Origin of the sequence: Klebsiella grimontii, assembly GCF_042137965.1 — a bacterium.
GTDB classification, from domain to species: Bacteria; Pseudomonadota; Gammaproteobacteria; order Enterobacterales; family Enterobacteriaceae; genus Klebsiella; species Klebsiella grimontii.
Window position 1 is genome coordinate 3528813 of sequence record NZ_CP169721.1, and the last position, 55824, is coordinate 3584636.

The window sequence follows — 55824 nt, forward strand, 5'->3', positions numbered from 1 at the left end:
CAGCTGTGAGGTGATGGAAACGCGCGCCGATAAGGCGCGCATTTTTAACATCCAGCGCTACTCTTTGAATGACGGTCAGGGGATCCGCACCGTCGTGTTTTTTAAAGGCTGCCCGCACACCTGCCCGTGGTGCGCCAATCCGGAATCGATCTCGCCGAAAATTCAGACCGTACGCCGTGAGAGCAAGTGCCTGCGCTGTTCCCGCTGCCAGCAGGACGTGGTCGAGTGCCCCTCCGGCGCGTGGGAGCAGATTGGCCGCGACGTCACCCTGGATAATCTGCTTAAAGAGGTGCTGAAGGATGAGGTCTTCTTCCGCGCCTCCGGCGGCGGCGTCACCCTGTCGGGCGGCGAGGTGCTGATGCAGGCCGAGTTTGCCGCGCGTTTTCTGCGCCGCCTGCGCGAATGGGGAGTGAGAACGGCGATTGAAACGGCGGGCGATAGCGCCTTCAGCCGTTTTTTTCCGCTGGCGCAGGCGTGCGACGAAGTGCTGTTCGTTCTGAAAATCATGGATGAAGCGCTGGCCCGCGAGCAGCTGCGGATGAATATGCCGCGGGTGCTGGATAACTTCGCCCGTCTGGTGGACGCGCATATTCACGTGATCCCCCGGGTGCCGCTGATTCCGGGGTTCACGCTTAACGAAGAGAATTTCCGCCAGATTCTGGCGTTTTTGGCCCCCTTTAAGCTGCCCGAAATTCATCTTCTGCCGTTCCATCAGTACGGCGAACCCAAATATCACTTACTGGGAAAAACATGGTCGATGTCGATGATTAAAGCGCCCGCGGAATCTGAGATTCAACCATTCAAGACGCTGGCCGAACGGGCCGGTTTTAGCGTGACCGTCGGCGGATAACGCCTGGAGGATGCTATGGATTTCACTATCGTTGCCGTCACGGCCTGCGTCAGCGGCGTCGCTCACACCTATATGGCGGCCGAGCGGCTGGAAAAAGTCGGCCACCAGGAGAAATGGAATATCAAAATAGAAACCCAGGGCGCGTTGGGGGTGGAGAACAAAATCACCGCTGAGGATATTGCCCACGTCGATGTCGTTCTGCTGGTGACGGATATTGAAATTGACGATGCCCAACGTTTTCACGGCATCCGCACCATTAAGACCAGCATTAAAACCTTTCTGCTGCAGCCGCAGCAGATTGTCGAGGCGGTGAAATGCATTATGAAAAAACCGGTGGTGTATATTGAGATCCCGTGAGCGCACCTGTGATTTTGTAGCCCGGGCAAGGCGCTTGCGCCGCGGCCCGGGGAAATAACACTTCGGCAGTTTCAGGTTTTCCCCGGTCACGCTGCGCTTACCGGGGCTACAATTCCACGCGATTCTTACTCCACGGCCAGCAGCCATTTCTGCGCGGGCGTCAGGCGGCTGGCGGTTTCCGGCGTCAGCCAGCGCTGCTGATCCTGCTGTGCGGTATCCGCCCTGTCGATATATAAACCGTGCAGCACGCGCCTTCTGCTGCCGACGCGGTTGCGCGTCCCGCCGTGCCAGGCGTGGGCGTTATAAATCATCACGCTGCCCGCCGGCGCGGCGAACACCACCTCATCAGGATGCGCCAGCTCCGGATCGGCCAGCACCTCTTCCGGCAGCTCCGGGCGAAGATGGGTACCGGGAATAATGCGCGGCGCGCCGTTTTCCGCGCTCAGGTCATCAATGGCCCAAATGGTATTCACCAGATGCACTTTCGGAAAATCGGGACGCGGCTTTTTCCAGTCCGCATGCAGCGGCTGATGGCCGCCGTTAAACAACGCTTCCCGCGCGTTCAGGCTGGAGACTTTAAAATCGCCCTGAAAAACATGCCGACAGGCGGAGAGAATCAGCGGGTGGGACCAGACCTTTTCCCAAATCGCGCCTTTGTTAATCAGGTTGGCGATGCGGGTTGCCGTCGCTTCCTGGTGGTGCTCCATCGCCAGATTATCGCCCTCTCTCTCGACGATGGCGTCGATAAGCGCGCGCATCGCCGCCAGCCACTCCGCGTCCGCCACGTTATGCACGACGGTGTAGCCCAGGGTATCCAGCTCCTGTTTCATTGTCGGGCTCAGCGCAACGTTCGCCCCCAGCGCATCCAGATAAACCGCAGATTGTTGTTCCATATTTATATTCCTTAACTTATCGATAACACAAAACAAACTCTAATCTGCGGCGGGCGGGAATACATGAGGCCAAAACTACGAAAAACTGGACAAGCGTACGCGGCAGAAAAAAGTGTGATGGCCATCAAAATCCAGCTTTTCCCCCTTCCTGCAGGGCCATCATTCGCGAAGTCGCCTGATACAGAACAAACCTGTGCAGATAAAATAGATTATAATCAACAGGATAATTGCTCTCTTCTAAGGCGTACGGAATGATTGACGATCTGGCGGATATTTTAAATCGTTTAGTAAATCAGAAAGATAATCTGCACGTCAGGTTCCCCGACCCGGATATCTCCGAGCCCGCGCTGGCGTTTAAGGTGCCCTTTCCACGGCTGGAAATTGTGCTCGAGGGTGAGCTTAAGGAGAGCGGGCTGCCGCTGTCGGAGACGATGCTCTCCGCCTCGCAGGTACTCTACGTTCAGGCGGGTAAATGGACGCTGCCGGAATGGACCGCGCCGGCATCAACGTTAAGCATTCTGTTTGGCCGCCAGAAGCTGGGGTTTTGTGTTCAGCACTGGGACGGCAGGCAGCTGCGCACGGAAAAGCAGAACGTCGCCCGCCTGGGGCCGCGCGTGGGCTCCTACCTGCTGCTGTCGCTCAATGAAATCTGCCTGCAGCCGGACCCGGTGACCGCCCGGCTGGTCGTCTCTGCGCTGTTAAGCCACTGCCTTGAGCAGCTGGTCGGGCTGGAGATGCGCGTCAGCCGCAGCCGCGATCTGTTTCTGGCGGTACAGGATTATCTCGAAGAGCATCTCAGCCAGCCGCTGACCCGCGAGTCGGTGGCGAAACGCTTTCACATTACGCCCAACTATCTTTCGCATATATTCCAGAAATCCGGCTCCGTCGGTTTTAACGAGTTTCTCACCAGCGTCCGCCTGGAAAAGGCGAAAAAACTACTCCGCGGCTACGACCTTAAGGTCAAAGAGATCGCCCACAACTGCGGGTTTGTCGACAGCAACTATTTCTGCCGGGTGTTTAAACGCTATACCGAGCGCTCGCCGTCCGAATATCGCCGCCACTGCCGCAGCGCGCAGCAGGGATAGTTCACACGGCCCATTCCACTCGCCCGCGGCCGTTATTTTTTGCCTTATAGAGCGCGTCATCGACCTTTTTAATAAACTGATTCTGCGGCTCGTCTTTATGCCGCAGGCCAACGCCAATGCTAATCGACAGCGGGTTGTCGTGGTTGATCAGGATTGCCCGGGCGTTTTGCAGAATAGACTGCGCCAGTTCATCCACTTCCTGCGCCGACAGGCCATCAACGATAATGGCAAACTCTTCGCCGCCAATCCTCGACGGCAGTACCTTATCGCTGGTGAGTTTCGCCAGCTGTTTGCCGAGGGCAAACAGCACTTCGTCCCCCACCAGATGACCGTAGGTGTCATTAATTTTCTTAAAGTAGTCGATATCAACAATCATCAGCGCCTGCGTATTCCCCGCCTTTTCGCGGACGGTATCGATAAAGAAGCGGCGGTTTGGCAACTGGGTCAGCTCATCCTTAAGCGATTGAGAACGCGCGTCGACGTACAGGAGATTGATGCGCTCAATGATTTTGTAGACCCCGACCGCGCTCAGCAGCATGCCGGTCAGACGCAGCAGATCTTCACAGTAGTATCCCATCCAGCGCGGCTGGCGGAAGATTTCGTCCATCAGATCGAACGTGCCTCCGGCAATCCATAGCAGCAGCCCGTAGCGTACCCAGTTGACCGCCACGTGGTTCATGCGCACCTTGGTTGAGCTCCAGAGCATAAACAGCAGAAAAAGCAGCGCCAGAAGATCGATATACATACCGGGATTAGACAAAATCACGCGCCACGGTCCCAGCGGCGGCGAGACGAACGCGCACAGACCCGATACGGCGGCGATCGCCAGCAGCGCCGGAAAGATATGGGTTCGGGAAATAGAAGACGAGGGTTGAATATGGATGTTTTTTTCGCGTTCGGCCATGGTCAGGTCTCTTTACAGCGCGGCTTGCCAGGGCGTTAGCATAACAGCGGAAAGCGTTTGCGCGAACTGTAAAGGCGCACGGGCGGGCGACAGGGAGCGGATTTCCACTTATCCCGCGTTGCGTATTAGATGAAATTGTTATCGAAGCGGGTTCGCGCAAAAGCGGTAGTCTAAAAGTACAGGTTTAAATCAACAGGCGGTGGGAGAATATTCATCAAAACCACGCCAGGATCAGGGAGAAATTTCATAAACCGCAGGAAGTCCGCCGCAAAATAAGGAATTCAGCGCCCTTTGCGCATTTCCCTACCAACTGGCTGAGCGGGGATTGCCATCATTTATCTCCCAGGACTATGCTAATAGCACCAGCCTCATCAGTCATGCCCTGCGGGTTAAGCGATAAATATAAGGTGTCGTTATGGCCATTGATCCGGAACTATTATATATAGAAATTCTGGAGACTATTCTGTTGGCTACGCTGGATTCTCAATTCTGGAAACCCGCGCTGCAGAAACTGTCGTTACTGACAGGACATCAGTACGCGGCATTGCTTTATTATGACAAAGGTAATGCGCATCTTATGACGGATTCATTACTTTTTGATGAAAAAGTCTTTACGGCCTACCGGGATGTTTTTCTGGCAATCGATCCTGCCGAAAAAATATTGACGGGGTTGCCTGTAGGGCAGATGTACAGAGACAGGGAGTTTTTAGGAGATAAATTTATTGCTAATAGTATTTATTATAATGAATTTCATCACCCTAATGATTTAAATTATCTTACCAGCGTCAAACTAGGTACCGTCAACGGTTATGCCACTTATTTATCGCTGATGACGGCTAATGAAGCGGCCTATCCACAGCCCACGCAATTTGACCTGTTCCGGCGCCTCATCCCCGCGTTAATTACCGCCAGCCAGCTTCATGCCAGATTTGAACACCTTCGTGACACGATTAAATATCAGGGTGCCGTCATGGACAACGGTATTTACCCGGTCTGGCTTGTGGGTCATGCCGGTAAAATCCTTTACGCCAACACCCGGGCCGAAAATTACCACCGCGCGAGCCATAGCGCGATCTGGTCTGTCGGCGCTGACACGCTAAGCCTGAACACAGACAGCAAAAAACTGCGGCATGCCATTGAACAGGCCACCCGGACGGAGGCGCGCCCCCGGGCAGGATTATGCTACACCGCCGGGCGGCAAGCAAAACCGATCCTGGTCATCCCGTCCCCCAGCATTCCCGGTGCGGCTTGCATTATCATCCCCGAGCCTTTCCTCACCGGCAGCGCATTCATGGAGCTCTTTAATGTCAAACCCGCCGAGAATGCGGTAGCAGAACTGCTGGTCAGAGGGATGACCCCGGATGAATGCGCCCTGCATCTCGGCGTCTCCATCACCACCGTCAGAACCCACCTTAGTGCGCTGTACCGGAAAACGCATACCCGTAATCAATCCGAGCTGCTGCTCATTATCAGGGCTATTCATAGCTAATTTATTTTACCCACTCATTCATTTGAATGAATGTGGATGCCATGACCACCACTATACTGAACCTTATCTGCGGGGACGCGTGTCAGTATAACCCCGTGGGTATAAGATGACCCCTTGTTGTAAATAGAAATACCTGCGTATATTAGTTTATCTTCACATGCCAGACATAAAATAATTTTATCCTGGCGAGGAGCGCATTTATGTTTTTACTAAAAACACACGCATCAGTAATTGTTTTATTTTTTATTTCCGCCACCGCTCACGCTAATGAAGCCTCCTGTCAGGCTCAGCAGTCCTGCGGTGAACATATCAACAAATATTTAATTTACCTTGTGTTTTTCATCGTTATCTTTGGTACCTTGCTTTCTATTTTAGTCATCCGCAATTCACTTCCTAAAGCGTGGTCTTTAGCCGATGCGCTTTCTGAAGATGTTGAATTATCCGCTACCGAAGAGGTTAAAGCCACCAGGGACGGCACTGATACCGTGACAAAGAAGCCTCTTTATGACGATGCAGGCAGGCCGCGGCTGGTCAAAGAAATGAAAGCCAGTTCGAGCCGGCTCATTGCGCTAATCGGCATGCTGGTTATTTTGTTTATGTATATTGGCTTCGGCTCGTTATTGCTACTTGACTTTGGCCGCAATGGAAAAATATCCAACCCTGACGCCCTGAATGAAATCATTAAATTCCTGATAGCCGGAATGACATTATTTGCGCCTTACCTGGTAAATAAAGTCTCTTCTCTCTTTCAGGGCTTAACCTCGAGTAAATAGACCTAAGACACTATCTCAACATTCGTCACCGTCATGAAGGAGAGTTTTATGGATACTATCAACAAGCGTATATTCATCGCGACTCGCTATCCTGTCAGCACGCAGCATGGTCGCCCACCGATAGCGTTTTTAGAACAGTTAGTCGATACTTTAAATGCTTTACCTGATGAGGTTTTTGCTGAAAATAAGCTTCATGATATCTATGCCGTAATGAAAGGGGCTCTCGGGCCTTACACCAGCCTTTTACACCGTAAAGCCGTCATGTGTGAAGTGCTTCGCGTTCAGGCGGGGTTTGAATCAGACTGGCGCTGGGATGCCGGCGTTGATTCCGAAAACGCGCATTCAATGGCTCACATGGAAAGCGAGGAAACCGGGGCGTTTCAGGTGTCATTTGACAGCATCGGCAATGGAAAGGCGGAACTCCTGAGTTTTGCTAAACAGCATGGCATTGATACAGCTGAAAAATTCATTACAAAAATGAAAACAGATCACCCGCTGGCGATAGAGTATTGTGCCCGACTGTTGCGTTTCAGCACCAGCTGGTGCGGTACCATCGTAAACCCCGCGATGGTTATCTCTCACGTGCGACGCGATGCCGTGGAAGAATTCCAGACATTTGTTACGCTACATACGCCTCCTGTGATGTTTGCCGATAGCATCACGCCGCTGAGCGACAAAGAAAAAATGCTCGACGTAGTCAATATTGCCACAACGCCGGATCGTTATGAAAAAGTTCAGGCCATCGCTGCGATTGAGCTTTTCAAATTAGCCCATGAGCAGTGGCCGCATGATGGTTGCGCCCTGAACCTGGCTAACCTGTTACAGGCCGGAGGGATTGCCGTTCCCGATATTACGCAGGCATTAGCTTTGGGTAACTATCTTCGTGATAAACGACAATGGAAAGTCATTTCTGTGGGTGATCAACAGCCCGGCGATGTCGGTTCCACCTGCGGTCCCGTAGCGCACCACGGTTACGATCATATTTATCTGGTGCTGGAATGCGAAGGTAACGACATAATGCTCATTGCCGATAATCAAAAACCAGTCCCTCATCAACGACTAGCCAGTGGAAATGGCAAAACACCCACAACTTTCTTTTTGCGGCCAGTCTGATTCAACCCGGAAAAAACTTACCGCGTACTGAATCCCGTAACAGCAACGCTTTGGGTATTGCACGGGGTCGGATAGCCCGGGCAGGTGTGCGCCACCTCCGGGTATATCCGGCCTGCGTCGCGATAATCCGTTACCTTTTTTGCCGCTGTCGCTGATTATGCTGCTCAAGCTCATACTCAATAAAGGCATCTATCATGGACCGATATACTTTCTCAATAATCACTTCGGGCAACCCTGCCGCAGCCGCTTTTTCGCGAACCCGATCAATAACCTGCTGCACGCGTTCTGGCGCGCGTACGGCTGAGTGGTCTGTTTTAAATGCGGCGGCGGCTTGAACACACGTAGCGCGCTGAGCAATCAGGCTAACCAATTCGCTATCAATCGAATCGATCTGGCTTCTGACATCGGCAAGGGTGGAAAACGTCATTATTTGAACCTCCAAACTAGTACATAGGATCGGCATGATATAATAAATTTAGCCCGATTCCACGCCTGGCGTCTATTCAGGCAGCGTTGACCAGCTTTTTTTCAAAGCCGATGCCGGCGGCGAGCTGCAGATACGACCTTTCGTTTTTATCCGCGGACGCGCGTATTTGTTAGTGATAAAGCTTAGCCGGACAGCGGTGGTCGCTGGGTACGCATAGCCGCATACAGCGAGCATAGCTCCTGCAGGCTGTTGGTCCCCATACGCTTCATCAGCCGGGTACGCTGGACGCTGACCGTGGACGGACTGACCCCGCGGATACGGGCAATATCATCCAGAGAATGGCCGCGTAAACTGAGCCTCATGATCTGTTGCTCGGCGTGGGTAAAATTAAATGTATCGGGCAGATAAGCAATGCTTTGGTTCTGGGCCGAAAACAGGCCCATCACTTTTAACGCCTGACGCAGCTCTTCGACCGTCAACCTCTCTGACAAACAGAGCTTTAGCAGGCCCGGAAACAGCCGGTTGATAGCCTCAAAATGGCGCTCAGAGGTGATGAAGATGGCGTAGTGCTCCGGCGGATGGCGAAAGAACAAAGCGTATATCTCCTGGATATCCATCCCGCAGGTGACATACACGCAGTTGCTTAACCCTGCATCCGCGCCATCGTTCAGCTCCTGCAATAGAGTCTCTACGCCAGAAATAAATACACGATCCTTTCCATGAATAGTCATCTTGAAGTCCCGAGGTTACTGTCTTTTATTATCCTTCCATATGGATGCTTTTCTGAGAGTGTTATGTCGTCAGTCTGGCAGATCAATAGCGCAATCTTTTCCGTTTAGCTTTCGTTTAGGTTAAAGGAATCGGAAGCATGGGCTTCAGTTTAACCATTGAAACCGACGGAGTATTTTTTAAGTTTTAACAAATTGAGCGCTTTAAAATATAGGAATACGATTACTGCCAATTCAAAGAAAAGCTTAAATTCACGCATAAAACGGCGTCAAAAAACAAGAAACAAATACATAACACTATGATACATATGGAAAATATAGAATTAGGATTATCTTTATAAATAACATAAAAAATATTTACCCTCTCTTTTTAATATTCAGATCTCGATCTCAAAACATCATTTCATTTTGTGTAAAAGTTATTTTCAATAAAATTACAAGCAGTGCGAATTAGCCATCAACAGGGAATAAAGAATAATGTGTGGTGAATCCCCCTAAGCGGCGGGGTCAAGCTGAATCGAGGAATACCCTCATCTACGTTTCGTTTTTATTGACGAATCAGGAAGTCAGCGCCTGATTCACCGGGAGGCACCCGGCACCACACCACCCTCTAATAATTTAATGTGTATCGTTCTGCCTGCTTTACGGCAGGTAATTTCTTGTACCTTTGGAAAATATAAAAAGTAGAGGCACTCTATGTTTCGCTCATTATTATTAGTCACGATTCCTTTTATCAGTATTGCTGCCCACGCGGTGACCTTTGATTACCGTCATGAAACCAATGACAAAGCCGGCAATAATCATAAAGACAGACTGTTGATGTCTCACCGTTTTGCTAATGGTTTTGGCTTGTCGCTGGAAGGGAAATGGAAAGGTTCGCAGGATAAAAATAAAGCCTATGATGAAACCGTTAGTAACGGCACCGAAGTGGTGGCGAGCTATGTGCATAAAATAAATAAAACCTTTCAGATTGAGCCTGGCTTCTCTCTGGATACCAGCTCGTCTTCAAATAGCTACCGCCCTTATCTGCGCGGCAAAGCCAACCTGACAGATGACCTCAGCGCCTCACTGCGTTACCGCCCTTACTACAAGCGCAATTCAGGCAATATCGGCACGTCTAAAGACACCTCGGAGAACGGTTATAACCTGACCAGCGTTATTTCCTGGAAATTCCTCAAAGATTATCAGCTGGATTATGAACTGGACTATAAAAAAGCCAACTCCGCAGGGGTTATTTTAGCGGATAACGAAAGCTACGACTGGACCCATGATTTTAAGCTGACCTATAAATTTGATAAAAACTGGTCGCCTTATATGGCAATAGCGAATGTTTCCGGCAGTAAAGCCACCGATGAACGCCAGACGCGTTATCGCGTTGGCGTGAAATACTCCTTCTGATAACTTCCTGTCAGCCAGATAAAAATAAATAAGGGTTTCATTAAACCCTTATTTTCATTAAGAGGAAAATAATGAAGATTGCAAAAATCACCCTGGCATTGGGCGCTCTGAGTCTCTTTTCCCTGAGTGCTGGCGCCCAGGAGAACGCGCGTCTGAGCAGCGTAAAGCAGTTCGCCGAGGTCGTGCTGGATAAAGCGGGAGATCGGTACGGCCATCACTCTCCTCTGCTGGCAAACGGCGTGGATCCTCGCACCGGCAAGCAAATGGAATGGGTTTTTCCGGACGGTAAAGTTACCGTGCTGTCGAACTTCTCCGCCCAGCAAAATTTAATGCGGGTGCTGGTAGGGTTAAGCAACCTGACCGGCGAAGCAAAATATAAGCAGCGGGTCGCGGAGAATATTCGCTACTACTTTGACCACTATCAGGACGCCAGCGGGCTGCTGCTGTGGGGAGGCCATCGCTTTGTTGATTTGAAAACGCTGCAGCCTCAAGGCCCGAGCGAAAAGGAGATGGTCCATGAACTTAAGAACGCGTACCCCTATTACGACATGATGTTTGCCGTCGATGACAAGGCCACCGCGCGCTTTATCAAAGCGTTCTGGAATGCCCATGTTTACGACTGGAAAACGCTGGAAACCAGCCGTCACGGGGAGTACGGCAAAGCGATGGGCGCGCTCTGGCAAAATGATTTTGTCCAACAGCCGCCGTTTTTCGCCACCAAAGGCCTGAGCTTTCTCAATGCCGGCAACGACCTTATCTACTCCGCATCGCTGCTCTATAAATACGATGGCGACGCAGGCGCGCTGACGTGGGCGAAGCGTCTGGCCGAACAGTACGTTCTGCCGCGCGATAAGAAGACCGGGCTCGGCGTCTACCAGTTTACCCAAGCGCTAAAACGCGCCGACACTACCGATGATAGCGATACGCACTCGAAATACGGCGACCGCGCGCAGCGTCAGTTTGGTCCCGAACTGGGGCCCGATGCGCTGGAAGGCAATATGCTGCTGAAGGGCCGGACCAGCACCCTCTACTCAGAAAATGCGCTGATGCAGCTTGCCCTGGCTAAATCGCTGGGCACCGCCGGCGACGATCTCAAAAAATGGACCCTTGATGGCCTCAAGGCCTTCGCGACCTACGCTTACGATGAGCAGAACAATACCTTCCGCCCTCTGCTGGCCAACGGCACGGACCTCTCCGGCTACGCGTTAAAACGCGATGGCTATTATGGGAAAAAAGGCACGGTGCTGAAAGCCTATCCGGCGGGAAATGAATTTCTTCTCTCCTATGCCCGCGCCTGGACGCTTGAACCGGATCGTGCCATCTGGAAAGTCGCGCGAGGTATCGCCAAAGGCCAGGGACTGGGCGATATTGGCGAACCCGGCGGCGCGAACCGCAGGCTGAATAACCAAACGGAGAATCATCAGCCGTATGCGATTTTCGCGCTTATCGACCTGTGGCAGGCCACCGGGCAGCAGGACTATTTGACGCTGGCGGATCGTATCGGCGCTAACATCATCAACAAGCAGCGCATCAACGGCTTTTTTGTCGATAACCCTGAGGCCGAATATGCCTGTATCGATAGTATCGCCCCCTATGCGCTTCTCGCCCTGGAAGCCGCCTTCCGCAATACGCCGGACGCGGTGGCGCCGTTCCTGAACGGCGCGGGATTCACGGAGGGTGCTTATCGGATAGCTGACGGGACGGTTCGCTACTCCACCCGCGATGACGAGCTGTTCCGCCTTAAACCCGGCGAACAGCTCAAACCGAACGGCAAAAAATAAAACTGTCCCCCACCGCCACCGGTGTGGGACCGTACCGCGCCGGACCGCCCGGCGCTTACTTTCCGGCATCCAGCGCCGACACCGCGCGCGAATAGGCGTCTATCGCCAGCGCCACATCATCGGCGGTGACCGACTCGGCGGGATGATGGCTGATGCCGCCTTTGCAGCGGACAAACAGCATCGCTGACGGCCAGCGTTCGGCAATGGCGATGGCGTCATGCCCGGCGCCGCTCGGCAGCGTTAGCGAACGCCCCTGCACCGCCTGCACCGCCTCGCTCAATACCTGCTGCAATCCGCTATCGCAGGCGGTAGCGGCAATCCGGTAAAACTCTTCGGCGCTGAACCGCAGCTGGCGACGAGCGGCAATGGCCTGCGCCTCCGTCAGCAGCGTATCCAGCAGCGCATCCAGCGGCTGGTCTTTCGGCCCGCGAATGTCGAGGGTCAGCGCGACTTCGCCGGGAATGACGTTAACCGCGCCGGGCGCGCAGCGCAGCGTCCCCACCGTGGCGACCAGGTTTCCGCCCTGTTCGCGGGTCAGCGTCTCTATCAGCACCATCCACTCGGCGGCGGCGGCCAGCGCATCTTTCCGATGGCTCATCGGCACGGTCCCGGCGTGTCCCGCCTCGCCGGTAAAGCGGCAGTTCAGACGACGCGCGCCGTTAATCGCTTCCACTACGCCTAAGGCCAGTCCTTCCTGCTCCAGGCACGGCCCCTGCTCGATATGCAGTTCCAGATACGCGGCGATCTCCTCCTGGCTGCGGGCGGCCAGGTGAACGCGCGCCGGATCCAGCCCGGCCAGCACCATCGCCTGCGCCACGCTGACGCCATCGGCATCGGTCTGCGCCAGCCAGCTCTCGGGCCAGGTGCCGGTCAGCCCGCGGCTGCCGAGCAGCGTAATACCGAAACGCGTCCCTTCTTCATCGCAAAAGCCGACAATCTCGATCGCCTTTTTCAGCCTACGCCCCTGTCGATGCAGGCTGTCCACCACCTCGATCGCCGTCAGGACGCCGAGCATACCGTCATAGCGCCCGGCGTTGCGCACCGTATCAAGGTGCGAACCCAGCAGGATGGCGGGCGCTCCCTCCTGCTCTCCCTCATAGCGCCCGCATATATTGCCGACGCTGTCCTGCCAGACGGTCATCCCGGCCTGGGTCATCCACAGCGCCGCCCGCTGGTTGGCCGCAAGATGCTGAGGAGAGAGATAAACCCGGGTCAGGGCGTCCGGCGTTTCGCTGATCGCCGCCAGCTCGTCGGCGCGGGCCATCACCCGGGCCGCGGCCTGCTGCATATCCGCCTGCTGGCGTTGTGTTTGACTCATTGCGCGCGCTCGCTGCGATAGTGGTCCCACGCGGCCTGCATCGCGGCGCCCTGGGTGGTCGGGAATTTGAGATAGTTCAGCACCGACTCCAGGGCGCTGAGCGTAGTCATCACGCAATCTTTCCGCGCGTTATAGCCCATGGTGCCGATCCGCCATACCTTGCCGTGCAGCGGGCCAAACGAGGTGCCGATTTCAATGCCGAAATCTTCCAGCATCAGCTTGCGCGCCTGGTCGCCGTTGATGCCCTGCGGGATGACGACGCCAAGCACGTTGTTCATCTTGTGTTTCAGGTCGCCGAAGGTCTCCAGCCCCATCGCCTGGATGCCTTTAACCAGCGCATCGCCGTGCAGCTTATGCCGGGCAATGCCGTAATCCAGGCCTTCCTGGAGGATCAGGCGGGCGCATTCGCGGGCGCCGAACAGCGCGGTAGTGGCCTCGGTATGGTGGTTAAGGCGCTCCGGCCCCCAGTAGTCCATCACCATGCCGAGATCGAAGTAGTTGGAGTAGATCATCTCCTCGTCGCCGTCGCGGTGGGCATCGGTGCGGATCCCCTCTTCCACGCATTTGCGGCGGCGAATCGCCTCTTCCATGCGCGCGCTGAGGGTAATCGGCGAGGTGCCGGACGGGCCGCCAAGGCATTTTTGCATCCCGGCCGAGACCGCATCCAGTCCCCAGACGTCGGTTTCCAGCGGGTTGCCGCCCAGCGAGGCGGTGGCGTCGGTGTAAAACAGCGCGTCGTAGCGGCGGCAGATCTCCCCCAGCTCCGCCAGCGGCTGCAGCATGGTGGTCGAGGTATCGCCCTGCACCGTCAGCAGCAGGCGCGGACGAATACGTTTGACGGCATCCTCCACCTGGTCCGGGGTGAACACTTCGCCCCACGGCACTTCAATGGTATGCACTTCCGCCCGGCAGCGGCGGGCGATTTCGCACAGCAGATGGCCGAAGCGGCCAAATACCGGTACCAGCACCTTGTCGCCCGGCCGAATAGCCGAAACCAGGATCGCCTCAATCCCGGCCCTTGAGGTTCCGTCCACCAGCATCGTCCAGCGGTTTTCGGTACGAAATACGCCGCGGTACAGCGCCATCACTTCGTTCATATAGTGGGTCATCGCCGGGTCGTACTGGCCGATAAGCTGGCTCGACATGGCGCGCAGCACGCGCGGGTCGGCGTTAATCGGGCCGGGCCCCATCAGCAGGCGCGACGGCGGGTTGAGTTGCGAAAACTGGGTGATATCCATCTTTAAGTCCTTATTGATTGAGGCCGCGCACGGATGAAATAAACTGCTTCAGTTCGCTGGTCTGCGGGTTGGCGAACAGCGTTTTGCTGTCGCCCTGCTCCCAGACGCGTCCCTGATGCATAAACACGACGCGGTCGCCCACTTCGCGGGCAAAATTCATTTCATGGGTCACGAGAATCAGCGTCATGCCCTCCGCCGCCAGCTGCTCCAGCACCTTGAGCACTTCGCCCACCAGCTCCGGATCCAGCGCCGAGGTGATCTCGTCACAGAGTAAAACTTTTGGCGACATCGCCAGCGCGCGGGCAATCGCCACGCGCTGCTGCTGGCCGCCGGAGAGACTCGACGGGTAGTAATCGAGCCGGTCGCCCAATCCGACCTTTTCCAGCATCCGCTGGGCCAGTTCACGGCACTCGGCGGCGCTCTTCTTCAGCACCCGACGCGGCGCCAGCATCACGTTTTCCAGCGCCGTCATATGCGGGAACAGGTTAAAGTTCTGGAACACCATGCCGATAGAGCGGCTGATCTCACGCGCCTGCGAGTCGCGGTCGGTAATGGTCATCCCGCCGAGCTTAATGCTGCCTTCCTGATAGCCTTCCAGCCCGTTGATGCAGCGCAGCAGCGTGCTCTTGCCGGACCCGCTGCGGCCGATAATCGAGATAACTTCGCCCATATCGATATCCAGATCGACGCCCTTGAGCACGTGGTTATCGCCGTAATACTTCTGCATCTGATTAATGGTGATGAGAGGCATTGAATTTGTTCTCCAGATAACGGCTGTAGCGGGACAGCGGATAACACAGAATGAAGTAGCCCAGCGCCACCAGCGCAAAGACTTTAAACGGCTGATAGGTGACGTTGGTCAGCATGGTGCCCGCTTTGGTCAGCTCGACGAAGCCGATAATCGACGCCAGCGCCGTGCCCTTGATCACCTGCACGGCAAAGCCGACCGTCGGGGCGATGGCGATCCGCAGCGCCTGCGGCGCGACGACGCGATACAGCGTCTGGCCAAAGCTCAGCCCCAGACAGCGCGACGCTTCCCACTGCCCTTTTGGCAGGGCGCGAATGCTGCCGAACCAGATATCGAGCAAAAAGGCGCTGGTGTACAGCGTCAGCGCCAGCGAGGCCGCGGTCCACGCCGAAACGTCGATGCCGAACAGCGCCACGCCGAAAAAGGCGAGAAACAGCTGCATCAGCAGCGGCGTCCCCTGGAACAGTTCGATATAGCCGCGGATCAGGCGTTTTACCTGGCGCCCGCCGGTCATGCGCAGCAGCAGGAGCGGCAGCGTCACCAGCGCGCCGCCGAGAAACGCCACCAGCGACAGCAGCACCGTCCAGCGCCCGGCCAGCAGCAGATTGCGGACAATGTCCCAATCGGTAAAGGTGGTCATCATGCCTGTACCCCCAGCCATTTACGTCCCGCCGCCAGCAGCAGCTGGCGCATCGTTATCGACAACGCTAAATAAATCCCCGTCGTCACCAGATAGACCTCAAAGCTGAGGAAGGTGCGCGACTGAATCAGGTTGGCGGCGAAGGTCAGCTCTTCATAAGAGACCTGCGACACCACCGACGAACCGAGCATGACGATGATGCACTGGCTCACCAGCGCCGGATAAATGCGCTGTAGCGCGGGCGGCAGAATGACCTGAATGAAGGTCTGCGTCCGGGTCAGCCCGAGCACGCGCCCCGCCTCCCACTGCCCTTTCGGCGTCACCTGAATACCGGCACGTACGATCTCGGTACTGTAGGCCCCGAGGTTCACCACCATCGCCAGCAGCGCGGCCTCGCCCGCCGTCATCTTCAGCCCCAGGTTCGGTAAGCCGAAGACGATAAAAAACAGCTGTACCACAAACGGCGTGTTGCGAATCAGTTCGACATACCCGCCCCATATCCGGCTGAACCACGTCGGACGCCCGCTGCGAACGGCGGCGCCGAAAATGCCAATCGTCAGGCCGCCTATCGTCGCCAGTACGGTCAGCTGAATGGTCACCCACAGCCCCGCCAGCAGCTCCGGCCAGTGCGGCCAGAGCTCAGAGAAATGAAGTTGCTCCGTCATGCCCGAACCTTAGGCGCCGAGGCTGGCAGGCAGCGGCGCTTTCAGCCACTTCTCAGACAGCCCGTTGAGGGTGCCGTCTTTCACCCCCTGCTCAATCAGCGCATCCACTTTCGCCTTCAGGGCCGGTTCATTTTTCTTCAGGCCGATAAAGCACGGCGAGTCTTTCAGCATAAAGCTCGGCACCGGGGCTTTGTCAGCGTTCTGCCGGGAGATGGCCGCCACCACCAGGTTTCCGGTAGCGACGTACTGCACCTGGCCGGAAAGATACGCCGACAGCGTGGTGTTGTTGTCTTCGTAGCGCTTAATCTGCGCCTCTTTCGGCGCCACGCTGGTCAGCACCATATCTTCCACCGCGCCGCGGGTCACGCCAACGCTTTTACCACTCAGCGCCGCCGGGTCTTTCAGCTCTGCGCCCTTCGGACCAAATACGCCGAGGAAGAACGGCGCGTAGGCGCGGCTGAAATCGATCACCTTCTCGCGCTCGGCGTTTTTACCGAGGCTGGAAATCACCAGGTCCACCTTATCGGTTTGCAGATAAGGCACGCGGTTGGCGCTGGTGACCGGCACCAGCTGCAGCTTGAGCTTCATCTGTTTGGCGAGGTAGCGCGCCATATCGATGTCGTAGCCCTGCGGCTGAAGGTCGGTCCCCACCGAGCCAAACGGCGGGAAATCCTGCGGCACCGCAATGCGGATCGTGCCGCGCTTTTCAATATCCTGGAGCTGGTCAGCCTTCGCCGCCGAGAGGTTGGTTAACAGACAAGCGGCCCCGGCCAGTGCGATCAACAGTTTCTTCATGGTGTTTACCCGTTACGTTAGCATGAAACAAAAGATTCTTTAAAGTCACTTTTGCAACTAATGTGCCAGATAAATCGCCGCGCATCGGGTGAGTCCGCCGTTTGGCTAAGCGAAGGTAAAACAAGGGAAAGTGAGGAATTAAGAGGAAACGACCGCGCGTTTCCCCATTATTTTGTCGCACCAAAATCATGCAAGGCACCACGCTGGCGCCCCATTATCGTTGTTCCAGCTCGTCCAGCTGCTGATAGAGGGTGGCAATATCGTGAATACGCGGGCGGCCTTTATCGAGAATTTCGTGCAGAAACGCGTTCGACAGTAGATTGATCAGGCTATTGACCGACGCGTAGCTATCGTAGGCCGATACGCTATCCAGCGGCGCGCAAAGCCGCCAGCGCGCCAGCGGAAACAGGCCGTGGGCCTGCGGCTCGCACATCAGCAGCGCCGGAATACCGCTGCTCTGTAGCTGCTGCAGCAGCGGGCGAATAATGCGCGGGCGGCGGCGAAACGCCATCACCACCACCAGATCGTCAGCGGTTAAATCCACCAGCTCCTCGCTTAAGCTTTGTCCCGGCTGCGGCAGCACCAGCACCTGCCCGCGCGCCTGAAGAAGCTGCTGGCGCAGATGCAGCGCCGCCGGATAAGCATTGCGCATGCCGATAATCACAATACGCCGGGCGCTTACCAGCGCCTGAATCGCCTCGGCGAACTGCTGGACATCAAGGGCGTTAACCCACTGGGTCAGGTTGGCGATCTCCTGTTTATAGTGGCGCGCCAGCAGCGTGTTGCCCTGCACCGCATCGCGATTATCGGTCAGCGGCATTCCGCTCTGGCGCAGGGTGCGCAGCTCATCGCGCATATCTTTATATTTCTCATAGCCCAGGCGCTTGAACAGACGGCTGACCGTGGCTTTCGATACCCCGCTAAGCTGCGCCAGCTCTGCGCTGTTGTAGCTAATCAGGTCATCAAAATGATCGAAAATAAAATCCGCCACCCGCTGTTCCTGCGGCGATAAAGACGGGTACTGCTCTTTTAGTCGTTCATCAAGCTGTTGCATAAGACCTCTGTAACTTTCGTTTCACCGCACTATACCGCTAACGCCTTTCATAATGCATGCCAGTTCGGCAAAAAACGCCCATCGCCAGCAGCGATTGAAACTTTGCGTTCAGACATGGAACAGCTTTTGCAACCCTCTGGCGACGATTCGGTTAATTGAGGACACCCCATGCAAAGTCATGTTGCCGCCCACGGGATGGCGGTCGCGCCCCATCATCTGGCCAGCCAGAGCGCGCTGGCGGTTCTGCGCGAAGGCGGAAGCGCGATAGAAGCGATGGTCGCCGCCGCCGCCGCCATCGCCGTGGTTTACCCGCATATGAACGGCCTCGGCGGCGATGGCTTCTGGCTTATCGTGCCGCCCGAAGGCGACCCCATTGCCATTGACGCCAGCGGCGCGGCGGGCTCGCTGGCGACGCCGCAGGCCTACGCCGGCCTGGCGCAGATCCCCCACCGGGGCCCGCAGGCGGCCCTCACCGTAGCGGGCACCGTCAGCGGCTGGGACGAAGCGCTGAAGGTTTCGCGCGAGTTAAGCGGAAGATCGCTGCCGCTGTCGCGGCTGCTGGAAGATGCCATCGGCTACGCCGCGAGCGGCATCCCGGTTACCGCCTCGCAGGCCAGCGCCACCGCCGGGAAATTCAGCGAACTGCGCGACCAGCCCGGCTTCGCCGAAACCTTTCTGGTGGACGGCCAGCCGCCGAAGGCCGGGAGCCGCTTTTTGCAGCCGGCGCTGGCGAACACTCTGCGCCGGTTAAGCGAGGAAGGATTGGACAGCTTCTATCGCGGGCCGCTGGCGGAGCATCTGGCCCGCGGTATGGGACAGTATGGACTGCCCGTGACCCTCAGCGATCTGCAGCAGCATCGCGCCCGCCGCCCGCTGCCGCTCAGGCTTGAGCATCAGCACGGGGAACTGTGGAACCTCGCGCCGCCGACCCAGGGGCTGGTTTCGCTGGCAATCCTCGGCATCACCGACCGGCTGGCGATGGCCGACGCCGACGATGCGATGACCGTCCACCGCATCGTTGAGGCGACCAAGCTGGCTTTCGGCCTGCGCGACGCGCATATCACCGATCCGCGCCACCTTGATGTCGATATCCAGAGCCTGCTGGCGGCGGCGGCGCTACAGCCGCTAGCGGATAACATCGACGACCAGCAGGCTGCCCCGTGGGGCGCGGGCAAAGGCCCTGGCGATACCGTATGGATGGGGGTTATCGATAAAAGCGGACTGGCGGTCTCCTTTATTCAAAGCCTTTATCACGAATTCGGCAGCGGCGTGGTGCTGCCGGAGAGCGGAATTGTCTGGCAGAACCGCGGGGCCTCTTTCAGCCTCGACCCGAGCCACCTGCTGGCGCTGGCGCCCGGCAAACAGCCGTTTCACACCCTCAACCCCGCCGCAGCAAGGCTGAACGATGGCCGGGTGATGGTGTACGGTTCGATGGGCGGCGACGGTCAGCCGCAAACCCAGGCCGCTATTTTCACCCGCTACGTGCTGCAAAACGCGCCGCTGCAGGAGAGCATCACCCGGCCGCGCTGGCTGCTGGGACGCACATGGGGGCAAACCTCCGACTCGCTCAAGCTCGAAGGCCGCTTCAGCGCCGAATGCGTTGCCCGCCTGCGTCAACTGGGGCATGACGTTGAAGTGCTAGCCGATTTCAGCGAAGCCATGGGCCACGCCGGGGCGATCGTTCGCCACCCCAACGGTCTGTTCGAGGGGGCCAGCGATCCGCGCAGCAACGGCTCCGCCGCCGGATATTAGGAGCTGATGATGAACACACCGCACAACGAATGGGACGCTTACCTCACGCAAATGGAACAGCTGTTGGCGCTGGAGCTGGACGATGCGCGGCGCGCAGAGCTCCGGGTGCAGTTTAGCCGCATTGCCGCCATGGCCGGGCCGCTGCTGGCCTTTCCCCTCGACGAGCGCGTCGAAATCGCCGGAGTTTATAAAGCATGAAGCTGCCTGAAATGACGATTCACGACATCCAGCGCGCGCTGGCCAGCGGCGAACTCAGCGCCAAAGAGATCGCCCGCCACACCCTGGAGAACATCGCGCGGGTTAACCCGCAGATCAACGCCTGGACCCACATCAGCGAAAAACGCATGCTCGCTGAGGCGGAAAATATCGATACCCTGCGGCGGGAAAAAAAGCCTCTGCCCGCGCTGGCAGGCGTTCCCTATGCGGTGAAAAATCTTTTCGATGTCGCCGGACACACGACCCTTGCCGGGGCGCAGCTGCTGGGCGATCGCCCCGCCGCCGTTGCCGATAGCTGGGCGGTGCGCCAGCTGCTCAGCGCGGGCGCGCTGCTCTCCGGGATGCTGAATATGGATGCCTACGCCTACGGGTTTACCACCGAAAACAGCCATTACGGGGCGACGCGTAACCCGCACGATCTCTCGCGGATCGCCGGGGGTTCCTCGGGCGGGTCGGCGGCGGCGGTGGCCGCCGGGCTGGTGCATTTTTCGCTGGGGAGCGACACCAACGGCTCCATTCGCGTCCCGGCATCGCTGTGCGGGATCTTCGGCCTCAAGCCGACCTTTGGCCGCTTATCGCGTTCCGGCAGCCATCCTTTCGTCGCCAGCCTCGACCATATCGGTCCGTTTGCCCGCTGCGTCAGCGACCTTTCCGCAGTTTACGATGCCCTGCAGGGCCGCGATCCGGGCGATGGTTTTCAGGCCGACAAGGCCAGCGAGCGCACGGCGAATCTGCTGTCGCGCGGTCTCGAAGGCCTGCGCTGCGCCACGCTCGGCGGTTATTTTACGACATGGTGCGATAACGACGCCCGCGCGGCCGTCGCTCGCGTCGCCGGGGCGCTGGCGGCACATGAGGAGCTGATCTTCCCGGAGGCGGAGCTGGCCCGCTCGGCGGCGTTTATTATCAGCGCCGCCGAGGGCGGCAACCAGTACCTGCCCGCGCTGCGTAGCCAGGCCGAACGTTTTGAGCCGAACTCACGCGAGCGCCTGCTGGCGGGCGCGATGATCCCGTCGGCCTGGTATCTTCAGGCCCAGCGCTTCCGCCGCCACGCACAGCAGGCGTTTAAAGCCCTGTTCGCCCATGCGGATGTGCTTATCGCCCCGGCCACGCCGTGCAGCGCGACGCTCATCGGCGCGCAGAACATGGAGATCAACGGCCAGCCGCTGCCGATCCGCGCCAGTATGGGGATGCTGACTCAGCCCATCTCCTTCCTTGGCCTGCCGGTGGTCACCGTGCCGCTGCGCACGGCGAGCGGGCAGCCGATCGGCCTGCAGCTGATTGCCGCGCCTTTTAATGAACAAGCCTGTCTGCGGGTCGCGCGGGCGCTGGAAGAGACGGGCGTGACCGACGCCCGCCCGGTGGAGATAGCAGCATGATGACGCAAGAGCATATTAATCGCCCGCGGATCCTCGCCGAGGTGACAGCGGCGTTTTACCGCTATGAGGAAGCGCTGGTCAGCAATAATATCGCGGTGCTGGATGAGCTGTTCTGGCACGATAAGCGCACGGTGCGGCTGGGGGCCGGGGAAAATCTCTACGGTATCGACGAAATCCGCGCCTTTCGCGCCGCCCGTCCCACCGCCGGATTAGCGCGCGAGCTGCGGCACACCGCCATCACCACCTTCGGCGAGGATTACGCGGTGTGCAGCACCGAATTCACCCGCGAAGGCAGCGAACGCATTGGCCGACAGCAGCAAACCTGGGTGCGCTTCCCCTTCGGCTGGCGCATCGTCGCCGCCCAGGTGAGTTTAATGAGTTAAGGGAATCCCCCGGGTTGCGCTGCGCTTACCCGGGCTACGGGTCCATCGCCGTCTGCGGGCCGGTTGCCCGGACAGATGCGCAGCATCGCCTCCGGGAATGTGCCAGATCTGAAATGCTCTGCGGTTTGCTTCCCCGGTGGCGCTTCCCTGACCGGGCTACGGGTTAACTCGCGCCTGCAGGCCAGTAGCCCGGGTAAGCCGCTTGCGGCGCGACCCGGGGAACGACTTTACCCACCAAACGGATGAACCTCGCGCCAGTGGTCGGCGATCTGCTGACGGGTGCAGACCCAGACCCGGTCGTGCTGCTGCACATAATCGAGGAAACGCTGCAGCGCGCGAAAGCGGCCCGGACGCCCCAGCAGGCGGCAGTGCATACCGATGGACATCATCTTCGGCGCGCTGGCCCCCTCTTCATACAGCACATCAAAGCTGTCTTTCAGATAGATGTAAAACTGCTCGGCGGTATTAAACCCCTGGGCGGTGGCGAAGCGCATATCGTTGGCATCGAGGGTATAAGGCACGATCAGGTGCGGCCTACGCGTCCCGTCGCCGCAGGCCACCTCGCTCCAGAACGGCAGGTCGTCGCCATAATAGTCGCTGTCGTAATCAAAACCGCCGTGCTCCACCACCAGCTGGCGAGTATTGGGGCTGTCGCGCCCGGTGTACCAGCCGGTGGGCGGCTTGCCAAACAGATCGGTTAACACCTGCACCGCTTTATGAAGATGCTCCCGCTCCTGCTCAATGGACATATTCTGGTAATGGATCCAGCGCCAGCCGTGGCTGACCACGTCATAGTTCGCCGTCTTAATCGCCTCGACCACCTCGGGATGCCGCGCCAGCGCCATGGCAACGCCGAACACGGTCAGCGGCAGTCCCCGCTTGCTGAACTCATTATGGATGCGCCAGAAACCGGCGCGGCTGCCGTACTCATACAAGGAGTCCATCGACATATGCCGGTCAGGGTAGCTGGCAGCGCCGATAATATCGGACAGAAACTGTTCAGAACCGGCATCGCCGTGCAGCACGTGGTTTTCCGAGCCCTCTTCGTAGTTCAGCACAAACTGCACGGCGATGCGCGCGTTGTTCGGCCACCGCGCATGCGGCGGCTGTCCGCCGTAGCCGCGCAGGTCGCGCGGGTAATCGTCTGCCAAAAATGCCATCTGCCACCTCTTTCATTCAAAACGGGGTTAATGCCTGAAATTTGCCGCTCAACGCCTTGTTTTCGGGAAAAGCTAAATCGCCGTGCTTGCTGGTCGACAGGCCTAACGCCACCAGCGACTCAACCATTTTGACCGCCGCGCTGACGCCGTCGATCACCGGCACGCGCAGCTCGCGGGTCAGCTCCTGGGCCAGCGTCGCCATCCCGCCGCAGCCCAGTACGATGGCCCCGCAGCCGTCCTCTTTTAGCGCCTGAATACAGCGCGCACGCACCTTCTCCTGCGCCACACCGCTGCCGTCCTCCAGCGCCAGCACCGGTAAATCAATGGCGTGCAGGGCTGCGCAGTGGTCATGAAAACCATACTGGTGCAGCAGATGACGGGCGATGATCAGGGTGCGCGGCAGCGTGGTCACGATGGAGAAACGGGTGGCCACCAGCGTCGCCATATGCATCGCCGCTTCGGCAATGCCCACCACCGGCCCCTGCGCCAGCTCGCGCGCCGCCAGCAGCCCGGGGTCGCCAAAACAGGCGATCACGTGCCCGTCTACCCCCTGTTGGCGACCGGCTTTGATCTGCTCCAGCACGCCCACGGCGGCGATGGCTTCATCAAAGTGGCCCTCTATCGATGGGACGCCTTCGCGGGGGCAGACCGCCAGAATCTCGGTTCCCGGCGCGGCGACCGCCCGCGCGGCGGCGCCGATGGTTTCCGTCATTGCCAGGCTGGTGTTGGGGTTGATCACTTGTATACAAACAGCGGCCATTACGGCTCCTTATAACCGGCAAACAGCCGGGCAAAATCGGGCAGGGTCACGCCAGAACGCTCAAAGCAAAGGCTGGCGACAATATGTTCAAAATGGTGGCTTAACGCATCGCTCAGCGGCTGCAGCGCCTTGTCGCGCAGCAGCTGGACAAGCCGTTCGTGATCGTCGCAGCGGCAGCCCTGACGCCACGGCGATCCCCACGCCGCGATAACTAATGAAGAGCGCTGGCTCAGGCGGGTCACCATCTCGGTGAGCACCTGATTGCCGGAGATCGCCTGCAGCTGAATATGAAACTCGGCGGAGTAGCGGATCGCCGCCGGGCCGTCATAGCGTTCATGGGCCTGCTGCTCCTCACGGATAATGGCCTCCAGCGCCGCCAGATGCGGCGGCTGACAGCGGGCCAGCACATCCGGCAGGTTGGCGACCTCCAGCAGCGCGCGGGTGCGGAAGATCTCTTGCGCCTCTTCGACCGTCGGGCTGGCGACCTGTGCACCACGTTTGGGCGTCAGGGCGACCATTTGCACAGTCGCGAGTCGTTGCAGCACCTTTCTGATCCCGGTGCGGCTTACGCCGAACACCTCCGCCAGCGCCTCCTCCGGCAGTTTGCTCCCCGGCGGCAGCTGATGCTCGACGATCGCGGTCATCAGCGCCTGATAGATGGATTCGTCTTTATCCTGCAGTTCTGGCGCGGCCTGCAGACGATGTTGGTTGCTCATTCACCACTCCGGTTTTTACCTTTTGATATCGGATCGTATACATAAAATTTAATTATTGCATACAAAAATAACTACTTTGGCCTAAATCCTGCAACAGCCTCGCAATCCATTTAAACGGGTGTTCATTTACAGGAGCAGGTTTCATGCCAAATCAACAAAATACACATCAGGTTAAGGCCGCTGATCCCCACGCTGGATACAGCCCGCGGCTTTGCAATGAGGATCTGGCGCCGACGCGCGACCAGAACTGGAGCTGGTACAACATCTTTTCTTTCTGGATGTCGGACGTGCACAGCATGGGGGGCTACGTGGTGGCGGCGAGCTTCTTTACCCTTGGTCTGGCGAGCTGGCAGGTGCTGCTGTGCCTGCTGGTGGGGATTTGCATCGTTCAGCTGTGCGCCAACCTGGTGGCGAAGCCCAGCCAGATGGCGGGGGTGCCCTACGCGGTCATTTGTCGTCAGGCGTTTGGCGTCTTTGGGGCCAATATTCCGGCGGTGATCCGCGGGCTTATCGCCTTCGCATGGTACGGCATTCAGACCTATCTCGCCGCCAACGCGCTGATGCTGGTGCTGCTGAAGTTCTGGCCCTCGCTATCAACGCTCACCGCCTCCAGCTTCCTTGGCCTGTCGCATCTGGGCTGGCTCTGCTTCGCCACCATGTGGCTGCTGCAGGCGATGGTGTTCTGGCACGGAATGAACGCCATCAAGCGCTTTATTGATATCGCTGGCCCGGCGGTCTACGTGGTGATGCTGGCGCTGGCGGGCTGGATTGTATACAAGACCGGTTTTGACGGGATCTCCTTTACCCTCGCCAGTAAGTCTCTGAGCGCCGGGGAGCAAACCTGGCAGATGATTACCGCCACCGCGCTAGTGGTCTCCTACTTCTCCGGCCCGCTGCTCAACTTTGGCGATTTCTCGCGCTACGGCAAAAGCATGGGCGAAATCCGCCGCGGCAACCGCTGGGGACTGCCGTTTAACTTCCTGCTGTTCTCCATCGTGACCGTGGTGATTGTCTCCGGAACGCAGTCGCTGTTTGGCCGCATGATCACCGACCCGATTGAGACCGTGAGCCGCGTGGGCAACGACCTGGCGGTCGCCATTGGCCTGTTGACCATGATCACCGCCACCATCGGGATTAATATCGTGGCCAACTTTGTCTCCCCGGCGTTCGATTTCTCTAACTGCTCGCCGCAGAAAATCAGCTTCCGCACCGGCGGGATGATTGCCGCCGTGGGGTCGATTCTGCTGACGCCGTGGAACCTGTTTAACTCGCCGGAGCTTATCCACTACACCCTTGATGTGCTGGGGGCGTTTATCGGCCCGCTGTTCGGCATCCTGATTGTGGATTTTTACATCATTAAGCGCGGTAAAGTTTCCGTCAACGACCTGTTTGACGACACGCCAAAAGGCCAGTACTGGTACCGCAACGGCTTTAACCCGAAAGCGATCGCCGCCCTGATACCCTCCGTCGCTATTGGCCTGGTCATCAGCTTTATTCCGGCCCTGCACGAAGTGGCCAACTTTAGCTGGTTTATTGGCGTCTTCCTGAGCGGCGCGGCCTACCGCTGGATTGCCCGCGACGAGCGCGTCGGCGCGACGGCCGGTTTCAGCGCCCTCGCCCAGAAAGAGTAACCCCGCATCCCCGCCGCGGCGTCACGTCGCGGCGGCTCTCCGCCTGCGCAAACTGGCATTAATCTTGCTCAATCAACCTATCCTTTCGCTAACCCACAGGGCAGCTATGATGTTTGACTACCATGCCGCAGTTCGCGGCGCATTTTTCGATATCGCCGCCGTTGCCGATAGCGCTGACGATATCGCCCGCCATGCGCGCTATCTGGAGGATGGCGTGCTGTTTCTTCGCGACGGACGCGTTCAGGCGCTGCTGCCATGGCAGGAGGGCGAACGGTACCTGCACCCGCAGAAGGGCTATCGCGACCTGCGCGGTAAGCTGCTGCTGCCGGGGTTTGTCGATGCCCACGTCCACTATCCGCAAACCGAGATGATTGGCGCATTTGGCGAGCAGCTGCTGGAGTGGCTCACCACCTATACCTTTCCGGTGGAGAGCCAGTTTGCCGATGCCGACTACGCCGCCGAGATCGCGCAATTTTTTGTCAACCAGCTGCTAAGCCACGGCACCACTACCGCGCTGGTTTTTTGTACGCTGCATCCGCAATCGGTCGATGCCCTGTTTAACGAAGCGCTGCGCCTGAATATGCGCCTGCTCGCCGGGAAAGTGATGATGGATCGCCACGCGCCGGACTACCTGAGCGAAAGCGCGGAGCAGAGCTACCGGCAAACCCGCAAGCTGATTGAACGCTGGCACCAGCGCGGCCGTCTCGGCTACGCCATTACGCCGCGCTTTGCGCCGACCTCGACGCCAGAGCTGCTGGCGGCGGTGCGGCAGCTGCGGGAAGAGTTTCCCGATACCTGGCTGCATACCCACCTGAGCGAAAACCTCAACGAAGTGGCGTGGGTAAAAAGCCTGTGGCCGGAGCATGAGCACTATCTCGACGTCTACCATCATTATCGGTTAACCGGCGAGCGCAGCGTGTTTGCCCACGGCATTCACCTGGCGGACGCCGAGTGGCAGTGCCTGCACGAGACCGGTTCAGCGCTGGCCTTTTGCCCGACGTCGAACCTGTTCCTCGGCAGCGGGCTGTTTCGTTTACCGGTCTGCTGGCAGAACAAGGTGCGGATGGGCATCGGTAGCGATGTTGGCGCGGGCACTACGTTCAGTATGCTGCGCACCCTCGGCGAGGCGTATAAGGTCAGCCAGCTGCAAAGCTATCGCCTGCGCGCCAGCGAAGCCTTCTACCATGCGACCCTCGGCGGCGCGCGCGCCCTGCGCCTTGATGAGAAGATTGGCAATTTCCAGCCCGGCAAAGAGGCCGATTTTGTGGTTATCGACCCGGCGGTCACGCCGCTGCAGCGCTTACGCAGCGGGCGCTGCAAAGATATCTATGAGCAGCTGTTCGTGCTGATGACCCTGGGCGATGAACGCAATATTAGCGAGACGTGGGTAAACGGCGAGCGTGTATGGGGAGATGCGGCTGCGCAGTAGTCCCTTTCCCAGAGGCGCGCAGCGCCGCCTCCGGGGGACATTTAGCTGCCGCGATAGGTGGACCAGCCGCCGGGGGCAATTAAAAACGGTAAATGATAGTGCCCGCCAGCCGCTTCGCGGATGGCGAAATCAATCTGCGCGCTCAGGTAGAGCGTCTCGCGCCCGCTGGCGGTAAACCACTCGCCGATTTCCGCGCTCAACCGGTAATGCCCCGGCGCCAGCGGCCCGGCGCCGAGTTCGCCAATACGGCCGTTCTCATCGGTGGCCCCGCGGGCAATCAGCGCGCCTTCGCGCTCCAGCACAACCTTCACGCCCTGCGCCGGTCGGCCGGTAGAGATATCCAGAATATGGGTGCTTAAGGTACTCATTCGCCAATTGCTCCTTCCAGTCTTAATAAGGTGATTTCGCGCAGCTGCGCCAACGCGTCCTGAACTTCTGCGCGCTCGCTGTTTTGCAGGCGACGCGACAGCGCCGCTAAGATTTCATCCCCGCTGCGCCCTTTCGCGCGAATCAAAAAAACCCGGCCAAATCGCGCTTCGTAGCGGGCGTTGCCCGCTTTCAGCGCCTGCGCCAGCGCAGCATCGCGCTCATCAACGCTTCCCTGCTCCTGACGCGAGAGCGCCGCGTGCGCCTGAGACCCGGCGGGCTTTTCGCCAATACGCGGATGGGCGCTTAGCGCCTCGGCCAGCTCCGCTTCGCCCCACGCCGCCATCAGCCGCTGCGCGGCGTTGAGCAAATCAGCACGGCTGCGCCAGGGCCGGCCGGCGGCGAGCGCCGCTGCCCAACCAGGAACGGCAACGCAGGGCGCCAACAGGGAAACGGCCTCTTCGCCGCTCAGCTGGTTAAAGTGATTCAGCGCGATCATCGGTGCTCCTTGTGGCCGCCGCCGCGGCCGGTTTCTCTTCCGGGATAACCAGATTCAGGACAATCGCCACCAGCCCGCCGCTGGTCGCCGCGGAGCCGAACAGGTTACCCACGATCGGCGGGAAGTGGGTCAGAAACGCCGGGACCGCTTCAATGCCGAGACCAAAACCAAAGGCCAGGCCAACGATCAGCATATCGCGGCGGGTCAGCGGTTTCTGGGTGATAATGCGGATCCCCGCCGCCACGACGCAGCCAAACATCACCATCGTCGCGCCGCCCAGCACCGGCGCCGGGATCTGGCGCAGTATCTCGCCAAACGGCGGAAACAGGCCCAGCAGAATCAAAATCACCCCAATGTAGCGGCCAACGTAGCGGCTGGCGACGCCGGTCATCTGAATCACGCCGTTGTTTTGCGCAAAGGTGGTATTGGGGAACGCGCACAGCATCGCCGCCACCATGCAGCTTATGCCATCGGCAAGAATGCCGCCTTTTAGCCGGGAACGGAAGGCCTCGTCATCTATCGACTGCCGAGAGATCAGGCAGTTAGCCGTCAGATCCCCCACCGCCTCAAGAATGCAGACCAGCGACACCAGCGCAATCGGCATAAAAATCGCGCTGTTAAACTGAAAACCAAACGGAAACAGCTGCGGCAAGCGGAACCAGACATCGCCGACGCCTTTAAGCTGGAACGATCCGCTCAGCGCCGCCGCCGCGCAGCCGACGGCAATCCCCACCACCACCGAAGAGAGGCGCAGCCAGCGGTTTTTCGCGCAGCTCAGCAGGACGATGGTCCCCAGCGTGCCCGCGCCGAGTGCGATATTGCTCATGCTGGCAAACGCTTTCGCCTGCTCGCCGCCGCACCAGTTAATGACGCTGACTTTAATCAGGCTAATGCCGATCAGCGCAATCACGCTGCCGGTAATCACCGGGGTAAAAATACGCTTCAGCGGTTCAATAAAGCGGCTGACGAGACAGGGCACCAGCGCGGCGACGAAGTTGACGCCAAACAGCATGGCCATAATATCCTGCGGCGTGCCGCCCTGCCCTTTTACCCACATACCGCCGGCAATGGCGACGCCGAGGAACGCAAAGCTGGTGCCCTGCATACAGATCATGCCCGCGCCGATCCCCCAAACGCGGTTGGATTGCAGGAAGGTACCGATGCCGGAGGCCAGCAGGGACATGCTGATTAAATAGGGCAGCCACTCCCCCAGCCCCAGCGCCGCGCCGATAATCAGCGGCGGCGTGATGATGCCCACCAGCCCGGCGAGTACGTGCTGTAAAGCGCTAAAAAATGCCGGGAGCGGCGGGATCCGCTGCTCGAGGCCGTACAGTAAGCCGCCGTTTTTTTCATCTAACATGGTCGTTTCATCCCGTTGCGAATAAGCGTGCGGGAACGGGTGCACAAAACAGGCCAAATTCGCTCACACTTGCGCAACATTTAATTTTTCCTCAATTTTACAAAGAGATAAATCATCTTCCTGGTTAACCCCTGTGCGCCTGCGCGGGCCGCCGCGGTGAAACTTTAGATTCTCGATTCCTAATATAGAAATTATTGATTCATAAAAAGGCAACAAAACCCCCCATCACGCACCACGATTGTGCAACCGCACGATGGCGGGGAGGCCGAATCGGCGAAATCCGCGCCTGCGTCAAAGTGGTACGCAAATTGCTCAAGCCAATCACGACGTATGTAAAGGAGAAGCAAATGAAAGCATTAGTTATCGGCGGCGGCATCGGCGGCCTGAGCGCGGCGGTAGGGTTAAAAAATGCAGGTATCCATTGCGAAGTCTTTGAGGCGGTGAAAGAAATCAAACCGGTGGGCGCGGCCATCTCCATCTGGCCTAACGGCGTGAAGTGCATGAAGCATTTAGGTATGGGGGATATTATCGAGAGCTACGGCGGCCCGATGCATTTTCTCGCTTATAAGGATTATCTGCGCGGGGAGGACCTGACCCAGTTCAGCCTCGCTCCGCTGGTAGAGCGTACCGGCGGCCGCCCCTGTCCGGTTTCCCGCGCTGAACTGCAGCGCGAGATGCTCGACTTCTGGGGACGCGACGCCGTGCAGTTTGGTAAACGCGTCACCCGCTGCGAAGAACACGCCGACGGCGTTCGCGTCTGGTTTACCGACGGGTCGATGGCGGAGGGAGATTTTCTGATTGCCGCCGACGGTAGCCATTCCGCGCTGCGCCCGTACGTGCTCGGCTATACCCCTGAGCGCCGCTACGCGGGTTACGTTAACTGGAACGGTCTGGTGGAGATTGATGAGGCGATTGCGCCGGGCAACCAGTGGACCACTTTCGTCGGCGAGGGGAAACGGGTGTCGCTGATGCCGGTCTCCGATGGCCGGTTTTACTTTTTCTTTGATGTTCCGCTGCCGGCGGGGCTGGCCGAGGATCGCAGCACGCTACGGGCGGATCTCAGCCGCTACTTTAGCGGCTGGGCGCCGCAGGTGCAGAAGCTGATCGCCGCCCTCGATCCCCAGACCACCAACCGCATTGAAATCCATGATATTGAACCGTTTGAGCGGCTGGTTCGCGGCAAGGTGGCGCTGCTGGGCGATGCCGGGCACAGCACCACGCCGGATATCGGCCAGGGCGGCTGCGCGGCGCTGGAGGATGCGGTGGTGCTGGGGGATCTATTCCGCGAGAGCCGCGATATCGCCGGGGTGTTGCGCCAGTACGAAGCGCAGCGCTGCGATCGGGTCCGCGACCTGGTGCTGAAGGCGCGAAAACGTTGCGACGTGACCCATGGTAAAGATATGGCGCTGACGCAAGCCTGGTATCAGGAGCTGGAAACCGAGACCGGAGAGCGGATTATCAACGGCCTGTGCGAAACCATTCAGGGCGGCCCGCTGGGGTAAAAATATTGGCATCAGCGCCCTTCCCGGCTCGCGGCGTAAACGCCTTAGCAGGGCTACCGACCCGCAGACGCGGGTGAACCCGTAGCCCGGTCAGCGCAGCGCCGCCGGGGAAGCAAACCGCAGAATATTTCAGGCCGGGGACATTCACGCAGGCGGCGAGATGCGCCTCTCCGGCTACCGGATCGCAGACGCGGGTGAACCCGCTGCCCCGGCCTGCATCTCCTCCATCACGGCGGTCAGCTTCTGGATCGCCATCTGCGCCGGGCGGGAGAGCTGGCGCGACGGCGCGGTGCACAGGGCCAGGGTGAGCGGACGCAGCAGCTTGTTGCGTAGCGGGACAAACGCCAGTTGCCCGAGCTTCACCTCTTCCAGCACGTCCAGACGGCTGAGAATCGTCACGCCGCCGCCTTTCAGCACCAGCGATTTGATCAGCCGGATATCGTTACAGCTAATACTGTTGGCCGGAGAAAAATCATAATGGCGATAAAGCATCGCGACCCGATCATGGACGATCAGCGGCGCGCCGGGAACAATATGCCGCTCCTCGCTGAGCTCCCCTGGCGACAGCATCACGGCCTGCGCCTGAGGATGATCCGGGCGCATTACCGCGCCCATCTCCAGCTCGGCAAAGGCCAGCACGCTCAGCCCCGCCTGGCCTTCAGGATCCAGAATCAGGCCGAAATCGAGATCCGCCTGCCGCACCTTCTGGCTGATGGTATGGCTATCCGCCACCTGCAGATTCAGCTCCAGCCACTGCCAGCTGGCGATAATGTCCGCCAGCGCGGCGGCAAAGCTCCCTTCCGCCAGCGCCTGCACCATGCCAAGGCTGACGCTGCCGCGCTTCAGCCCCTGCAGCTCATCAAACTTTTGCCGCGTCAGATGAAACTCCTTTTGCCAGCGCAGCAGATTGTCATACAGCAGCTCCCCGGCGGTAGTCATACGCAGCCCTTCCGGCAGGCGCTCGAACAGCGGCGTGCCGAAGGCCTCTTCCGCCTGTAAAATTTGCCGGTTTATGGCCGAAGCGGAAATATGCAGCTTTTCCGCCGCCCGCCGCAGGCTGCCGCTGCGGGCCACTTCGGCAAAATAGATAGCGAAACGTGAAAATGGGCTCATCGGCGACCTGTTCTCTTTTTTGCAACGGCTGGGTGAATTCTTGCTGATGGATGTCAACACCCTAATATGGCAACAATAAACTCACAACAATTAAACAAATGTTTTTGTGAGCAGGAAGAGAAGCCATGAACAAACCACAACCCACCCCGCCCGCCCATTGCACCTTTGAGCCCGAGGACTGGCTGCGCCTGGCGAAATGCTGGCATCCGGTCGCCCGCGCCTGCGATATCGGCCCCGCGCCGGTAAAAGCCACCCTGCTTGATGAACAGCTGGTTATCTATCGTATCAAGGGCCAGGTGGTGGTCGCTCGCGACGTCTGTCCCCACCGCGGCGTGCCGCTGACGCTCGGTTTTCACGACGAAGAAGGGATCGTCTGCCCGTACCACGGCCTGCGCTTCGGCGAAGATGGCCGCTGTAACCGTATCCCGTCCAGCCCCGACCAGCCGGTACCGGCGAAGCTCAACCTCACCAGCTTTGCGGTTGAAGAACGCTATGGCCTGATCTGGACCTGCCTGGCCTTCGACCCGGAGAACCCGATGCCGCTGCCGGTGATGCCGCACTGGCACGACGACGGCTTTCAGCAAATCAACTGCCCGGCCTTTGAGGTTAACGGCTTTGCGGGCCGCCAGGTCGAGGGCTTTCTGGACGTCGCCCATTTCGCCTGGATCCACACCGATACCTTCGCCGACCCGGATAACCAGGTGGTGCCGAACTACAATCCGCAGGAGACGGCGTTTGGTTTTATCGCCGATTACTGGAGTTCGGTCGGCAACTATCCCGCCAGCTCCGAGTTTCGCGCGCCGGAAGGCTTCCAGTGGCTGCGCCATTTCGAGATGCATCTGCCGTTTACCGCCACCCTGACGATTCATTTTCCCGGCGAGGCCCGGCTGGTGATTATGAACGCCGCCTCGCCGGTTTCCTCGCGGATCACCCGCATGTTCGCGCCCATCGCGCGTAATTTCGATCTGCACGTGCCGGTAGAGGATGTTCACGCCTTTAACCTGCGCGTCTTTGAGGAAGATCGCCTGATGGTGGAGACCCAGCGCCCGGAGAGACTGCCGCTGGATTTAACGCTCGAAGCGCATATCCCCGCCGATCGCAGCTCCATCGCCTATCGCCGCGGGCTGAAAAAAATGGGCTTCGGCGACTTTTTCCTCGTTTAAGCGGAGAGCCATTATGAGCGATGTAATAGAGGTTATCGTTGACGGTATCTGGCGCCAGGGCAGCCAGAGCCTCGCCGTCAGGCTGGTGGCGCAGGACGGCCGACCGCTCCCCGCCTGGCAACCCGGCGCGCATATTGATGTGCATCTGCCGTGCGGCATTATCCGCCAATATTCGCTGACCGGCCCGGACGGCCCTGACGACGGCTACCTGATCTGCGTGGCGCTGGAGAAAGCGTCACGCGGCGGCTCGCGCTATATCCATCAGCAGCTGCGCCCCGGCCAGACGCTGTTGATTTCTCCCCCGCGCAATCTGTTTCCTTTACGCACAGCGGAGCGGGTGACGCTGCTGGCGGCCGGGATCGGCATTACGCCGCTGTACGCGATGGCGCTCAGGCTTAAGGCGGAAGGCGTGCCGTTTACCCTGCACTATTACCTGAAAAACCGCGCGCAGGGGGCGTTTGTCCGCGAACTGCAGCGGCGGTTCAGCGCCGAAAGCGTGGTGATTCACTGCTCTTGCGAAGGAGACAGCGCCCGGCAACATTTAGCCGCCGCGCTGAACAATACGCATACCGGATATCCGATTTATCTCTGCGGGCCGGAGGGATTTATGACCGCCGCGCGTCGGGCCGCCATGGAACGGGGCTGGGCGGAAACGCTGATCCATAGCGAAGCCTTTCAGCCCATCGCTGCGCCAGCCGGCGCTGAGGAGAGAGAAACCTTTAGCGTGACGCTGGCGTCCTCGGGAGAGCGGTGGCCGGTGCCCCCGCATAAAACTATCGCCCAGGTGCTCCAGGAAAACGGCGTCGCCGTCCCGCTCTCCTGCGAGATGGGGATTTGCGGCGCCTGCCTGACGCCGGTTATCGAGGGGGTTGTCGACCATCGCGACACCGTACAGTCGGAGGCGGAGAAATCCGCCAGCGCGCAGCAGATCGCCCTGTGCTGCTCGCGCAGCCGATCGGCGAATCTGTGCATTGATTTATAGACCGGCGCCGCTAGCGGGCGAAAACCCGCGCCTCGCCCACCACCTCAATGCGTACCGCCGCCCCCGGCCGCCATAACGGCTGGCTGACGGTTTTGACGATCAGCGGCTCGCTCCGGCCGGGCATCGTCAGGGTTAACGTCGAGAGATGGCCGCTAAAGTCCACATCGCGTACGGTAAGCGGTTGTCCATCCGCCGGACAGGGAGAGATAACCAGCTGCTCGGGGCGCAGCATCACCCTTCCCTGGCCGACGGCCTGCGGATTGTCGGTTAAGAGTTCGCCTATCGCGCTGCGCGCGCGGCCGCCGCGCAGCTCGGCGGGCAGCACCAGCGCATCGCCGAGAAAAAGCGCGGTCTCTTCATCAACCGGGTGACTGTAGACCTCATACGGCGTACCAACCTGGGCAAAACGCCCCTGACGCATCACCGCGACCTGGCTGGCAAAGGAGAGCGCTTCATTCTGATCGTGGGTGACCAGAATCGACGCGACGCCGGCCTGCGCCAGTAAATCGGCGGTGGCTTTACGCGTAGCCGCGCGCAGTCCGGTATCAAGGGCGGAAAAAGGTTCATCCAGCAGCATCAGCGCGGGCCGCTGTGCCAGCGCGCGCGCCAGGGCTACGCGCTGCTGCTGACCGCCGGAAATTTCGTGCGGCCAGTGGTTCGCCAGTTGGCTGTCCAGCGAGGCCCTCTCCATCAGCGCCGCTACCTGCTGGGATTTCTCCTGGCGACTGCCATCGAGCCCCCAGGCGATATTGTCCGCGACGTTCAGATGGGGGAACAGCGCGCCCTCCTGCGGCACGTAGCCCACCCCGCGCAGGTGGGCGGGAATAAATGTCCCCTGCGCAAACAGCGTGCGCCCCTGCATGACAATCCGCCCGCTATCCGGCGTTTCGAAACCCGCGAGGATCCGCAGCAGCGTGGTTTTACCGGAGCCGGAGGGGCCAACGATCGCCGTACGGCTGCCTGCGGCCACCGTCAGATTGAGGTTTTCGAGCACCCGTGTACCGGCAAAAGATTTTGAGATTGAGGAGAGTTCGAGCATTTACAGGCCTGCGATTTTTTTCGACTGAATATAGAGAATGCCGGTCAGCGGCAGCGAAAGCAGAATCATCAGCATCGCGTAAGGGGCGGCGGCGACATAATCAATTTCGCTGGTCAGCGCCCAGAAGCCGGTCGACAGCGTGCGGGTGCCGAGTGGCGAGAGCAGCAGCGTGGCGGTCAATTCATTGGTGATGCCGAGAAACACCAGCGCCGCCCCCGCCGCCGCGCCCGGCGCCGCCAGCCGCATGGTGACGCTCCACAGCGCCCGGCCGGGGCTGCGGCCTAAACTGCGGGCGACGTTTTCCAGCTCGACGGGGGCCTGCGCGATCCCGGCCCGCAGGTTGACCAGCGCCCGGGGCATAAACATCAGCAGCCAGGCGAGCAGCAGCGTGACCTCGGTCTGATAGATGGGACGCGCATAGTGAATGGTGACCGTCACCAGCGCCAGCGCCGTTACGATGCCGGGCAGCGAGCTGGTCATGTAGTTACACCCCTCCAGCAGACGAAAAAGACGCTGCGGATAGCGAACGCCCAGCCAGGCGATGGGAATTGCGCAGGCGGTGGTGAGGAGCGCGCCCACCGCGCCGAGCAGCAGCGTTTGCCGCAGGGAGAGCCACAGGTCGGCGCTCATCCAGTTTTCCACGCCGCCCAGCCAGAGCCAACGGCAAAGCACCATCAGCGGAACGCCCAACGCCAGCATCACCAGCGTCAGCAGCGCGAGCTGAAGAGGGATCGCCGACAGCCGGCCCAGCGGCTGCCGCTGCTGTTCGCGCGCGGCGCCCGAACCGATGCGGGCATAGCGCGCCTTCCCCCGCGACGCCCCTTCCAGCAGCAAAATGGCCAGGCAGCAAAGCGCCAGCACCCCGCCCAGCATGTTCGCCGCCGGGCCGCTGAAGGTTGACTGGAACTGGTCATAGATGGCGGTGGTAAAGGTATCGAAACGGACCATCGCGAACAGGCCGAACTCCGCCAGCAGATGCAGCGCCACCAGCAGCGCGCCGCCGCATATCGCCAGCCTGAGCTGCGGCAAAACCACGCGGAAAAAGATCCGCCACGGCGGCGTACCTAATGAGGCGGCAACATCTTCCAGCGTCGGGTCCAGCCGCCGCAGAACGGCGGCAACCGGCATATAGATAAACGGGTAATAGGCCAGCAGCGAAAGAAACACCCCGGCAGACAGGCCGTGCATTGCCGGCACCGCGCTGACCCAGGCGTAGCTTTGCACAAAGGCCGGGATCGCCAGCGGCGCAACCGCCAGCACCGACCAGAGCCGCCGCCCCGCCAGCAGCGTGCGCTCCGTCAGCCAGGCCAGGCCAACGCCCAGCGCAATGCACAGCGGTACCGTCAGCGCGATAAGCCACAGGGTGTTGCTCAACAGCTCAGCGACGCGCGGACGAAAGACCAGCGCCCGGATTGTCTCCCAGCCGGTATCGACCCCCACGGCAATAACAAAACCCGGCGGCAAGAGCGCCAGCAGAGAAAACAGAACGGCTAACGCGATCATCGGAAAAGCAGGACGCCTGCGCTCGGGCAGGCGTTGAGCTTTTTTTCCGAGCGCGAAACTCAGAGAAGACATAGCGTATTCACTTTAACGGACGATTACAGCAGGCCAGCCTGGGTCATCAAATCGACCACTTTTTTGCTGTTCAGCGAAGACGGCTCAACCTTCGGCGCCTCTAACGCCTGCAGCGGCGTCAGCTTCGGGTTAGACGCGGCGTTGACGCCAACGGCGTATTCAAAGGCGTTATTGGTGCGCAGCTCATCCTGCCCCTGCTTGCCGGTGATCCACTTGATAAAGGCCTGAGCCTGTTCCTGATGTTTGCTGGAGGCCAGAACGCCGCCGCCGGAAATGCTGACAAAGGCGCCAGGATCCTGGTTTTTAAAGTAGTGGAGACGGGTATTTTTGCTGTTCTCGCCGGTTTTCGCCTGATCGACAAAGCGGTAGTAATGATAGATAACGCCGCCATCAATCTGACCGGCATTCACCGCTTTCATCACCGTGCTGTTGCCCTTGTAGGCCACAAAATTGGTTTTCATCGCTTTAAGCCATGCCAGGGTGGCCTGCTCGCCTTTCAGCGCCAGCATCGCGCTGACGATGGCCTGGAAATCCGCGCCGGATGGCGAAGCGGCCCAGCGCCCTTTCCACTGCGGTTGCGCCAGATCCATCAGCGACTTCGGCAGCTGCGCTTCGCTGATTTTCGCCGGATTGTAGACGAATACGGTGCTGCGGGCGGCAATGCCTATCCAGCGGCCGTGCTCAGGGCGGTACTGCGGGGCGACCTGCTGAAGGGTCTCGGCCGCCAGAGGCGCAAATAGCTTCGCGTTATCCACCAGCACCATCGCCGGGGAGTTTTCCGTCAGAAAGACGTCCGCCGGGGACGCCGTCCCCTCTTGCACCAGCTGATTCCCCAGCTCGCTATCGCCGCCGTTACGCAGCGTCACTTTAATGCCGGTCTCTTTGGTAAAACCGTCAACCCATGACTTAACCAGGTTTTCATGCTGCGCGTTGTAGACCACAATCCCGTCGCTGCTGGCCGCCGCCAGCGCCTGCGGAGCAATAAACGCGGAAGAAGCCATCAATGCAGCGGAGCAATAAGACACCAGACGAAAACGCATACGCTAATCCTTAATAGAGGTGGGCAAAGGGTAACTGGCAGCCGGTCGGCAGGGATTAAATCACAGAGGAATGTGAATGATAATGCAAACAATTACCATCTAATGAAAAAAGAGAAATATACTGCACGCGGGCGGCACCAGGCGGGGAAAATGCTATAAAAAAATAACCGCCGCGATGAACATTAAAATAACCTTAAGACAGCTTAATTTTATTTTACACTGCCTTCAAAATCCCACTGCGGGCGGGCTTTGGCCACGGCGTTAGCGAAAACTCCACTGCACGCTCACCACAAAGACGGCGGGAAGAATAATTCCGCTTTCCACGCCGAAATAATCGGTAAAGTTGTACTGAAATCCATGGTAAATATAGGGAGAAAAGCCTATACCGGTCGCATCTTTAAAATCCTTGTAAGAACCATGGTCGCCGCAGTGCTCAAAGGCCGAGAAGAAAAACTCGCCAACGTAGCCATAAATCCCCTTAAATACCCAGCCGTTGCCCAGCGAGGCCCAGTCGCGGCGTACCCCGAGCGCGATGCAGCGATCGTCAAAGCTGTTTTTCATCGTTCCGGCCAGCAGGCTGTACGGAGAATCTTCGGAGAACTTGCGTTCAACGGAGGCAAACTGGTTGTCAAAACCTTCGGTGTACTGCCCGTGGTTATTCGACAGGTGGTATATCCAGGAGCCGGTATTAACCGAATAAAGGTTGATTTCATCCGCCCGTAGGGCCGTCGACGACATCAACAGCGCGGCGGCAGCCACCGCAGGCTTGATCATTTTTCTGCGCATCAACATCGTCCCCTGGTTCAGGCGTCGGCCCGGCTGGATAATAAGAGTATAGAAACCGCCGATTGGCTCTGCCGGAGAAATGCGCGATTTTCTGCAAAGAGATATTTTAATGAAATTCTGGCGGGTTAATTTTAGTAATACAGCGTATTTATTCCGGTCTTCATTGTCTGATGAACAAGAATAAAATGGGGTATTTAATTAATTTTCAGGACAGGAGTTGATCGTTAATAATAAAATACCTGGCGTCTGACCAGGTATTTATGAGGTGGATTTAGCGCTGACAAATTTTTATCAACAGTTCCGCCATCCAGCGGTGGCTTCTCTCCTGGCCCGCCGTTTCATGCCACGAGAGATAGCAGGTGCGGCTGTCCATTTCTAAAGGCAGCGGCAGCAGCTGCAGCCCAAACTGCTCTTCAAACTCTTGCGCCAGCCACTCCGGCGCGATAGCCACCATATTGGTTTGCGACACAACGCTCAACACGCTGACCATCGCGTTACCATGAAAAGCGACGCACGCCTGCTGCTCTTCAGAACTGTACCAGGGGGAGCTGAAGGAGGCGTAGCGATCCAGCGCGACGGTAGCGTGCTGCTCGCGATAAATATCCTCCTCACTCAGCGGCGATGCGATACGCGGATGGTTGCGCCTGGCGACCAGTACCATTTTGTCGTTGAACAGCGGGATGCTGGTAAACTCCGGATGATTGAATTTGTTGTAGTCGAGAACAAATTCCACCTCCTGATAGCGCAGCTGATTTGTCACCTGCTGACTTAGCGAAGATTTAAAGGACAGACTGACCCTGGGAGCAATCTCGCTGATTTTGTTAAAAATAAGCGGCGTCAGGTAGTTATCCAGCGGGCTACAGACGCAAAGGGTGTAGAGACGTTCGCAGTCAAGCGGGTCGAAAAGCGTGTCCGGCAGCTCATTTTGCACCAGCGACAGCGCGCGTCGAACCGAGCTAAAGAGTTGAAAGGCGCGCTCTGTCGGTTTAATGCCGCGGCCGTTACGGACAAACAGTTCATCTTTAAACAGCACCTTCAGGCGAGAGACCGCGCTGCTGACCGCAGGCTGAGACATACCCAGCGTTTGCGCCGCTTTGGTTAGGCTTTGTTCCTGCATGACGGTATCAAAAATAGTCAGCAGGTTGAGGTCGACTTTGCGCAATACCGGCTGCAGGACTTTCGGTTCAGAGGTTGGTTTAGATGTTGTATTTTCACTCATGTAGGGAACTCCACCAGCACATTAATCAGCGATTCTGCTGCGTAACACTGAGACCTTTCGCCAAAGGAAAAAAATAGGCAGATAAATCACCATCGGCCCCAGCAGCCATGTGTTATCGGTTTCCAGCAGCACGCTCAAATGTATGAAACTTATTATCAAAATGGTAAACAGCAGAAGAATATGAAACGTATTATGTTTTCTGGAGAAAACGGCATAGCGGTAAAGCATTCATTTTTCCTTCGTTCACTCCTTGAACAGCGGAGAATACCATATAAAAAGTGATGAAATTTCTGAAAAATACGCGACTTAATCCTAATAAGTAAATTCTCATTAAAATTTTTCGCCTGGGCTTAGCTAAATCGCGAATCAGGCAGAACGCCGATATTCCTTTGCCGCTACAGGGAGTCTAAAACCGGGTAATAACTTTCCATGACGCATAGGGGCTAAAGAATAGAAATTATTTCACAGAAAATAGTCACGTATATGCAGCAATAGCCGGAAGGAGGCGAAGGCGGTGGGCGAAATAAAATTGTGCGGAAGCGGGAAGCGCTCTGTTAACGCGCTAAGTCGATATTGGGCCGCCATCGAGGCCTCGAACCCCGTTCCCTACAACGTATGTCGTTCGCTCTTCCAGATGAGCTAATGGCGGTCAGGCGCTAATCAGTAAAGTTCAGCAGTGGCGTGCCGATACCAATTAGCGACGCGAATACTAGCCAGTCGGTTGGACGGAGTAAATAATATAAATGTACGAAATATCTGAATCGTCCCTCTCAGCGCCGGCCGATACGGGTCAAGGTTGAGGATGCAGACAAAACCTTACACGCCAGCCCCTTGTACATTGATAAGGATTGTTTATGATCCTCGGGTTCTGAAATGTCCTGGTACCCTATGCGCAACCGTCGGCTCCCTGGTAAATGGTTTTTGATACTGACCTGCTTCGTCATGGCATTCTGCCTTGTTCAGCGGGCGGCCTATCTGCACCATTTTTTGGCGGACGCCAGCGCCCAGGCGCAGGAGAGCGTTCTCAGCGCACAGGCCCAGCAGCCCTCTTCAGAGGAGGCTGAGCAAGGGCCTTCGCCCTGCCAGCTGAGCGCCAAATCCTTGCTCTGCACGCAGCCGCTTTTCTTCGATGGCGCATTGCCGGCCGTTCTTTTATTCCTTACCCTGCTTCAGCTGCTCGCCGCGGGCCGTCCGGTGGTTTTGCGGGACGATCCCGTTCGTCCGCCCACGCTGCGAATACATCTCAAAAACTGCGTTTTCCGTGAGTGAAAAAATCGTTCTTAGACGATTAGTTTTTTAATTCACGGAGAAAAAAATGCTGAATATCTTCAGGGGCTTCGTCTTCCTGTTACTGACCTGCGCGGGCGTTGCCCGCGGGGCGGACACAGGATGGCTGACATCCCCGCAACACGACCACGCCCGGATCCGCTTCCAGGCGGAAAAAGGCAAAGATCGGATCGACGGACTGCTCTCTATTGAGCTGGCTTCCGGCTGGAAAACCTACTGGCGCTCACCGGGTGAAGGCGGCGTCGCCCCGCAAATAATCTGGAACAACGGCGAACGGGCGCGGTGGTACTGGCCTGCCCCGTCAAGATTCAAGATTTCCGGCCTGACGACCCAGGGCTACCACGACCGGGTGGCGATCCCGATGACGATCGCCGCCGCCCCCGGCGACGTGCTGGAAGGCACGCTTACGCTGTCGACCTGCAGCAACGTCTGTCTGCTGACCGACTACCGGCTGCATCTCGATTTCAATCAGCCCGCGGACGGCGAGTTCCGGAACGCCTTTGCCCGGGCCATGCGCGCTGTCCCGGCGGATAACGGGGTGACGAACGATCTCGCCGCGCATCTGGTCGGTAGCCAGTTGGTCATCACCGCGACCACGACCGGCGAATGGAAAAATCCCGGGGTCTATTTTGACCCTATGGACGGGGGGATTGTGGCCGGCGATCCGGAGATTCGCGCCGAGGGCGACCGCCTCAAGGTGACGGTGCCGGTCACCGATGAATGGGGAGAAATACCCGCCACGCTGGCGGGAAAAGCGCTGTCGTTGGTGCTGACAAATGGCGAAAAAGCGCAGCAGATAAACCTTACGACTGGCGCCGATCTCGCGCCAACGGCGACGGTTAGTCTCGGGAAAATAGTGCTTTTCGCGCTGCTCGGCGGCGTCATCCTCAACCTGATGCCCTGCGTGTTGCCGGTGATGGGCATGAAGCTCAGCGCGGTGCTGCAGGCCGGGGCCAATCGGGGCATGGTCCGGCTGCGCTTTCTGGCCACCAGCGCGGGCATCCTGACCTCGTTTGCCCTGCTGGCGCTGATGGTGACGATACTCAAGCTCACCGGCGCCTCGCTGGGCTGGGGGATCCAGTTCCAGAATCCCTGGTTTATCGGCGTAATGGTTGCCGTCACCTTTCTTTTCGCGCTGAATCTGTTCGGGATAGTCGAGATGCTGCTTCCCTCGGCAGCCGTTAGCCGGATGGCGACCGCCGGCGGCGCCGGGATAGCGGGGAGTTTCTGCGAGGGCGTTTTTGCCACTCTGCTGGCAACGCCCTGCTCGGCCCCCTTCCTGGGCACGGCGGTCGCTTTCGCGCTTGCCGCTCCGCTTCATGAACTGTGGCTGGTTTTCATGGTGCTCGGGCTGGGGATGGCTGCGCCGTGGCTGTTCGTCGCCCTGTTCCCGCAAACCGCCGCCCTGCTCCCCCGCCCCGGCCGCTGGATGAACAGCCTGAAAATGGCGCTTGGCGTCATGATGCTGGCCTCCAGCTTCTGGCTGGCGACGCTGCTCGGCATTCACCTCGGCGAGACCTCCAGCGGCGCGATCACGCTGGCTCTCACCGTCGCAGCCCTGATCGCCCTGTTAGTCGCCCATCAGCGAACGACTCCCGCCTTCTGGCTGGTGGTTATCGCCCTGGCGGCGTATGGCGGTTTTCAGGTTCGCGGTCTGCTGACGCAGGGTTCCACCGTCTCATTGCCGCAGGCTAACGCTCAGCAAATTCGCTGGCAGCCCCTTAGCGAGGAGGCCATCCGCAGCGCGCGGGCTGAGGGCAAACGAGTGTTTGTCGATATCTCCGCCGACTGGTGCGTAACGTGCAAAGTGAATGAACACCGGGTGTTAAATCAGCCCGCCATCATCCGCGCGCTGGCTCAGCCCGATGTCGTGGCGCTGCGCGGCGACTGGAGCAAGCCTTCTGAGCCGATCGCCCGTTTCCTGCAGAGCCGCAATCGCTACGCCATACCCTTCAACCAGGTCTACGGTCCGGGCCAGCCGCAGGGAGAAATACTGCCGCCGCTGCTCGATCAACAAACCGTCCTCAAGGCCCTCAATCATGCCAAAGGTTAAATTAACGATGAAAAAAACGCTGCTCACCCTCGCTCTCCTCCCGGCATCTTTGACGGCTGCGGCGTCTTCGCCCCTTACGCCAGCGCAGGAGGCCCGCGTACAGGAACTGGTTCAGGAGACGCTCATCGGCCATCCTGAAATTTTGATCGCCGCGGCCGAAAAACTCGATCGGCAGAATGCCCAGGCCGGACGGGAATCGCTAAAGCAGGTACTGTCGCAGGACGGCGAGTTTATCTTTCACGACCCCAACTCACCGCGAATCGGCGCGCAAAATCCGAAGCTGACGCTGGTCGTCTTTACCGATCATAACTGCCCGTATTGTAAAAAGTTTGACCCCTATCTGGAGAAGATTGTGGAAAAATACCCGGACGTTGCGGTGATCTTTAAGTTTCTGCCCTGGCGCTCCGAAAGCTCAATGACCGCGGCCAGGGATGCGCTCACCCTGTGGCGCACGCATCCTGAACAGTTTGTTAAATTTAACCCTATCCTGATGGCGAAAAAGGGGTATCACGACAGTGCCAGCATTGAGCAGGCGAAAAAGAAGGCGGGGGTCATGGCGGCTCAGCCGGATGCGCAAAGCCTGGAGACGATTAAGCGCAGCTTTGCTATCGCCGAAAAGCTTGGCATTCAGGGAACGCCGGCCACGCTTATCGGCGATGAGATGCTCTCAGGCTGGATCCCCTGGGAGCAATTTGATGCCACAATCGGCGACGCGCTGAAAAAACAGTAACCCACGTCAGGGGGAGCGATCCCCCTGCATTGCGAGGCGATATGATGAAATACTTTTTACTGCTGGCGGCCTGGATGATGCCGGGCCTGGCGCTTGCCGAGGGGGCTATCCCCCAGATAGTTAAAAATTTTGGTGAACAGCAAGGAATCAAAATTATTAAGGAGATAGATTCCCCCGGCGGCGTGAAAGGCTGGGTCGGTCAGTATCAGGATATGGGAGTGACCCTGTTTTTGACGCCGGACGGGAAGCACGTTATTTCCGGGTATCTTTACGATGATAAAGGGCAAAACCTCAGCGAGGGGTACTTCAAAGAAGCGATCTATACCCCGTTAGGCCGCGAAATGTGGAAGAAGCTGAACGATGCCCGGCCGCTCAAGGAAGGCGCTGATTCCGCTGCCAGAAAAGTGATTGTCTTCGCCGATCCGTTCTGCCCCTACTGCAAGTCGTTCTGGTCAGCGGCGCAGCCGTGGGTAAAAGCCGGTAAGGTCCAGCTGAATACCCTGCTGGTTGCCTTTCTCAACCCGAAAAGCGGCCAATACGCCACGGCAATCCTGAATGCCAAAGATCCGGTAGCCGCCTGGCAAGAGTATGAACTCTCCGGCGGCAAAAAACTCCCGCGCTTTGACGGCGTGACGCCGCGCGAAACCTTTAATCTTCTTCAGCATAACCAAAAGCTGATGGATGATTTGGGCGCCAGCGCGACGCCGGCTATCTATTACATGAATGAACAGAACGAGCTCCAGCAGGTGATCGGCATGCCCGATAAGAAGCAGTTGGTGGAGATGTTCGGGCCTGAGCCCTGATGCAGAGCGGGCGTCCCGCGGGGCGCCTTGCTAACCCAGGACTGACTGCGTATTTTTACTCTTACGCTGCCCGTCCGGGCATTCAACGCTTGAATGAATGAGGAATAATGGAACGCTTATTTGTCTACGGCACGCTGCGTCCGGGCCACTCGAATGCCCATATTATGGACAACATTGGCGGAGAGTGGCTGCCCGGCTATGTGAAGGGGCTGTTTTATGAACGCGGCTGGGGAGCGGCGGCGGATTTTCCGGGGATCGTGCTCGACAACAACGGGCCTCGGGTCGACGGCTATCTGTTCCTGTCCGCGAATCTTAGCGCCCACTGGCCGATGCTGGATGCGTTTGAAGAGGGCTACGATCGCGTTGCCGTGGACGTTACCACGGAAGACGGTCAGCGCGTGACCGCCTGGATCTATCAGCTACAGCCGAAGGTCGCAGCGTAAAACCCTTTCGCCCCGCGCGTGCGGGGCGTCGCTCAGCGCGGGTTTAAGCGTCGCGCCAGCCCATTGCCGGCGCAACGTGCTTCAGTATGGACTCAATCACGTGGGCGTTATACTCCACGCCCAGCTGGTTCGGCACCGTCAGCAACAGCGTATCCGCTTCGGCAATCGCCTCGTCCTGCTTCAGCTGTTCGACCAGCTTGTCCGGCTCCGCGGCGTAGCTGCGGCCAAAAATGGCGCGAGTCTTCTCGTCGAGGAAACCTATCGAATCGCTCTCGTCACGGCCTGAACCGAAATACATCCGGTCACGATCGTTCATCAGCGCGAAAATGCTGCGGCTGACCGAAACCCGCGGCGTGCGCGTATGGCCCGCTTCTGCCCAGGCCTCGCGGTAGGCGCGGATCTGTTTCGCCTGCTGAATATGGAACGGTTCGCCGGTTTCATCGTCTTTCAGCGTCGAACTTTGCAGATTCATCCCCAGCTTTGCCGCCCACCTTGCCGTCGCATTCGAACCGGCGCCCCACCAGATTCGCTCGCGCAGCCCTGCAGAATAAGGCTCAAGCCGCAGCAGGCCCGGCGGATTGGGGAACATGGGCTGCGGGTTAGGTTTCGCAAACCCCTCTCCGCGCAGCGCGTCCAGCAACACTTCGGTATGGCGGCGCGCCATGTCGGACTCGTTTTCGCCTTCTCCGGGAACATAGCCAAAATAGCGCCAGCCGTCGATCACCTGCTCCGGCGAGCCGCGGCTGATACCCAGCTGTAAACGGCCGCCGGAAATTAAATCCGCCGCGCCCGCATCCTCGGCCATATACAGCGGGTTTTCGTAGCGCATATCGATAACGCCGGTGCCGATTTCAATACGTTTGGTTTTCGCCCCGACCGCAGCCAGCAGGGGAAACGGCGAACTGAGCTGGCGGGCGAAATGGTGCACCCTGAAATAGGCGCCATCCGCGCCCAGTTCTTCGGCGGCAACGGCCAGATCGATGGATTGCAGCAGCGCGTCAGCGGCCGAGCGCGTCCCGGACTGCGGCGACGGCGTCCAGTGACCAAATGACAAAAAGCCAATCTTTTTCATGACGTGGGTATCCTGGTTGGCGGGGAGGTCGTCGGCAGGTGGCGCATAATGAAACGTGTCTGCCGCGTTATGCCTCTACTCTACGCATAACCAGGTGAGAATAAATATCGTTTGTTTAACCGAATGCTTCAAATAAATTGATTGAGTCTGCGCGGCGCCACAGACCGCGGCCCGGGCGATAAACACGGACTCACAGGCCGAATATCGCCTCAATTTCAATTTTGAGATCCGCAGAAAACAGGCGGCTGACTTCAACGAGCGAGCTGGCGGGTAAGCAATCGCCGTAGTTCCGGTAAAGCACTTTGCGCAGCTCGTCGAGCTCATCAAAAGAAGTGATAAAGATCGTGACTTTGATAAGAGACGAAAAATCGATGCCTTCGGCCTGGGCAACGGTTCGTATCTGGGTAAAAATCTCCTCCGCCTGGGCGGCAATTCCGTCATGCTGCGCTCGGGTACCGAACGCGGTGAGCCCAGAAATATAAAGCGTGTTTCCGTGCTTAACCGAATGAACGTAGGGAGCCTTGACCTCGCCCAGTTCAGGGTAATTTTTTCGTACTATCTGACTCATACCGATATCCTTATTTTACAAGAAACTGACTTGCCTCACTCGTTCGGCGGTCTTGTCGTCATTCATTAGCCAGTCGCTAAACAGCGGCTGGCTAATGGCCCGCGCTTTTCATGGCATCCTGCCTGCCCGGATTGCACGGCTCTTTTGTATCCGGAAGATAAAATTTTCCGGACGAGTCAGGCTGCGTTCCGCCGGGGCAACCATCGCGCCCAGACGCGGTCGCGCTGCCATCAGAGCCATTGCCCCCATCCGAGTTATCCCCATTCCCGCCGTCGCCGCCATTACCGCCGTTAGCGGCATAGGCTGAGCATGCGCACAGCATGAAGAAACACACCAAAAAGCGTCTGACCATCACCATCCCCTGTCATCGGATTTAAACACAGACTAAAAACAGGTGAATTGTACTCGCTTCCAGAATCCGTTGAACGCATTTCTGCCGCATCGCCGGATAAGAAAAACCGTACGCGACGCGACGATCGTTGTGCTCAGGGACAGGACATGGAATAAGGCAGGAATAATCCAGGGGCAGGCCGTCGCGATATCGCCAGCACGGCTTTCGCTATCGCGGCCGTAACGCTATAAATCGTTATTTATCGCACAGGGTGACGTGGGTGGCAGCAGGGCCCTTGTCATCTCTATGGAGTATGGCATATTCAACTTTCTGGCCTTCAAACAGGGTATTAAAATTATCACCACGAAGCGCCGAGCAATGGACCGAGATATCTTTACTGCCATCGAGAGGTGAAATGAAACCAAATCCCTTTGACTCATTATACCACTTGACCAGACCTTTAATTCTTGAGGACATACTGACTCCAGTTGCACATCAGGTAATTGACAGAAAACGTGTCGGATTAAACGTATGGACTCAAAAGAAAGGGGGTATCAGCGATAGCGCCTGGTAATGAGAACGGGCCGGTAAAATTTTTAAGCTCATGCGTTTTTTCGGATTAATAATTTCATTAATGCATAAATACCATTAATAAGCAAATGAAATTTTAGCCGTCCAGATGCCCCGCTGGGGATAAAATAATGAGAAATGGCCTTAAATTTATTGCGCTGCGACTCATGATATAGCTTCACCGCCGCGTGAGCCTGTTCGGAAAAATAAAAGAACATCCCTCCAGATTTATCCACGTCACCATAGCCAAAACCTTGGCTAACCCAATGAAATAATGGATTTTATTATCATTAAACCATCAACAAGGCGCTGGCGAATCACTCCCCCCTCTTTCCGTATTACTCTCCGTCCCGGCAATATCAATTGAAATAAGTCTTGCTATCCGCGGTGAAGTATGTGACTAATGATTGGTCGGTTAAGTACACAGACATAATAAAGCGGTTTAGTAAAGCAGTCCTCATCTCAAGTGTTATCCGTTGATAATTCTTCCTTTTGAGTCTCCTTATCGTTATTAATTAGATTCTGTGCGAAACCTTTTTTCGCCGTAAGGCTCAGATATGTTGAGGTATTATCAATGTCTAATAAAATGACTGGTTTAGTAAAATGGTTTAATGAGTCGAAAGGCTTTGGTTTCATCACCCCGGACAACGGTAGCAAAGATGTGTTTGTACATTTTTCTGCTATCCAGAGCGGCGGTTTTAAGACCCTGAACGAAGGCCAGAAAGTCGAATTCACCATTGAAGATGGCCAGAAAGGCCCTTCTGCCGGTAACGTCTTCGCCATCTAAGCTGCGCTTTATTCGCTGGCGGTAGATTTCAGCTTCGCTACCGATGATGGACTCGCGCCAGTTAAAAAACCCTGACATCACGTCGGGGTTTTTTCGTTATATCGCGAGCCGCCAGGTAATAAAAAACAAGGCTGGCCTCAGAGTATTCCGTGCTGAATCAAAAAGCCCCACCACGGAATGCCGACAACCATATGCAGCAGAAACGTTAATAAAGCGATTATGGTCCCGGTTAACCACCAGGATTTAATATCGTTATAACCGGCGGCAAAGATAATCGGCCCGGCGGCACCGCCATAGTGCGTGATACAGCCCCCGTAAGAGTTAGAAAACAGGATCGCAAGCGCCAGCAGCGCAGGCGCCGTACCGGTAACCAGTCCGACGGTAGCGAAGACGGGAACCATAGCCGCGACGTATGCACCGCCGGAGGCGAATAAATAGCGCACGATGATGCTTAAAAAAACAATAATCACAATGGTCGTGTTACCGGCGCCGAGGAAATCCAGATGCGCGGACATAAAGGCGGCAAGCCATTTAAAAAATCCCTCTTTGCTTAAGGTCGCACTCAGTCCAATAATGCCGCCGTACCAGATTAACGTATTCCAGCCGCCCTTATTTTGCAGCACATCATTCCAGCAAATAACATTCGCGAGCAAAGCGCCAGCCATGGCAATCACCGCAACGGAGGATTCATTCAGCCCCAGATAATGAGAAAATATCCAGCCTGAGAGCGCGGAGATAAAGACCACGATCAGCCCTTTCTCTTTCGAACTGATGGGTCCCAGGTCATTCAGGCCCGCAGTGGCTATTTTTACATTGTCTATTTTTTTTAATTGCGGGCGCACTATTTTGTAGGTGATATAAGGAATGACGGCTAACATCAATAGCCCAAGCGGTACCCCCGCCAGAGCCCATCCTACCCAGCTTATGCGGATATGAAAAATATCGGAAATTAACTGTAACGCTAAAGCATTTCCGGCAAACGCGGTCAAAAACATATAGCTGGTGGTTTTAGTCACCATATAGATATTCACCATCAGATAACGTCCGGCCTGACGCGGACTCTCTTTTGGCGTTGAACCTAACACCAGGGCAATGCTATTGATAATCGGGAATACGACGCCGCCGGCGCGTGCGGTGTTAGAAGGCGTCGCCGGTGACAGCATTAAATCCAACAGCGCCGTGACGTACCCTAGCCGTAGAGTTGTCCCACCAAATTTTAAAATAAACCAGTACGCCAGACGTTTCCCCAACCCGGTAGTGACAAAAGCGGCGCTCAAAGTAAACGCGCTAAATACCAACCATGTCGTTCCCGAGGAAAAACCGCTCAGTACATCCATTGACTTGACGGGGGAGTCATCAAATCTTGCCACCGTTAAGCATGACAAGCCTACCGCCGACATCATAATCACGGGCTCAGGATAAGGCTTACTCACCAGCCCTATAATGGACGCCAGGTAGATGCCGGCCAGTATCCAGGCTTCTTTCGTTAATCCCTCGGGGGGTGGAATGATGATTGCTAATATAATAATAAAAATAAGCACCGCTATTTTTATTAGCTTTGACTTCAACATGCTGCACCTCGGCTACAATCCGTGTCGTTAAAAGCAGAAGCCTCTTTCTTCTGAAGCTTCTGCTGAATAAGTGAGCTATTCACCGTTATTGCTTAATGCAGTAAAGAATTAGCCAGCGAATGTTTTAATAATATTTTTTTCATCATTCGTTGACTGATACTCTGGCAACCGATCGAAGTTCAGGTAACGATAAATATCGTCCCTTGTTGCTTTGATTTTATCCATGTGCCAGAAATATTGTTCAACGGTCGGCATTTTCCCTATCATCGCCGTCACGGCGCTCAGCTCTGCCGACGCTAAAAAAACGTTCGCATCGGTGCCCAGACGATTCGGAAAGTTACGAGTCGATGTCGAAATAACGGAACTGCCCTGACGTACCCGCGCCTGATTCCCCATACACAGCGAACAGCCGGCGGGTTCGATTCTGGCACCCGTTTTTATAAACTGATTAAAGTATCCTTCACTGGCAAGCTGACGCGCATCCATTTTCGTCGGCGGAGCCAGCCACAGCCGTACGGGTATCTCGCGGGCATCGGCAATAATTTTACCGGCGGCGCGGAAATGGCCAATATTCGTCATGCAGGAGCCAATAAAGACTTCATCTATCGGCGTACGCGCGACTTCCGACAGCAGCCGGGCGTCATCCGGATCGTTAGGCGCGCAGACGATAGGTTCGGTAATTTCCGTGAGATCGATCTCAATCACCGCGGCATATTCGGCGTTCTCATCGGCCACTAGCAGCGACGGATTCGCCAGCCACGCCTCAATTTCCGCAATTCGCCGCGCCAGCGTGTCGGCATTTTCATAGCCCTGATTAATCATCCAGCGTAGCAATGTGGCATTGGAGCGCAGGTATTCCGCCACGTTATCTTCTTCCAGACGCAGCACGCACGCCGCTGCGGAGCGTTCGGCCGAGGCGTCGGCCAGTTCAAAGGCCTGCTCCGCTTTCAGCATCCCGAGCCCTTCGATTTCCAGGATACGACCGGAGAAGATATTGATCTTATTTTTTTTCTCCACCGTCAGTAATCCCTGCTTACGGGCATAGAGCGGAATGGCGTGAACCAGATCGCGCAGGGTTATCCCCGGCTGCATCTCTCCCGTAAAACGGACCAGTACGGACTCCGGCATATCCAGCGGCATAATACCCGTTGCCGCAGCAAAGGCCACCAGCCCGGAGCCCCCGGGGAAAGAGATGCCAAGCGGGAAACGGGTGTGCGAATCCGCCCCGGTCCCTACAGTATCAGGAATTAGCATACGGTTAAGCCAGGAGTGGATAATGCCATCACCCGGCTTCAGCGCCACGCCGTTCCGGCGGCTGATAAATTCAGGCAGCGTTTCATGCAGCTTCACATCAACCGGCTTGGGATAGGCCGAGGTATGGCAGAAAGACTGCATAACCAAATCAGCGGAAAAACTCAGGCAGGCCAGATCGGTAAGCTCATCGCGCGTCATTCCTCCGGTGGTATCCTGCGAACCGACGGTGGTGACTCGCGGCTCGCAGTACTGTCCTGGTCGGATCCCGGCAACGCCGCAGGCTCTCCCCACTATTTTCTGCGCCAGCGTAAAGCCGGCGGTGGAGGGTGCCGGCGCCTTCGGCCTGCGGAAAACGTCGGAGGGCGCAAGGTTCAGTGATTGCCGCGCTCTGGCCGTCAGGCTGCGGCCAATAATCAGCGGAATGCGCCCTCCGGCGCGCACTTCATCCAGCAGAACGTCCGTTTTCAGGGAAAATGAGGTAACAGGACGCTGGCTGTGGGTTTCGCAAATCTCCCCGCGATACGGATAGAGATCAATCAGCATTCCCGTGGATAGCGCGGAAACATCCATTTCAAGGGGCAGCGCGCCGGAATCTTCCAGGGTATTAAAAAAGATGGGCGCAATATTGCCGCCAAAAACAAAGCCGCCGCTTCGTTTATTCGGCACCCATGGAATATCGTTGCCAAGGTGCCATAAAATAGAGTTAGTAGCCGATTTTCGCGAAGAGCCGGTGCCGACGACATCGCCGACGTAGACCAGCGGGTAGCCCTCTTTCTTTAACTGCTCTAGCTGTCGTATCGGCCCGCGGCTTCCCGGTTCATCCGGGCTGACGCCGTCGCGCGGATGACACAACATGGACAAGGCATGCAGAGGAATATCCGGACGTGACCATGCCTCGGGCGCAGGGGACAAATCATCAGTATTGGTTTCCCCCGTCACTTTAAATACTTTCAGCGTGATCTTCTCCGGCAGCGCCGGGCGACGTAAAAACCATTCGGCGTCGGCCCATGACTGAATCACTTTTTGCGCCCAGGCATTTCCTTGTTTCGCCTTTTCTTCCACATCCTTAAATTTTTCAAAAATAAGCAGCGTGGCGCTTAATTGTTCCGCTGCGCTGCTGGCCCAGCGGGGATCGTCCAGTAAGTGAATGAGCGGTTGAACATTATAACCGCCCTGCATGGTGCCCAGCAGTTCAATAGCCTGCTGAGGCGCAATAATACTCGCCGGGTTTTCTTCTTTGATCTGCTGATAAAGAAAATCGGCTTTAATCTTCGCCGCCGGATCGACGCCCGGCGGCACGCGATGCGCTAACAGTTGTACAAGGGCATGTTTATCATCGCAGGTCTTGCTGGTCAGTAATGTAATTAATTCTTGCGTTTGCTCAGCGGTTAACGGCTTCGGTGGAATATTTTTTTCAGCACGTTCGTCCACATGCTTATTATAAGCTTCTAACATATGCTCTCCGTTTCAGATGTTATTTATCTGAAGGTTGTTTATGTAATAGCGATATTCGGTTGGTAAAATTAAGTTTTAATAAATTGCGGTAAGCCTTCACAAAATTCTGCTAACTGCTCCAGACCATAATTCCACTCCCCGAATCCGGACTCAGCATTAATATGCCCGGCGTCACCCAGATCGATTAACCGCCCTCCCCAGCATTGCGCCCAGTACTGCGCTCGCTTAAAGGTCATTAACGGATCGTTTCGGCTGGCAAACAGGAGGCTGGGCACCCGCAGCATCTCGGGAATTACCGCCTCGTCCAGTTCGAAGAGCGATGGCTCCGCAGGCGCAACCATGACGATACCCGCGATGTTCACCTTTTGCGTCTGAATCAGGCGACATGCGGCGAGCGCCCCAAAGCTGTGGCCGACCAGCACGGCCGGCCGCTGACAGGTAGCCAGCTCCCGACGGATAGCGGATACCCAGGCATCGATATCCGGCTCCAGCCAGTTCCGCTGGCTTATCCGCTTCCAAAAAGGAAAACGACGACTCCAACAGCTTTGCCAGTGATGCTCATCGCTGTCTCGCAGGCCCGGTACCAGAATAATCGTCAACTTCTCGCTGAGCTGTTCCAGACGTTGGGTAGTCATAAAGCCTTCCTCTCCACGTTCAGTACCGCCCGTCAGGCCGGGTAATGGGAAAGTACCCAGCCAACGGCAAGGAGATCCGCGCTGCCGCCAGGGCTAATATTTCTGTCAATCAACGCCTTATCCATGTGTCTCAGCGCTTTTCTGAGCTTTTCACCCGCCAGGTGTTCTATCTTCAGAACGCGTTGCGCATAGCGCTGCACATACTGCAGGCCACTCAGCCCGCCCCGGGACACCACATTGGTATCGGGGTTGAAGGCCATCAGGGCCAGCAGCATCCTGAGCAGCGCATCCTGCTCAGATAACCCCTCCCGCCGCGCTTTCTGCCACTGCGGCAGCCCGAACTGCCTGACGGTATAAAAGCCGTTCTCAGCCTCACCCCGCGCGCCGCTAAGCCCAAAGCGCTGAAAAATATGCTCGCCTTTGGTTTTGGCGAGGCCCTTTCTTTTCAGTTCCTGGCTAACCAGGCCCGCGCACATCGCGCGGGTTTCCTCGCACAGATTGCGCTGGCTAAGCATCTGGTTGCGCTTAACAAGGCGCCCAGCGGCGGCGCACAGCAGGCCGAGGGAAAAAATGCCGCCTTTGTGGGTGTTGACTCCCCCCGTGGCGTTAAACATCGCCTGTTCGCAGGCCAGTCCTGTGGGCCTTATCGCCAATAGCGTCTGCGGGGCAGGCAAATCCGCCGTCGCCTTTCCCTGCGCAAAAAAGCGCGGAAACCAGGGCGAGACGGCGCGAATACTGGACATAAACAGCGCAATGTTCATATCACGATGCGCACCATTGTTCTCGCCATCAACCAGCCCGGGCTTTGGCGTTAATCTCACTTCCCGATACATCGCCTCGGCAGCCAGCCAGGCGATGCTTTCCCGTTGCTCAGCCCGTTCAACGTTCACCGCGAAAGTAGTCATAGGCTAAATCCTCAATCACTTGCGCAAGTTCATTCTGAGAATGGCGGCGCATACGGGAACAGACGTGGGCAGCCTCATTGCAAATGAAGCATCTGCGCATCGGCTGTCGGATCGCGCTGCGCTTAATTAATCCGGATGTGGGACAAAAGACATCGATATCCCACAGACGCCCGAGAGGATGATGATCTTCAAGATGCGCCGTCACGTGCTTAATCATCCAGGCAGGCGCCGCTACGGACCAGAACGCTTCGGGCCCGGTAGGCTGAAAACGAACGTCGTGTCTGGAAACGCCCCAGCGATGTTTCAGCAACAGCTGGCTCAACGCGTCCGTCGCCTCCGCCATAACCTGCCGGGCAAGCGGCGTATCTTTTACCTCTCCGGGCCAGACAAGCGTGGTGGATACCATCGGTTGTTCGAAGCGGCGCAGCCACGCCTGTTGTACACTCGCGCGCGCTTCTCTGGCTCTGAGGACCTCCTCAAGGGTGAGAGTGGCGCAGGAAGCGTTTGTCGTTTCGTCGATCATTCTTTCACCTGCCTTACAACGTCAATGACGCTGCCATCGCGATAACGCACAACGCCAACAATGCGCGAGGTAAACTCAATCGGTGTCGGTTCGCCAGAAATCACCAGCGATGTCTGATAAAGCGCCTCGATATCAACAACCGGCAAACCGGCCGCCGTCAGCCTCTCTTTGACTTCCGGGCGGGCAGGATTCACGGCAATGCCGTGGTCGGTGACGAGCACGTCAATGCTCTCTCCCGGCGTTACGCGGGTCGTGACGCGCCTGACGACGGTGGGAATGCGGCTGCGGATCAGGGGCGCGACCACGATAGTTAAATTTGCCGCCGCAGCGACATCGCAATGTCCGCCCGATGCGCCGCGCATCACACCGTCGGAGCCGGTCAGAACGTTGACGTTAAAATCCGTATCAATTTCCAGCGCGCTTAAGATGACGATATCCACGCGGTCGCAGCAGGCGGCTTTCGCCGCCGGGTTGGCGTAAACGCTGGTCGAAATTTCAACGTGGTGCGGATTTT

The 55824-nt window shown here is 57.6% G+C and carries 55 protein-coding genes and 1 pseudogene (3 of these 56 only partly in view); 24 read left to right on the forward strand and 32 right to left on the reverse strand.

From position 1 onward, the window contains the following. Positions 1–9, forward strand: partial view of a formate C-acetyltransferase gene (locus ACE3MN_RS16680; RefSeq protein WP_024359589.1) — the 3' portion only. 2289 nt of this gene lie to the left of the window's left edge; only the last 9 of its 2298 coding nucleotides appear in the window; its start codon lies off the left edge, out of view; it ends in the stop codon at positions 7–9. Further along, a protein-coding gene (locus ACE3MN_RS16685) for a [formate-C-acetyltransferase]-activating enzyme (protein ID WP_375364112.1) crosses the window boundary here: on the forward strand, positions 1–850 show its 3' portion. The gene continues 26 nt to the left of window position 1, outside the view; only the last 850 of its 876 coding nucleotides appear in the window; its start codon lies beyond the left edge, outside the window; the stop codon is at positions 848–850. Before ACE3MN_RS16680 ends, ACE3MN_RS16685 begins: the two co-directional genes overlap by 35 nt. A gap of 15 nt (positions 851–865) precedes the next feature. After that, positions 866–1207, forward strand: coding sequence for a PTS fructose-like transporter subunit IIB (locus ACE3MN_RS16690; RefSeq protein WP_004871359.1), 342 nt, complete (start codon positions 866–868; stop codon positions 1205–1207). Between the two features lie 125 nt (positions 1208–1332). Here ACE3MN_RS16690 and ACE3MN_RS16695 read toward each other — a convergent pair whose 3' ends face one another. After that, positions 1333–2100 (reverse strand): phytanoyl-CoA dioxygenase family protein, encoded by a 768-nt coding sequence (locus ACE3MN_RS16695; protein WP_098140570.1) that lies wholly within the window; start codon positions 2098–2100, stop codon positions 1333–1335. Between the two features lie 251 nt (positions 2101–2351). On the opposite strand from ACE3MN_RS16695, the gene ACE3MN_RS16700 reads away from it, so the two are divergent. Next, positions 2352–3185, forward strand: coding sequence for a helix-turn-helix transcriptional regulator (locus ACE3MN_RS16700; protein WP_004871363.1), 834 nt, complete (start codon positions 2352–2354; stop codon positions 3183–3185). A 1-nt stretch (position 3186) separates the two neighbouring features. Here ACE3MN_RS16700 and ACE3MN_RS16705 read toward each other — a convergent pair whose 3' ends face one another. Then, positions 3187–4089: a GGDEF domain-containing protein gene (locus ACE3MN_RS16705; RefSeq protein ID WP_004871366.1), complete on the reverse strand. Its 903-nt coding sequence runs from the start codon at positions 4087–4089 to the stop codon at positions 3187–3189. A gap of 415 nt (positions 4090–4504) precedes the next feature. On the opposite strand from ACE3MN_RS16705, the gene ACE3MN_RS16710 reads away from it, so the two are divergent. The 3 genes from ACE3MN_RS16710 (at position 4505) to ACE3MN_RS16720 (ending at position 7464) form a co-directional block, all read left to right on the forward strand. Then, the gene (locus ACE3MN_RS16710) at positions 4505–5578 is read left to right on the forward strand and encodes a helix-turn-helix transcriptional regulator (RefSeq protein WP_004871369.1); all 1074 of its coding nucleotides are present in this window, start codon (positions 4505–4507) and stop codon (positions 5576–5578) included. Between the two features lie 200 nt (positions 5579–5778). Further along, on the forward strand, positions 5779–6351 hold the full coding sequence (locus tag ACE3MN_RS16715; RefSeq protein ID WP_102650302.1) for a hypothetical protein: 573 nt from the start codon (positions 5779–5781) through the stop codon (positions 6349–6351). 48 nt (positions 6352–6399) lie between these two features. Further along, positions 6400–7464, forward strand: coding sequence for a hypothetical protein (locus ACE3MN_RS16720; protein WP_004871377.1), 1065 nt, complete (start codon positions 6400–6402; stop codon positions 7462–7464). Between the two features lie 130 nt (positions 7465–7594). Here ACE3MN_RS16720 and ACE3MN_RS16725 read toward each other — a convergent pair whose 3' ends face one another. Both ACE3MN_RS16725 and ACE3MN_RS16730 read right to left on the reverse strand, forming a co-directional pair. Then, positions 7595–7891 (reverse strand): chorismate mutase, encoded by a 297-nt coding sequence (locus ACE3MN_RS16725; protein WP_098066854.1) that lies wholly within the window; start codon positions 7889–7891, stop codon positions 7595–7597. Positions 7892–8073: 182 nt separating this feature from the next. Then, entirely contained in the window at positions 8074–8622 is a 549-nt protein-coding gene (locus tag ACE3MN_RS16730; RefSeq protein WP_102650301.1) for a helix-turn-helix transcriptional regulator, read from the reverse strand. Positions 8623–9315: 693 nt separating this feature from the next. On the opposite strand from ACE3MN_RS16730, the gene ACE3MN_RS16735 reads away from it, so the two are divergent. Beyond that, positions 9316–10017: an oligogalacturonate-specific porin KdgM family protein gene (locus tag ACE3MN_RS16735; protein WP_004871401.1), complete on the forward strand. Its 702-nt coding sequence runs from the start codon at positions 9316–9318 to the stop codon at positions 10015–10017. 71 nt (positions 10018–10088) lie between these two features. Next, positions 10089–11798 carry a pectate lyase gene (locus ACE3MN_RS16740; RefSeq protein WP_375364113.1) on the forward strand — a complete coding sequence of 570 codons (1710 nt, stop codon included), beginning with the start codon at positions 10089–10091 and terminating at the stop codon, positions 11796–11798. A 55-nt stretch (positions 11799–11853) separates the two neighbouring features. Here ACE3MN_RS16740 and hpxK read toward each other — a convergent pair whose 3' ends face one another. The 7 genes from hpxK to hpxU form a co-directional block, all read right to left on the reverse strand. Further along, on the reverse strand, positions 11854–13116 hold the full coding sequence (gene hpxK, locus ACE3MN_RS16745; protein WP_049130922.1) for an allantoate amidohydrolase: 1263 nt from the start codon (positions 13114–13116) through the stop codon (positions 11854–11856). Further along, on the reverse strand, positions 13113–14354 hold the full coding sequence (locus tag ACE3MN_RS16750) for a pyridoxal-phosphate-dependent aminotransferase family protein (protein WP_004871408.1): 1242 nt from the start codon (positions 14352–14354) through the stop codon (positions 13113–13115). The genes hpxK and ACE3MN_RS16750 overlap by 4 nt, the downstream gene beginning before the upstream one ends. A 10-nt stretch (positions 14355–14364) precedes the next feature. Further along, the gene (locus tag ACE3MN_RS16755; RefSeq protein WP_004131222.1) at positions 14365–15105 is read right to left on the reverse strand and encodes an amino acid ABC transporter ATP-binding protein; all 741 of its coding nucleotides are present in this window, start codon (positions 15103–15105) and stop codon (positions 14365–14367) included. Further along, positions 15086–15742, reverse strand: a complete 657-nt coding sequence (locus tag ACE3MN_RS16760) for an amino acid ABC transporter permease (RefSeq protein ID WP_004871411.1) — start codon at positions 15740–15742, stop codon at positions 15086–15088. Before ACE3MN_RS16760 ends, ACE3MN_RS16755 begins: the two co-directional genes overlap by 20 nt. After that, positions 15742–16407 carry an amino acid ABC transporter permease gene (locus ACE3MN_RS16765; RefSeq protein WP_004871413.1) on the reverse strand — a complete coding sequence of 222 codons (666 nt, stop codon included), beginning with the start codon at positions 16405–16407 and terminating at the stop codon, positions 15742–15744. Before ACE3MN_RS16765 ends, ACE3MN_RS16760 begins: the two co-directional genes overlap by 1 nt. Positions 16408–16416: 9 nt before the next feature. Continuing rightward, complete coding sequence (locus tag ACE3MN_RS16770) at positions 16417–17202, reverse strand: transporter substrate-binding domain-containing protein (RefSeq protein WP_004871415.1); 786 nt, start codon at positions 17200–17202, stop codon at positions 16417–16419. Positions 17203–17416: 214 nt separating this feature from the next. Next, on the reverse strand, positions 17417–18256 hold the full coding sequence (gene hpxU, locus ACE3MN_RS16775; protein WP_004871416.1) for a MurR/RpiR family transcriptional regulator HpxU: 840 nt from the start codon (positions 18254–18256) through the stop codon (positions 17417–17419). 168 nt (positions 18257–18424) lie between these two features. Here hpxU and hpxW point away from each other — a divergent pair, with 168 nt between their 5' ends. From hpxW to hpxZ, 4 genes are read left to right on the forward strand one after another with little or no spacing between them, the layout of a single operon-like run. After that, on the forward strand, positions 18425–20008 hold the full coding sequence (gene hpxW, locus ACE3MN_RS16780; RefSeq protein WP_024359596.1) for an oxamate amidohydrolase: 1584 nt from the start codon (positions 18425–18427) through the stop codon (positions 20006–20008). Positions 20009–20017: 9 nt separating this feature from the next. Beyond that, a complete protein-coding gene (gene hpxX, locus ACE3MN_RS16785) occupies positions 20018–20206 on the forward strand; it encodes an oxalurate catabolism protein HpxX (protein WP_004871419.1) in 189 nt (62 codons plus the stop codon). Next, positions 20203–21600: an AtzE family amidohydrolase gene (locus ACE3MN_RS16790; RefSeq protein ID WP_004871421.1), complete on the forward strand. Its 1398-nt coding sequence runs from the start codon at positions 20203–20205 to the stop codon at positions 21598–21600. Before hpxX ends, ACE3MN_RS16790 begins: the two co-directional genes overlap by 4 nt. Then, positions 21597–21983 carry an oxalurate catabolism protein HpxZ gene (gene hpxZ / locus ACE3MN_RS16795; protein WP_024359597.1) on the forward strand — a complete coding sequence of 129 codons (387 nt, stop codon included), beginning with the start codon at positions 21597–21599 and terminating at the stop codon, positions 21981–21983. The genes ACE3MN_RS16790 and hpxZ overlap by 4 nt, the downstream gene beginning before the upstream one ends. Positions 21984–22210: 227 nt before the next feature. Here the strand turns inward: hpxZ and puuE are convergent, their stop codons facing one another. From puuE to ACE3MN_RS16810, 3 genes and pseudogenes are all read right to left on the reverse strand, one after another. Beyond that, positions 22211–23143: an allantoinase PuuE gene (gene puuE / locus ACE3MN_RS16800; RefSeq protein WP_024359598.1), complete on the reverse strand. Its 933-nt coding sequence runs from the start codon at positions 23141–23143 to the stop codon at positions 22211–22213. A gap of 40 nt (positions 23144–23183) precedes the next feature. Next, positions 23184–23903: pseudogene (gene hpxA / locus ACE3MN_RS16805) on the reverse strand (allantoin racemase); the annotation flags it as partial. Then, complete coding sequence (locus tag ACE3MN_RS16810; protein ID WP_024359599.1) at positions 23903–24619, reverse strand: GntR family transcriptional regulator; 717 nt, start codon at positions 24617–24619, stop codon at positions 23903–23905. The gene ACE3MN_RS16810 and the pseudogene hpxA, both read right to left, overlap by 1 nt. A gap of 143 nt (positions 24620–24762) precedes the next feature. Between ACE3MN_RS16810 and ACE3MN_RS16815 the strand changes: the two genes are divergently transcribed. After that, the gene (locus ACE3MN_RS16815; RefSeq protein ID WP_004871435.1) at positions 24763–26250 is read left to right on the forward strand and encodes an NCS1 family nucleobase:cation symporter-1; all 1488 of its coding nucleotides are present in this window, start codon (positions 24763–24765) and stop codon (positions 26248–26250) included. A 109-nt stretch (positions 26251–26359) separates the two neighbouring features. Beyond that, the gene (gene guaD / locus ACE3MN_RS16820) at positions 26360–27679 is read left to right on the forward strand and encodes a guanine deaminase (RefSeq protein ID WP_024359600.1); all 1320 of its coding nucleotides are present in this window, start codon (positions 26360–26362) and stop codon (positions 27677–27679) included. Between the two features lie 41 nt (positions 27680–27720). Here the strand turns inward: guaD and uraH are convergent, their stop codons facing one another. Genes uraH through ACE3MN_RS16835 form a run of 3 tightly spaced genes read right to left on the reverse strand, consistent with a single transcriptional unit; the run spans position 27721 to position 29904 of the window. Next, positions 27721–28047, reverse strand: a complete 327-nt coding sequence (gene uraH, locus ACE3MN_RS16825) for a hydroxyisourate hydrolase (protein WP_004871437.1) — start codon at positions 28045–28047, stop codon at positions 27721–27723. Next, a complete protein-coding gene (gene uraD, locus ACE3MN_RS16830) occupies positions 28044–28544 on the reverse strand; it encodes a 2-oxo-4-hydroxy-4-carboxy-5-ureidoimidazoline decarboxylase (protein WP_024359601.1) in 501 nt (166 codons plus the stop codon). Before uraD ends, uraH begins: the two co-directional genes overlap by 4 nt. Then, a complete protein-coding gene (locus tag ACE3MN_RS16835) occupies positions 28522–29904 on the reverse strand; it encodes a nucleobase:cation symporter-2 family protein (protein WP_024359602.1) in 1383 nt (460 codons plus the stop codon). The genes uraD and ACE3MN_RS16835 overlap by 23 nt, the downstream gene beginning before the upstream one ends. A gap of 347 nt (positions 29905–30251) precedes the next feature. Between ACE3MN_RS16835 and hpxO the strand changes: the two genes are divergently transcribed. Beyond that, complete coding sequence (hpxO, locus tag ACE3MN_RS16840) at positions 30252–31406, forward strand: FAD-dependent urate hydroxylase HpxO (protein ID WP_004871444.1); 1155 nt, start codon at positions 30252–30254, stop codon at positions 31404–31406. A 174-nt stretch (positions 31407–31580) separates the two neighbouring features. Here the strand turns inward: hpxO and hpxR are convergent, their stop codons facing one another. Beyond that, positions 31581–32519 (reverse strand): LysR family hpxDE operon transcriptional regulator HpxR, encoded by a 939-nt coding sequence (gene hpxR / locus ACE3MN_RS16845; RefSeq protein WP_024359603.1) that lies wholly within the window; start codon positions 32517–32519, stop codon positions 31581–31583. 125 nt (positions 32520–32644) lie between these two features. Between hpxR and hpxD the strand changes: the two genes are divergently transcribed. Beyond that, on the forward strand, positions 32645–33682 hold the full coding sequence (gene hpxD / locus ACE3MN_RS16850; RefSeq protein ID WP_024359604.1) for a molybdenum cofactor-independent xanthine hydroxylase subunit HpxD: 1038 nt from the start codon (positions 32645–32647) through the stop codon (positions 33680–33682). A gap of 13 nt (positions 33683–33695) precedes the next feature. Next, entirely contained in the window at positions 33696–34664 is a 969-nt protein-coding gene (locus ACE3MN_RS16855) for a PDR/VanB family oxidoreductase (protein ID WP_024359605.1), read from the forward strand. Positions 34665–34674: 10 nt separating this feature from the next. Here the strand turns inward: ACE3MN_RS16855 and ACE3MN_RS16860 are convergent, their stop codons facing one another. The 5 genes from ACE3MN_RS16860 to leuO all read right to left on the reverse strand — a co-directional run bounded on the left by ACE3MN_RS16860 (position 34675) and on the right by leuO (position 40323). Then, a complete protein-coding gene (locus tag ACE3MN_RS16860; protein ID WP_024359606.1) occupies positions 34675–35703 on the reverse strand; it encodes an ABC transporter ATP-binding protein in 1029 nt (342 codons plus the stop codon). Continuing rightward, positions 35704–37278, reverse strand: a complete 1575-nt coding sequence (locus ACE3MN_RS16865) for an ABC transporter permease (RefSeq protein WP_024359607.1) — start codon at positions 37276–37278, stop codon at positions 35704–35706. It lies immediately after the preceding gene. Positions 37279–37301: 23 nt separating this feature from the next. Then, positions 37302–38318, reverse strand: a complete 1017-nt coding sequence (locus tag ACE3MN_RS16870) for an iron ABC transporter substrate-binding protein (protein ID WP_004871451.1) — start codon at positions 38316–38318, stop codon at positions 37302–37304. Between the two features lie 261 nt (positions 38319–38579). After that, on the reverse strand, positions 38580–39092 hold the full coding sequence (locus tag ACE3MN_RS16875; RefSeq protein WP_098066853.1) for a hypothetical protein: 513 nt from the start codon (positions 39090–39092) through the stop codon (positions 38580–38582). Between the two features lie 283 nt (positions 39093–39375). Then, positions 39376–40323, reverse strand: a complete 948-nt coding sequence (leuO, locus tag ACE3MN_RS16880) for a transcriptional regulator LeuO (RefSeq protein ID WP_024359609.1) — start codon at positions 40321–40323, stop codon at positions 39376–39378. An 888-nt stretch (positions 40324–41211) separates the two neighbouring features. Between leuO and ACE3MN_RS16885 the strand changes: the two genes are divergently transcribed. From ACE3MN_RS16885 to ACE3MN_RS16905, 5 genes are all read left to right on the forward strand, one after another. Beyond that, positions 41212–41592, forward strand: a complete 381-nt coding sequence (locus tag ACE3MN_RS16885) for a hypothetical protein (RefSeq protein WP_004871458.1) — start codon at positions 41212–41214, stop codon at positions 41590–41592. Between the two features lie 46 nt (positions 41593–41638). Continuing rightward, positions 41639–43663: a protein-disulfide reductase DsbD family protein gene (locus ACE3MN_RS16890; protein ID WP_102650298.1), complete on the forward strand. Its 2025-nt coding sequence runs from the start codon at positions 41639–41641 to the stop codon at positions 43661–43663. Positions 43664–43670: 7 nt separating this feature from the next. Next, the gene (locus tag ACE3MN_RS16895; protein WP_102650297.1) at positions 43671–44393 is read left to right on the forward strand and encodes a DsbA family protein; all 723 of its coding nucleotides are present in this window, start codon (positions 43671–43673) and stop codon (positions 44391–44393) included. 44 nt (positions 44394–44437) lie between these two features. Then, entirely contained in the window at positions 44438–45196 is a 759-nt protein-coding gene (gene dsbG, locus ACE3MN_RS16900; RefSeq protein ID WP_024359612.1) for a thiol:disulfide interchange protein DsbG, read from the forward strand. Between the two features lie 107 nt (positions 45197–45303). Next, positions 45304–45639 carry a gamma-glutamylcyclotransferase family protein gene (locus ACE3MN_RS16905; protein WP_102650296.1) on the forward strand — a complete coding sequence of 112 codons (336 nt, stop codon included), beginning with the start codon at positions 45304–45306 and terminating at the stop codon, positions 45637–45639. Between the two features lie 43 nt (positions 45640–45682). Here the strand turns inward: ACE3MN_RS16905 and ACE3MN_RS16910 are convergent, their stop codons facing one another. The 3 genes from ACE3MN_RS16910 to ACE3MN_RS16920 all read right to left on the reverse strand — a co-directional run bounded on the left by ACE3MN_RS16910 (position 45683) and on the right by ACE3MN_RS16920 (position 48087). Further along, the gene (locus ACE3MN_RS16910; RefSeq protein WP_049130209.1) at positions 45683–46711 is read right to left on the reverse strand and encodes an LLM class flavin-dependent oxidoreductase; all 1029 of its coding nucleotides are present in this window, start codon (positions 46709–46711) and stop codon (positions 45683–45685) included. Between the two features lie 190 nt (positions 46712–46901). Continuing rightward, a complete protein-coding gene (locus ACE3MN_RS16915; protein WP_024359614.1) occupies positions 46902–47279 on the reverse strand; it encodes a RidA family protein in 378 nt (125 codons plus the stop codon). A 586-nt stretch (positions 47280–47865) separates the two neighbouring features. Then, the gene (locus tag ACE3MN_RS16920) at positions 47866–48087 is read right to left on the reverse strand and encodes a cold shock domain-containing protein (RefSeq protein WP_004871463.1); all 222 of its coding nucleotides are present in this window, start codon (positions 48085–48087) and stop codon (positions 47866–47868) included. Between the two features lie 667 nt (positions 48088–48754). Between ACE3MN_RS16920 and cspA the strand changes: the two genes are divergently transcribed. Continuing rightward, complete coding sequence (cspA, locus tag ACE3MN_RS16925) at positions 48755–48967, forward strand: RNA chaperone/antiterminator CspA (RefSeq protein WP_043953526.1); 213 nt, start codon at positions 48755–48757, stop codon at positions 48965–48967. Positions 48968–49104: 137 nt separating this feature from the next. Here the strand turns inward: cspA and ACE3MN_RS16930 are convergent, their stop codons facing one another. The 6 genes from ACE3MN_RS16930 to citF all read right to left on the reverse strand — a co-directional run. Further along, positions 49105–50538 (reverse strand): anion permease, encoded by a 1434-nt coding sequence (locus ACE3MN_RS16930; RefSeq protein WP_024359617.1) that lies wholly within the window; start codon positions 50536–50538, stop codon positions 49105–49107. Between the two features lie 108 nt (positions 50539–50646). Then, on the reverse strand, positions 50647–53247 hold the full coding sequence (gene acnB / locus ACE3MN_RS16935) for a bifunctional aconitate hydratase 2/2-methylisocitrate dehydratase (protein ID WP_102650295.1): 2601 nt from the start codon (positions 53245–53247) through the stop codon (positions 50647–50649). Between the two features lie 68 nt (positions 53248–53315). Continuing rightward, entirely contained in the window at positions 53316–53882 is a 567-nt protein-coding gene (locus ACE3MN_RS16940; protein ID WP_049130206.1) for an alpha/beta hydrolase, read from the reverse strand. 32 nt (positions 53883–53914) lie between these two features. Next, a complete protein-coding gene (gene citG, locus ACE3MN_RS16945) occupies positions 53915–54787 on the reverse strand; it encodes a triphosphoribosyl-dephospho-CoA synthase CitG (RefSeq protein WP_098066740.1) in 873 nt (290 codons plus the stop codon). Further along, on the reverse strand, positions 54762–55310 hold the full coding sequence (gene citX / locus ACE3MN_RS16950) for a citrate lyase holo-[acyl-carrier protein] synthase (protein ID WP_102650294.1): 549 nt from the start codon (positions 55308–55310) through the stop codon (positions 54762–54764). Before citX ends, citG begins: the two co-directional genes overlap by 26 nt. Continuing rightward, on the reverse strand, positions 55307–55824 hold the end of the coding sequence (gene citF, locus ACE3MN_RS16955) for a citrate lyase subunit alpha (protein ID WP_102650293.1). It continues 1003 nt past the right edge of the window; only the last 518 of its 1521 coding nucleotides appear in the window; its start codon lies off the right edge, out of view — the gene reads right to left on this strand; its stop codon occupies positions 55307–55309. Before citF ends, citX begins: the two co-directional genes overlap by 4 nt.

Coding starts and splice junctions, on each gene's coding strand:
- ACE3MN_RS16920 (WP_004871463.1), bottom strand. CDS start 48,087: ATGTCCTCAAGAATTAAAGGTCTGGTCAAGTGGTATAATGAGTCAAAG.
- ACE3MN_RS16755 (WP_004131222.1), bottom strand. CDS start 15,105: ATGCCTCTCATCACCATTAATCAGATGCAGAAGTATTACGGCGATAAC.
- ACE3MN_RS16870 (WP_004871451.1), bottom strand. CDS start 38,318: ATGCGTTTTCGTCTGGTGTCTTATTGCTCCGCTGCATTGATGGCTTCT.
- uraD (WP_024359601.1), bottom strand. CDS start 28,544: ATGATCGCGCTGAATCACTTTAACCAGCTGAGCGGCGAAGAGGCCGTT.
- hpxD (WP_024359604.1), top strand. CDS start 32,645: ATGAACAAACCACAACCCACCCCGCCCGCCCATTGCACCTTTGAGCCC.
- ACE3MN_RS16875 (WP_098066853.1), bottom strand. CDS start 39,092: ATGATCAAGCCTGCGGTGGCTGCCGCCGCGCTGTTGATGTCGTCGACG.
- ACE3MN_RS16715 (WP_102650302.1), top strand. CDS start 5,779: ATGTTTTTACTAAAAACACACGCATCAGTAATTGTTTTATTTTTTATT.
- citX (WP_102650294.1), bottom strand. CDS start 55,310: ATGATCGACGAAACGACAAACGCTTCCTGCGCCACTCTCACCCTTGAG.
- ACE3MN_RS16700 (WP_004871363.1), top strand. CDS start 2,352: ATGATTGACGATCTGGCGGATATTTTAAATCGTTTAGTAAATCAGAAA.
- ACE3MN_RS16765 (WP_004871413.1), bottom strand. CDS start 16,407: ATGACGGAGCAACTTCATTTCTCTGAGCTCTGGCCGCACTGGCCGGAG.
- hpxZ (WP_024359597.1), top strand. CDS start 21,597: ATGATGACGCAAGAGCATATTAATCGCCCGCGGATCCTCGCCGAGGTG.
- ACE3MN_RS16790 (WP_004871421.1), top strand. CDS start 20,203: ATGAAGCTGCCTGAAATGACGATTCACGACATCCAGCGCGCGCTGGCC.
- acnB (WP_102650295.1), bottom strand. CDS start 53,247: ATGTTAGAAGCTTATAATAAGCATGTGGACGAACGTGCTGAAAAAAAT.
- ACE3MN_RS16690 (WP_004871359.1), top strand. CDS start 866: ATGGATTTCACTATCGTTGCCGTCACGGCCTGCGTCAGCGGCGTCGCT.
- ACE3MN_RS16695 (WP_098140570.1), bottom strand. CDS start 2,100: ATGGAACAACAATCTGCGGTTTATCTGGATGCGCTGGGGGCGAACGTT.
- ACE3MN_RS16720 (WP_004871377.1), top strand. CDS start 6,400: ATGGATACTATCAACAAGCGTATATTCATCGCGACTCGCTATCCTGTC.
- ACE3MN_RS16705 (WP_004871366.1), bottom strand. CDS start 4,089: ATGGCCGAACGCGAAAAAAACATCCATATTCAACCCTCGTCTTCTATT.
- ACE3MN_RS16730 (WP_102650301.1), bottom strand. CDS start 8,622: ATGACTATTCATGGAAAGGATCGTGTATTTATTTCTGGCGTAGAGACT.
- citG (WP_098066740.1), bottom strand. CDS start 54,787: ATGACTACTTTCGCGGTGAACGTTGAACGGGCTGAGCAACGGGAAAGC.
- hpxO (WP_004871444.1), top strand. CDS start 30,252: ATGAAAGCATTAGTTATCGGCGGCGGCATCGGCGGCCTGAGCGCGGCG.
- ACE3MN_RS16725 (WP_098066854.1), bottom strand. CDS start 7,891: ATGACGTTTTCCACCCTTGCCGATGTCAGAAGCCAGATCGATTCGATT.
- ACE3MN_RS16810 (WP_024359599.1), bottom strand. CDS start 24,619: ATGAGCAACCAACATCGTCTGCAGGCCGCGCCAGAACTGCAGGATAAA.
- ACE3MN_RS16865 (WP_024359607.1), bottom strand. CDS start 37,278: ATGTCTTCTCTGAGTTTCGCGCTCGGAAAAAAAGCTCAACGCCTGCCC.
- ACE3MN_RS16915 (WP_024359614.1), bottom strand. CDS start 47,279: ATGAGTCAGATAGTACGAAAAAATTACCCTGAACTGGGCGAGGTCAAG.
- ACE3MN_RS16860 (WP_024359606.1), bottom strand. CDS start 35,703: ATGCTCGAACTCTCCTCAATCTCAAAATCTTTTGCCGGTACACGGGTG.
- ACE3MN_RS16890 (WP_102650298.1), top strand. CDS start 41,639: ATGCTGAATATCTTCAGGGGCTTCGTCTTCCTGTTACTGACCTGCGCG.
- ACE3MN_RS16735 (WP_004871401.1), top strand. CDS start 9,316: ATGTTTCGCTCATTATTATTAGTCACGATTCCTTTTATCAGTATTGCT.
- ACE3MN_RS16770 (WP_004871415.1), bottom strand. CDS start 17,202: ATGAAGAAACTGTTGATCGCACTGGCCGGGGCCGCTTGTCTGTTAACC.
- ACE3MN_RS16855 (WP_024359605.1), top strand. CDS start 33,696: ATGAGCGATGTAATAGAGGTTATCGTTGACGGTATCTGGCGCCAGGGC.
- ACE3MN_RS16905 (WP_102650296.1), top strand. CDS start 45,304: ATGGAACGCTTATTTGTCTACGGCACGCTGCGTCCGGGCCACTCGAAT.
- ACE3MN_RS16930 (WP_024359617.1), bottom strand. CDS start 50,538: ATGTTGAAGTCAAAGCTAATAAAAATAGCGGTGCTTATTTTTATTATT.
- leuO (WP_024359609.1), bottom strand. CDS start 40,323: ATGAGTGAAAATACAACATCTAAACCAACCTCTGAACCGAAAGTCCTG.
- puuE (WP_024359598.1), bottom strand. CDS start 23,143: ATGGCATTTTTGGCAGACGATTACCCGCGCGACCTGCGCGGCTACGGC.
- uraH (WP_004871437.1), bottom strand. CDS start 28,047: ATGAGTACCTTAAGCACCCATATTCTGGATATCTCTACCGGCCGACCG.
- ACE3MN_RS16750 (WP_004871408.1), bottom strand. CDS start 14,354: ATGGATATCACCCAGTTTTCGCAACTCAACCCGCCGTCGCGCCTGCTG.
- ACE3MN_RS16740 (WP_375364113.1), top strand. CDS start 10,089: ATGAAGATTGCAAAAATCACCCTGGCATTGGGCGCTCTGAGTCTCTTT.
- ACE3MN_RS16885 (WP_004871458.1), top strand. CDS start 41,212: ATGCGCAACCGTCGGCTCCCTGGTAAATGGTTTTTGATACTGACCTGC.
- ACE3MN_RS16940 (WP_049130206.1), bottom strand. CDS start 53,882: ATGACTACCCAACGTCTGGAACAGCTCAGCGAGAAGTTGACGATTATT.
- ACE3MN_RS16710 (WP_004871369.1), top strand. CDS start 4,505: ATGGCCATTGATCCGGAACTATTATATATAGAAATTCTGGAGACTATT.
- hpxK (WP_049130922.1), bottom strand. CDS start 13,116: ATGAGTCAAACACAACGCCAGCAGGCGGATATGCAGCAGGCCGCGGCC.
- hpxR (WP_024359603.1), bottom strand. CDS start 32,519: ATGAGCCCATTTTCACGTTTCGCTATCTATTTTGCCGAAGTGGCCCGC.
- ACE3MN_RS16835 (WP_024359602.1), bottom strand. CDS start 29,904: ATGTTAGATGAAAAAAACGGCGGCTTACTGTACGGCCTCGAGCAGCGG.
- hpxU (WP_004871416.1), bottom strand. CDS start 18,256: ATGCAACAGCTTGATGAACGACTAAAAGAGCAGTACCCGTCTTTATCG.
- ACE3MN_RS16760 (WP_004871411.1), bottom strand. CDS start 15,742: ATGACCACCTTTACCGATTGGGACATTGTCCGCAATCTGCTGCTGGCC.
- ACE3MN_RS16895 (WP_102650297.1), top strand. CDS start 43,671: ATGAAAAAAACGCTGCTCACCCTCGCTCTCCTCCCGGCATCTTTGACG.
- dsbG (WP_024359612.1), top strand. CDS start 44,438: ATGAAATACTTTTTACTGCTGGCGGCCTGGATGATGCCGGGCCTGGCG.
- hpxW (WP_024359596.1), top strand. CDS start 18,425: ATGCAAAGTCATGTTGCCGCCCACGGGATGGCGGTCGCGCCCCATCAT.
- guaD (WP_024359600.1), top strand. CDS start 26,360: ATGTTTGACTACCATGCCGCAGTTCGCGGCGCATTTTTCGATATCGCC.
- hpxX (WP_004871419.1), top strand. CDS start 20,018: ATGAACACACCGCACAACGAATGGGACGCTTACCTCACGCAAATGGAA.
- cspA (WP_043953526.1), top strand. CDS start 48,755: ATGTCTAATAAAATGACTGGTTTAGTAAAATGGTTTAATGAGTCGAAA.
- ACE3MN_RS16815 (WP_004871435.1), top strand. CDS start 24,763: ATGCCAAATCAACAAAATACACATCAGGTTAAGGCCGCTGATCCCCAC.
- ACE3MN_RS16910 (WP_049130209.1), bottom strand. CDS start 46,711: ATGAAAAAGATTGGCTTTTTGTCATTTGGTCACTGGACGCCGTCGCCG.